At 71.8% G+C, this 52,788-nt stretch carries 54 protein-coding genes and 2 pseudogenes; 26 read left to right on the top strand and 30 right to left on the bottom strand.

Annotated elements, in window-relative coordinates; all coding sequences use genetic code 11:
• Positions 1–352: 352 nt before the first annotated feature.
• Complete coding sequence (locus IE244_RS32440) at positions 353–1,003, bottom strand: DNA-3-methyladenine glycosylase (protein WP_191877147.1); 651 nt, start codon at positions 1,001–1,003, stop codon at positions 353–355.
• A gap of 100 nt (positions 1,004–1,103) precedes the next feature.
• Between IE244_RS32440 and IE244_RS32435 the strand changes: the two genes are divergently transcribed.
• From IE244_RS32435 to IE244_RS32425, 3 genes are all read left to right on the top strand, one after another.
• Positions 1,104–1,886 (top strand): sporulation protein, encoded by a 783-nt coding sequence (locus tag IE244_RS32435; protein WP_191877146.1) that lies wholly within the window; start codon positions 1,104–1,106, stop codon positions 1,884–1,886.
• Between the two features lie 45 nt (positions 1,887–1,931).
• Positions 1,932–2,471, top strand: a complete 540-nt coding sequence (locus IE244_RS32430; RefSeq protein WP_191877145.1) for a YbhB/YbcL family Raf kinase inhibitor-like protein — start codon at positions 1,932–1,934, stop codon at positions 2,469–2,471.
• 168 nt (positions 2,472–2,639) lie between these two features.
• Complete coding sequence (locus IE244_RS32425; protein WP_031173838.1) at positions 2,640–3,146, top strand: HNH endonuclease; 507 nt, start codon at positions 2,640–2,642, stop codon at positions 3,144–3,146.
• Between the two features lie 62 nt (positions 3,147–3,208).
• Here the strand turns inward: IE244_RS32425 and IE244_RS32420 are convergent, their stop codons facing one another.
• The 3 genes and pseudogenes from IE244_RS32420 to IE244_RS32410 all read right to left on the bottom strand — a co-directional run.
• Complete coding sequence (locus IE244_RS32420) at positions 3,209–4,165, bottom strand: SPFH domain-containing protein (RefSeq protein WP_191877144.1); 957 nt, start codon at positions 4,163–4,165, stop codon at positions 3,209–3,211.
• A gap of 111 nt (positions 4,166–4,276) precedes the next feature.
• Complete coding sequence (locus tag IE244_RS32415; protein ID WP_191877143.1) at positions 4,277–4,708, bottom strand: NfeD family protein; 432 nt, start codon at positions 4,706–4,708, stop codon at positions 4,277–4,279.
• Between the two features lie 328 nt (positions 4,709–5,036).
• Positions 5,037–5,567 (bottom strand): annotated as a pseudogene (locus IE244_RS32410) (ABC transporter ATP-binding protein); the annotation flags it as partial.
• A 150-nt stretch (positions 5,568–5,717) separates the two neighbouring features.
• Here IE244_RS32410 and IE244_RS32405 point away from each other — a divergent pair.
• Complete coding sequence (locus IE244_RS32405) at positions 5,718–6,506, top strand: Rv1486c family protein (RefSeq protein ID WP_191877142.1); 789 nt, start codon at positions 5,718–5,720, stop codon at positions 6,504–6,506.
• A gap of 66 nt (positions 6,507–6,572) precedes the next feature.
• Here IE244_RS32405 and IE244_RS32400 read toward each other — a convergent pair whose 3' ends face one another.
• The 3 genes from IE244_RS32400 to IE244_RS32390 form a co-directional block, all read right to left on the bottom strand.
• Entirely contained in the window at positions 6,573–6,818 is a 246-nt protein-coding gene (locus IE244_RS32400) for a chaplin (protein WP_031173833.1), read from the bottom strand.
• A 171-nt stretch (positions 6,819–6,989) separates the two neighbouring features.
• A complete protein-coding gene (locus IE244_RS32395) occupies positions 6,990–7,631 on the bottom strand; it encodes a response regulator (protein ID WP_191877141.1) in 642 nt (213 codons plus the stop codon).
• On the bottom strand, positions 7,624–8,802 hold the full coding sequence (locus IE244_RS32390) for a GAF domain-containing sensor histidine kinase (protein ID WP_191877140.1): 1,179 nt from the start codon (positions 8,800–8,802) through the stop codon (positions 7,624–7,626). Before IE244_RS32390 ends, IE244_RS32395 begins: the two co-directional genes overlap by 8 nt.
• A gap of 228 nt (positions 8,803–9,030) precedes the next feature.
• On the opposite strand from IE244_RS32390, the gene IE244_RS32385 reads away from it, so the two are divergent.
• The 3 genes from IE244_RS32385 to IE244_RS32375 all read left to right on the top strand — a co-directional run bounded on the left by IE244_RS32385 (position 9,031) and on the right by IE244_RS32375 (position 11,886).
• Complete coding sequence (locus IE244_RS32385) at positions 9,031–9,726, top strand: SDR family NAD(P)-dependent oxidoreductase (protein ID WP_191877139.1); 696 nt, start codon at positions 9,031–9,033, stop codon at positions 9,724–9,726.
• Entirely contained in the window at positions 9,723–10,841 is a 1,119-nt protein-coding gene (locus IE244_RS32380) for an S-adenosylmethionine:tRNA ribosyltransferase-isomerase (RefSeq protein WP_373305799.1), read from the top strand. Before IE244_RS32385 ends, IE244_RS32380 begins: the two co-directional genes overlap by 4 nt.
• Before the next feature lie 298 nt (positions 10,842–11,139).
• The gene (locus tag IE244_RS32375) at positions 11,140–11,886 is read left to right on the top strand and encodes a transglycosylase SLT domain-containing protein (RefSeq protein ID WP_191877138.1); all 747 of its coding nucleotides are present in this window, start codon (positions 11,140–11,142) and stop codon (positions 11,884–11,886) included.
• An 86-nt stretch (positions 11,887–11,972) separates the two neighbouring features.
• On the opposite strand, the gene IE244_RS32370 is transcribed toward IE244_RS32375, so the two are convergent.
• The gene (locus IE244_RS32370) at positions 11,973–14,519 is read right to left on the bottom strand and encodes an ABC transporter ATP-binding protein/permease (RefSeq protein ID WP_444545081.1); all 2,547 of its coding nucleotides are present in this window, start codon (positions 14,517–14,519) and stop codon (positions 11,973–11,975) included.
• Positions 14,520–15,052: 533 nt separating this feature from the next.
• Between IE244_RS32370 and IE244_RS32365 the strand changes: the two genes are divergently transcribed.
• Complete coding sequence (locus IE244_RS32365; RefSeq protein WP_191877136.1) at positions 15,053–15,289, top strand: hypothetical protein; 237 nt, start codon at positions 15,053–15,055, stop codon at positions 15,287–15,289.
• Positions 15,290–15,496: 207 nt separating this feature from the next.
• Positions 15,497–16,720 (top strand): phosphoserine phosphatase SerB, encoded by a 1,224-nt coding sequence (serB, locus tag IE244_RS32360; RefSeq protein WP_191877135.1) that lies wholly within the window; start codon positions 15,497–15,499, stop codon positions 16,718–16,720.
• 72 nt (positions 16,721–16,792) lie between these two features.
• Here serB and IE244_RS32355 read toward each other — a convergent pair whose 3' ends face one another.
• From IE244_RS32355 to IE244_RS32345, 4 genes are all read right to left on the bottom strand, one after another.
• Complete coding sequence (locus IE244_RS32355) at positions 16,793–17,311, bottom strand: SixA phosphatase family protein (protein WP_191877134.1); 519 nt, start codon at positions 17,309–17,311, stop codon at positions 16,793–16,795.
• Positions 17,312–17,389: 78 nt separating this feature from the next.
• The gene (locus tag IE244_RS32350) at positions 17,390–17,596 is read right to left on the bottom strand and encodes a hypothetical protein (RefSeq protein ID WP_191877133.1); all 207 of its coding nucleotides are present in this window, start codon (positions 17,594–17,596) and stop codon (positions 17,390–17,392) included.
• A gap of 193 nt (positions 17,597–17,789) precedes the next feature.
• Positions 17,790–17,909 carry an SGM_5486 family transporter-associated protein gene (locus IE244_RS42885; protein WP_268252920.1) on the bottom strand — a complete coding sequence of 40 codons (120 nt, stop codon included), beginning with the start codon at positions 17,907–17,909 and terminating at the stop codon, positions 17,790–17,792.
• Between the two features lie 43 nt (positions 17,910–17,952).
• Positions 17,953–19,284, bottom strand: a complete 1,332-nt coding sequence (locus IE244_RS32345) for a CynX/NimT family MFS transporter (RefSeq protein ID WP_191877132.1) — start codon at positions 19,282–19,284, stop codon at positions 17,953–17,955.
• 70 nt (positions 19,285–19,354) lie between these two features.
• Between IE244_RS32345 and IE244_RS32340 the strand changes: the two genes are divergently transcribed.
• Positions 19,355–20,047: a FadR/GntR family transcriptional regulator gene (locus tag IE244_RS32340; protein ID WP_191877131.1), complete on the top strand. Its 693-nt coding sequence runs from the start codon at positions 19,355–19,357 to the stop codon at positions 20,045–20,047.
• Between the two features lie 9 nt (positions 20,048–20,056).
• On the opposite strand, the gene IE244_RS32335 is transcribed toward IE244_RS32340, so the two are convergent.
• The 3 genes from IE244_RS32335 to fabG all read right to left on the bottom strand — a co-directional run bounded on the left by IE244_RS32335 (position 20,057) and on the right by fabG (position 22,103).
• Positions 20,057–20,407, bottom strand: a complete 351-nt coding sequence (locus IE244_RS32335; RefSeq protein ID WP_191877130.1) for a hypothetical protein — start codon at positions 20,405–20,407, stop codon at positions 20,057–20,059.
• Positions 20,408–20,625: 218 nt separating this feature from the next.
• Positions 20,626–21,393, bottom strand: a complete 768-nt coding sequence (fabI, locus tag IE244_RS32330) for an enoyl-ACP reductase FabI (protein ID WP_031173818.1) — start codon at positions 21,391–21,393, stop codon at positions 20,626–20,628.
• 5 nt (positions 21,394–21,398) lie between these two features.
• Positions 21,399–22,103, bottom strand: a complete 705-nt coding sequence (fabG, locus tag IE244_RS32325; RefSeq protein ID WP_191877129.1) for a 3-oxoacyl-[acyl-carrier-protein] reductase — start codon at positions 22,101–22,103, stop codon at positions 21,399–21,401.
• Between the two features lie 249 nt (positions 22,104–22,352).
• On the opposite strand from fabG, the gene IE244_RS32320 reads away from it, so the two are divergent.
• The 3 genes from IE244_RS32320 to tyrS are packed head-to-tail and all read left to right on the top strand — an operon-like array spanning position 22,353 to position 26,592.
• Complete coding sequence (locus IE244_RS32320) at positions 22,353–23,876, top strand: TldD/PmbA family protein (protein ID WP_191877128.1); 1,524 nt, start codon at positions 22,353–22,355, stop codon at positions 23,874–23,876.
• A complete protein-coding gene (locus tag IE244_RS32315) occupies positions 23,873–25,267 on the top strand; it encodes a TldD/PmbA family protein (protein ID WP_191877127.1) in 1,395 nt (464 codons plus the stop codon). The genes IE244_RS32320 and IE244_RS32315 overlap by 4 nt, the downstream gene beginning before the upstream one ends.
• Positions 25,268–25,323: 56 nt before the next feature.
• Entirely contained in the window at positions 25,324–26,592 is a 1,269-nt protein-coding gene (tyrS, locus tag IE244_RS32310; RefSeq protein ID WP_191877126.1) for a tyrosine--tRNA ligase, read from the top strand.
• Positions 26,593–26,685: 93 nt separating this feature from the next.
• On the opposite strand, the gene IE244_RS32305 is transcribed toward tyrS, so the two are convergent.
• Entirely contained in the window at positions 26,686–26,973 is a 288-nt protein-coding gene (locus tag IE244_RS32305; protein ID WP_191877155.1) for a GlsB/YeaQ/YmgE family stress response membrane protein, read from the bottom strand.
• Positions 26,974–27,176: 203 nt separating this feature from the next.
• Here IE244_RS32305 and IE244_RS32300 point away from each other — a divergent pair, with 203 nt between their 5' ends.
• Complete coding sequence (locus tag IE244_RS32300; RefSeq protein ID WP_191877125.1) at positions 27,177–27,569, top strand: DUF3099 domain-containing protein; 393 nt, start codon at positions 27,177–27,179, stop codon at positions 27,567–27,569.
• 226 nt (positions 27,570–27,795) lie between these two features.
• Positions 27,796–28,014: a hypothetical protein gene (locus tag IE244_RS32295; protein WP_031173810.1), complete on the top strand. Its 219-nt coding sequence runs from the start codon at positions 27,796–27,798 to the stop codon at positions 28,012–28,014.
• On the opposite strand, the gene moaA is transcribed toward IE244_RS32295, so the two are convergent.
• The 3 genes from moaA to IE244_RS32280 all read right to left on the bottom strand — a co-directional run bounded on the left by moaA (position 28,011) and on the right by IE244_RS32280 (position 31,148).
• Positions 28,011–29,000: a GTP 3',8-cyclase MoaA gene (gene moaA / locus IE244_RS32290; RefSeq protein ID WP_229854476.1), complete on the bottom strand. Its 990-nt coding sequence runs from the start codon at positions 28,998–29,000 to the stop codon at positions 28,011–28,013. The two genes, IE244_RS32295 and moaA, sit on opposite strands and share 4 nt — an antisense overlap.
• Before the next feature lie 169 nt (positions 29,001–29,169).
• Positions 29,170–30,795, bottom strand: coding sequence for a monocarboxylic acid transporter (locus IE244_RS32285; protein ID WP_191877123.1), 1,626 nt, complete (start codon positions 30,793–30,795; stop codon positions 29,170–29,172).
• On the bottom strand, positions 30,792–31,148 hold the full coding sequence (locus IE244_RS32280) for a DUF485 domain-containing protein (RefSeq protein WP_031173807.1): 357 nt from the start codon (positions 31,146–31,148) through the stop codon (positions 30,792–30,794). Before IE244_RS32280 ends, IE244_RS32285 begins: the two co-directional genes overlap by 4 nt.
• Positions 31,149–31,411: 263 nt before the next feature.
• On the opposite strand from IE244_RS32280, the gene IE244_RS32275 reads away from it, so the two are divergent.
• The 3 genes from IE244_RS32275 (at position 31,412) to IE244_RS32265 (ending at position 35,503) form a co-directional block, all read left to right on the top strand.
• Positions 31,412–32,941 carry a S8 family peptidase gene (locus IE244_RS32275; protein ID WP_191877122.1) on the top strand — a complete coding sequence of 510 codons (1,530 nt, stop codon included), beginning with the start codon at positions 31,412–31,414 and terminating at the stop codon, positions 32,939–32,941.
• A 75-nt stretch (positions 32,942–33,016) separates the two neighbouring features.
• Positions 33,017–34,393, top strand: coding sequence for a CoA transferase (locus IE244_RS32270; protein ID WP_191877121.1), 1,377 nt, complete (start codon positions 33,017–33,019; stop codon positions 34,391–34,393).
• A 99-nt stretch (positions 34,394–34,492) separates the two neighbouring features.
• Positions 34,493–35,503, top strand: a complete 1,011-nt coding sequence (locus tag IE244_RS32265) for a CopD family protein (RefSeq protein ID WP_191877120.1) — start codon at positions 34,493–34,495, stop codon at positions 35,501–35,503.
• Between the two features lie 4 nt (positions 35,504–35,507).
• Here IE244_RS32265 and IE244_RS32260 read toward each other — a convergent pair whose 3' ends face one another.
• The 6 genes from IE244_RS32260 to IE244_RS32235 form a co-directional block, all read right to left on the bottom strand.
• Complete coding sequence (locus tag IE244_RS32260) at positions 35,508–36,557, bottom strand: zinc-dependent alcohol dehydrogenase family protein (protein ID WP_191877119.1); 1,050 nt, start codon at positions 36,555–36,557, stop codon at positions 35,508–35,510.
• Positions 36,558–36,681: 124 nt separating this feature from the next.
• Entirely contained in the window at positions 36,682–37,392 is a 711-nt protein-coding gene (locus IE244_RS32255) for a VIT1/CCC1 transporter family protein (protein ID WP_191877118.1), read from the bottom strand.
• A gap of 55 nt (positions 37,393–37,447) precedes the next feature.
• On the bottom strand, positions 37,448–38,674 hold the full coding sequence (locus IE244_RS32250) for an amidohydrolase family protein (RefSeq protein WP_191877117.1): 1,227 nt from the start codon (positions 38,672–38,674) through the stop codon (positions 37,448–37,450).
• Entirely contained in the window at positions 38,671–39,969 is a 1,299-nt protein-coding gene (locus IE244_RS32245; protein WP_191877116.1) for an amidohydrolase family protein, read from the bottom strand. Before IE244_RS32245 ends, IE244_RS32250 begins: the two co-directional genes overlap by 4 nt.
• Before the next feature lie 12 nt (positions 39,970–39,981).
• A complete protein-coding gene (locus tag IE244_RS32240) occupies positions 39,982–40,866 on the bottom strand; it encodes an SDR family NAD(P)-dependent oxidoreductase (RefSeq protein WP_191877115.1) in 885 nt (294 codons plus the stop codon).
• Entirely contained in the window at positions 40,866–41,663 is a 798-nt protein-coding gene (locus tag IE244_RS32235) for an acetoacetate decarboxylase family protein (protein WP_191877114.1), read from the bottom strand. Before IE244_RS32235 ends, IE244_RS32240 begins: the two co-directional genes overlap by 1 nt.
• 90 nt (positions 41,664–41,753) lie before the next feature.
• Here IE244_RS32235 and IE244_RS32230 point away from each other — a divergent pair, with 90 nt between their 5' ends.
• The 6 genes from IE244_RS32230 (at position 41,754) to IE244_RS32205 (ending at position 47,373) form a co-directional block, all read left to right on the top strand.
• A complete protein-coding gene (locus IE244_RS32230) occupies positions 41,754–42,434 on the top strand; it encodes a TetR/AcrR family transcriptional regulator (protein WP_229854475.1) in 681 nt (226 codons plus the stop codon).
• Between the two features lie 161 nt (positions 42,435–42,595).
• Positions 42,596–43,588: a DEDDh family exonuclease gene (locus IE244_RS32225; protein WP_191877113.1), complete on the top strand. Its 993-nt coding sequence runs from the start codon at positions 42,596–42,598 to the stop codon at positions 43,586–43,588.
• A 79-nt stretch (positions 43,589–43,667) separates the two neighbouring features.
• Positions 43,668–43,901 carry a metallothionein gene (locus IE244_RS32220; protein ID WP_191877112.1) on the top strand — a complete coding sequence of 78 codons (234 nt, stop codon included), beginning with the start codon at positions 43,668–43,670 and terminating at the stop codon, positions 43,899–43,901.
• Positions 43,902–43,950: 49 nt separating this feature from the next.
• Complete coding sequence (locus IE244_RS32215; protein WP_444545080.1) at positions 43,951–44,748, top strand: SURF1 family cytochrome oxidase biogenesis protein; 798 nt, start codon at positions 43,951–43,953, stop codon at positions 44,746–44,748.
• Positions 44,749–44,827: 79 nt separating this feature from the next.
• On the top strand, positions 44,828–46,612 hold the full coding sequence (locus tag IE244_RS32210) for a glycoside hydrolase family 15 protein (RefSeq protein WP_191877110.1): 1,785 nt from the start codon (positions 44,828–44,830) through the stop codon (positions 46,610–46,612).
• Between the two features lie 5 nt (positions 46,613–46,617).
• The gene (locus IE244_RS32205) at positions 46,618–47,373 is read left to right on the top strand and encodes an SDR family oxidoreductase (RefSeq protein ID WP_191877109.1); all 756 of its coding nucleotides are present in this window, start codon (positions 46,618–46,620) and stop codon (positions 47,371–47,373) included.
• A gap of 93 nt (positions 47,374–47,466) precedes the next feature.
• On the opposite strand, the pseudogene IE244_RS42395 reads toward IE244_RS32205, so the two are convergent.
• A pseudogene (locus IE244_RS42395) lies at positions 47,467–47,913 on the bottom strand (Asp23/Gls24 family envelope stress response protein); the annotation flags it as partial.
• A 6-nt stretch (positions 47,914–47,919) separates the two neighbouring features.
• Between IE244_RS42395 and IE244_RS32200 the strand changes: the two are divergent.
• On the top strand, positions 47,920–48,042 hold the full coding sequence (locus IE244_RS32200; RefSeq protein WP_308436302.1) for a hypothetical protein: 123 nt from the start codon (positions 47,920–47,922) through the stop codon (positions 48,040–48,042).
• 27 nt (positions 48,043–48,069) lie between these two features.
• Here IE244_RS32200 and IE244_RS32195 read toward each other — a convergent pair whose 3' ends face one another.
• The 4 genes from IE244_RS32195 to IE244_RS32180 form a co-directional block, all read right to left on the bottom strand.
• The gene (locus tag IE244_RS32195) at positions 48,070–48,873 is read right to left on the bottom strand and encodes an enoyl-CoA hydratase/isomerase family protein (RefSeq protein WP_191877108.1); all 804 of its coding nucleotides are present in this window, start codon (positions 48,871–48,873) and stop codon (positions 48,070–48,072) included.
• A 129-nt stretch (positions 48,874–49,002) separates the two neighbouring features.
• Positions 49,003–49,224, bottom strand: coding sequence for a helix-turn-helix domain-containing protein (locus IE244_RS32190; protein WP_004002281.1), 222 nt, complete (start codon positions 49,222–49,224; stop codon positions 49,003–49,005).
• Positions 49,225–49,611: 387 nt separating this feature from the next.
• The gene (locus IE244_RS32185) at positions 49,612–51,210 is read right to left on the bottom strand and encodes an ABC-F family ATP-binding cassette domain-containing protein (RefSeq protein WP_191877107.1); all 1,599 of its coding nucleotides are present in this window, start codon (positions 51,208–51,210) and stop codon (positions 49,612–49,614) included.
• Between the two features lie 118 nt (positions 51,211–51,328).
• Positions 51,329–52,123, bottom strand: a complete 795-nt coding sequence (locus IE244_RS32180) for a PQQ-binding-like beta-propeller repeat protein (protein ID WP_229854474.1) — start codon at positions 52,121–52,123, stop codon at positions 51,329–51,331.
• 267 nt (positions 52,124–52,390) lie between these two features.
• On the opposite strand from IE244_RS32180, the gene IE244_RS32175 reads away from it, so the two are divergent.
• Positions 52,391–52,788: VOC family protein (locus IE244_RS32175; protein ID WP_191877152.1), on the top strand; the 398-nt coding region annotated here is incomplete at its 3' end.

Raw genomic sequence — 52,788 nt, 5'->3', positions numbered from 1 at the left:
AGTTCTCAAGGAACGGTCGCTTCCTTTGTACTCACCCTCTCGGGCTTTCCTCCGGGCTTCCCTTCGGTGTTTCCGACTCTATCAGATCTTTTCTCGATCCGATTCCCTGTCGGCGGGATGTCTCCGGGGCTTTCGGCTTTCGCCGCCCGCCCTTTCGACATTCACTACGTTAGCTCATTCTCTCGGCGACTCATAATCGAGTCTCGCGAGTTCGAATTCGAGCGCGCGGGCGCGCCAGAAACGACCCCGCTGAGGGGTTGTAGCTAGGTAGTGGAGTGGCCGCTCCGGCTGCAGGCGATCGCCGTACCCGGTTCAGCGGCTCGGGATACATTACGCACCTTGGGCAAGCGCGTCAACTTCGGCGGCGCCTCGGCACATGGGCCCGATAGGGGCTCACCGTCGGGTCGCCCGCGAGCCAGTAACGCCAGGGGTGCACGTCGCCGTTCCCGCCTTCGCCGGCGACTCCGGTGCGGGGGCCGCTCCGTACCTGGTCAGGGGCCACCGGTGTACCGGTCAGCATCTTCAGCGGGGTGTCGCCGCCGGCGCACGCGTCCGTGCCGTCCAGGGCGCGGTCGACTTCCAGGGCTGTCGCCAGGCGAGCCGGGCCCTTGGCCAGTTCCTTGTCATTGCGGGCCGAAACTCGCCGTTTGCGGGCCAGCTCGATGCCCTCGACGACCTCGCCCGCGCGCAGCAGGACGGCGCTCGCCCGGCCCTCGGGGCCGCAGACGAGGTTCATGCAGTGCCACATGCCGTAGGTGAAGTAGACGTACACATGCCCGGGCGGGCCGAACATCACCGCGTTGCGGGCGGTGCGGCCGCGGTACGCGTGGGAGCCGGGGTCGTTCGGGCCGTCGTACGCCTCGACCTCCGTGAGGCGGACGGCGATCGGGCCGTCGGGGGTCGTACGGACCAGGATGCGGCCGACGAGGTCCGGTGCCACCTCCAGGACCGGGCGGTCGAAGAACTCTCTGGGCAGTGGCGTACGGTCCGGGGGCGCGATCATGCCCTCCGAGGGTAGTGCAGAGGGGACGGCCCGTCGGCGGAACCGGTCGGGGGCGGATCGCGTTTGTAGGGGTCGAGGGTCCTTCGTAAAGGGAGAGTCAATGGCGTTCAAGAAGCTGCTCGCGAGCCTCGGGGCCGGTGGGGCGTCGGTCGAGACGGTGCTGACCGAGGTCAACGTCGTGCCGGGTGGTGTGGTCCAGGGCGAGGTGCGGATCCAGGGCGGGTCCGTGAACCAGGACATCGAGGGGCTGTCCGTCGGCCTGCAGGCCAAGGTCGAGGTGGAGAGCGGCGACCAGGAGTACAAGCAGGACATCGAGTTCACCAGGGTGCGGCTCGGGGGTGCCTTCGAGCTGCAGGCGGGGGCCGTGCACGCGGTGCCGTTCGGGCTTGAGATCCCCTGGGAGACGCCGGTCACGATGATCGACGGCCAAGCGCTGCGCGGGATGCACATCGGGGTGACGACCGAGCTGGCGATCGCCCGGGCCGTGGACTCCGGCGACCTGGACCCCATCAACGTGCACCCGCTGCCGGCGCAGAAGGCGATCCTGGACGCGTTCATCCAGCTGGGCTTCCGCTTCAAGAACGCGGACATGGAGCGCGGGCACATCCGGGGTACGCGGCAGACGCTGCCGTTCTACCAGGAGATCGAGTTCTACCCGCCGTCGCAGTACCGGGGGCTGAACCAGGTCGAGCTGAGCTTCGTGGCCGACGAGTACGCGATGGACGTCGTGCTGGAGATGGACAAGAAGCCGGGCCTGTTCAGCGAGGGCTCGGACACCTACCGGTCCTTCCAGGTCGGACTGAACGACTGGCAGGGGACCGACTGGGCGGCTTATCTCAACCAGTGGCTGTCCGAGGTCGGCAGCAAGCGCAACTGGTTCTAGGCTCGGGACCTGCTGGTTCCAGATCATCGATCAGGAGGTACCGAGGTGACCGAGCTCAAGCGGCGGCCGCTCCCCCACGCCTTCCATCCGCCCGTGCCGTCGTTCACGGTGACGAGCGCGGACATCGAGGAGGGGGCGACGCTCAAGAGCGCCCAGGTCCATGCGGAGGGCAACACCTCGCCGCAGCTGAGGTGGGAGGGGTTCCCGCCGGAGACCAAGAGTTTCGCCGTGACCTGCTACGACCCGGACGCGCCGACGGGCAGCGGGTTCTGGCACTGGGTCCTGTTCGACATCCCGGCCTCCGTGACGGAGCTGCCGGCCGGCGCGGGCAGCGGCAAGTTCGAGGGGCTGCCCGAGGGTGCCGTGCACGCGCGCAACGACTACGGGACCCGGGACTTCGGCGGTGCCGCGCCGCCGCCCGGGGACGGACCGCACCGGTACGTCTTCACGGTGTACGCGGTGGACCAGGAGAAGCTGGGGCCGGACGCGGACGCGTCGCCGGCCGTGGTCGGCTTCAACCTGCGGTTCCACGCGATCGCGCGTGCGCAGCTCATCGGTGAGTACGAGAACCCCCAGAAGGGCTGAGCGCGGCGTCGCGATTCAGCCGAGCGTTCATGGAACGTTTGCCCGCCTCCGGTCTTGGAAGTGATCGGAGGCGGGCATTTTTTATTGCGTTGTCCATCTCGGCGCGCCCGTCCAGAGTTGATCCGTGCCCGCCGGGGGGTGGGCAGGTGCACACGGGAGGTGGGCTGGATGCGGGACACGCTGGTGCTGAACGCGAGCTTCGAGCCGCTGTCGACGGTGACGCTGAATCGAGCCGTCGTTCTGGTGCTGCAGGACAAGGCCGTCGTCGAGCAGGCCCATCCCGAACTGCGCATGCGCGGTGCCGATGTGGACATACCCGCGCCCCGGGTGATCAGGCTGTGCAGATACGTACGGGTGCCGTTCCGAAGACAAGCGCCGTGGTCGAGGCGGGGTGTGCTGGTCCGGGACCGGCACCGGTGCGCGTACTGCGGGCACCGGGCCACGACGGTGGACCATGTGGTGCCGCGGGCGCAGGGTGGGGCCGACTCGTGGCTGAACACGGTGGCGTCGTGCGCGGAGGACAATCACCGGAAGGCGGACCGGACTCCGGAGCAGGCGGGTATGCCGTTGCTCCGGCAGCCGTTCGAGCCGACACCGCAGGACGCGATGTTGCTGGCCCTGGGGGCCGAGGAGTTCGAGGCGCTTCCGGAGTGGCTGTCGCAGGCCGCCGCTTAGCTCGTACGCGCAGAGGGCTCACCTTCCGGGGAAGGTGAGCCCTCTGCGCGTGTCCGGGGCTGTCAGTCGATCTGGGGTTTCTCGCGGCGCTCGGTGCCGTTGCTGGCGTTGCCCGACGAGCCGTTGCCGCCTGAACCGCCGCCCAGAGAGCCGAAGTTGCCCATGGCGCCGGAGAGGCCCTTGAGGGCGTCGCCGATTTCGCTGGGGACGATCCAGAGCTTGTTGGCGTCGCCCTCGGCGATCTTCGGGAGCATCTGGAGGTACTGGTAGGACAGGAGCTTCTGGTCGGGGTCGCCGGCGTGGATGGCTTCGAAGACCGTACGGACCGCCTGGGCTTCGCCCTCGGCGCGCAGGGCGGCGGCCTTGGCCTCACCTTCGGCGCGCAGGATCTGGGACTGCTTCTCGCCCTCGGCGGTGAGGATGGCGGCCTGGCGCGTGCCTTCGGCGGTGAGGATCGCGGCGCGCTTGTCACGGTCGGCGCGCATCTGCTTCTCCATCGAGTCCTGGATGGAGGTGGGCGGTTCGATGGCCTTGAGTTCCACGCGGTTGACGCGGATGCCCCACTTGCCCGTGGCCTCGTCGAGGACGCCGCGCAGGGCGGCGTTGATCTCCTCGCGGGAGGTCAGGGTGCGTTCGAGGTCCATGCCGCCGATGATGTTGCGGAGTGTGGTGACCGTCAGCTGCTCGATGGCCTGGATGTAGCTGGCGACCTCGTAGGTGGCCGCGCGGGCGTCCGTCACCTGGTAGTAGATGACCGTGTCGATGTTCACCACCAGGTTGTCCTGGGTGATCACCGGCTGCGGCGGGAAGGGGACGACCTGTTCGCGCAGGTCGATGCGGTTGCGGATGGTGTCGATGAACGGGACCACGATGTTCAGGCCCGCGTTCAGGGTGCGTGTGTAGCGGCCGAAGCGCTCGACGATGGCGGCGCTGGCCTGTGGGATGACCTGGATGGTCTTGATCAGGGCGATGAAGACCAACACCACCAGAATGATCAGGACGATGATGACCGGTTCCATCGTGTTCCCCGTACCCCTCTCCGCCTCGGCACCTCGGCAGATCCCGCTGGTTGTTGAAGATCTTGCTGGTCGAGTCTGACAGACCGTCGCCCAACTCGTGGGCCGGATGCCTCAGATGACGATGGCGGTGGCCCCTTCGATGTCCACGACGTCCACCTCCTGGCCGACTTCGTAGGCACGGCCGGTGTCGAGGGAGCGGGCCGACCAGACCTCTCCGGCGAGCTTGATGCGGCCGCCGGCGCCGTCGACGCGTTCCAGGACGACCGCTTGTCTGCCCTTCAAGGCGTCGATGCCGGTGACGAGTTGGGGGCGCTGTCTGCCGTGGCGGGCCGCGATGGGGCGGACGACGGCGATGAGCGCGACGGAGACGACGACGAACGTGAGGACCTGGATGACGGCGCCGAAGCCGAGCCCCGCGACGGCGGCGGCCGAGACGGCTCCCGCCGCGAGCATGCCGAACTCCGGCATGGCGGTGACGACGAGCGGGATTCCGAGCGCCGCCGCGCCGACGAGCCACCACACCCATGCGTCGATGTCGTTCACATGGTCATGGTAGGGCCGGGGCCGGGCGGCGGACAGGGCGCGAACCGGGGCGCGGGCAGGGTCAGGACAGCGGCAGGCCCTGGGCGGTCCAGCGGTCGCCGACCTGCTCGACGACGAGCGGCAGGCCGAAGCAGAGGGAGAGGTTGCGGGAGCTCAGCTCCAGCTCGATCGGGCCGGCGGCGAGGACCTTGCCCTGGCGGATCATCAGAACGTGGGTGAAGCCGGGGGCGATCTCCTCGACGTGGTGCGTGACCATGATCATCGAGGGGGCGATGGGGTCGCGGGCGAGCCGGCCGAGGCGGCGGACGAGGTCCTCGCGGCCGCCGAGGTCGAGACCGGCGGCGGGTTCGTCGAGGAGCAGCAGCTCGGGGTCGGTCATCAGGGCGCGGGCGATCAGGGTGCGCTTGCGCTCGCCCTCGGAGAGTGTGCCGAACTTCCGGTCGAGGTAGTCGCTCATGCCGAGGCGGTCGAGGAAGGCGCGGGCGCGCTGCTCGTCGACGTCCTCGTACTCCTCCTGCCAGCCGGCGGTCATGCCGTAGGCGGCGGTGAGGACGGTCTGCAGGACGGTCTGGCGCTTGGGGAGCTTCTCGGCGAGGGCGATGCCGGCCATGCCGATGCGGGGGCGCAGCTCGAAGACGTCGGTGCCGGGCTTGCCGAGGGTCTCGCCGAGGACGGTGGCGGTGCCCTTGCTGGGGAAGAGGTAGCTGGAGGCGACGTTGAGGAGGGTGGTCTTGCCGGCGCCGTTGGGGCCGAGGATGACCCAGCGCTCGCCCTCCTTGACCGACCAGGAGACCTGGTCCACCAGAGCCCGGCCCTCGCGGACCACGGATACGTCCTGAAGCTCCAGAACATCGCTCATGAGCGCGTTGTCTCCCCTTGCAGTGTGGCCGGTCTCGGCTGTCGCGTACGCCTGTGGCTCGGTCCGCCGCGCCGGTGGGCGCAGCCCTTATGAAATCTACGCCACGAGTGCCCGGCTCCATTCCATCGGTCCTGTCCTTAGGGTGGGGGCATGCTCTCGGAACCGCGTTCAGGACGCCTTGCCGCTTGGGGAAATGCCCTTTTGGCCGGACTTGTCTCTCCGGATGACGCCGCGCTCGCCATTGTGGGCGAGGACACCGTGCACCGGGTAGAGGGGCTGCCCGGGGAATCCGCGCAGGTGGGGCTCACGCTCGCGCTGGGGCGGCTGCGCGCGCTGGGGACGACCGGACTGCGGGTCGCGCTGCCGACGCCGGGGCATCCGCTGGGGCTGAGCGGACCGCCGGAGTTCAATGCGCGGGCGCTGGAGGCCGAGGAGGCGGTGGTGTGCTTCGGCGCCGCGTTCGGTCTGGTCCCCCAGGTGCACGAGGCCGGACCCGCCGGTGATGTGCATGCCGAGGTGGTCTGGCAGGTGCTGCCGGTGAGGGAGGCACCGCCCGCGGATGTGCCGTCGCTGGGCGAGGCCGAGCGGGAGCTCGCGGAGGCGCTGCGGGAGGCCACCGAGGTGCTGTCGAAGCTGGACGTCGCCGGGTCGGGACCGGTGGCGGAGGCGGCGATCGACGCGTACCGGGCGCGGTCGGAGCGGGGGCGGGAGGTGCTGGCCCCCGGGTATCCGCCGCGGGCGATGCGGGTGCTGGAGCTGGCGCAGCGGGTGGGGCTGCTGGTGTCCCTCGCCCACGGCAGGGGACACGGGGCGGCGGTCACCTCCGCGGAGATGGCTGCCCGGTCCGAGGCGCTGCGGCCCGTGGAGCGGACGGCCCGGCGGGCGCAGGTCGCGGCGTACAACTCCATCGTGGAGGAGCGGGAGCGGGGGGTGCGGTAGGCGGCCGGCGGAAAGCCGACAGGCCCCCCGGTGCACACGGGAGGCCTGTGGTCGCTGGGCCGGACCTCAGTTGTTGGTGGCGATGTTGCCGAAGGCCGGGTTCAGCACGCCGATCACGCTCACGCTGTTGCCGGAGGCGTTCACCGGGATGTGCACCGGGGCCTGGATGACGTTGCCCGAGATGACACCCGGGGAGCCCTGGGCGTCGCCGCAGGCGTGGGCGCCGGTGGTGGCGGAGGCCATTCCCGCCCCAGCGGCCACCAGGCCACCGGCCACCATCGTCACAGCCGCGGCCTTCTTCAGGTTCTTCACTTTCCAACCCCTCCTAGACGTTCACCGCGGCGGTTCGCCGCGGCACGCACTGGAGAACGGCGGAGATCGCCGCTGGTTGCGCCGTCCGGGGGACATTCCCACGACGGTATGAATCTCAGTCCATAGCCTGACCCCTCGGGTTGCCCTCGGTGATGCCTTGGCAAGGGCGTTTCAGCCGGTCACGCCATGGCGAACGGCCCACAGGGCGGCCTGCGTGCGGTCGGCGAGGTCGAGTTTCATGAGGATGTTGGAGACATGTGTCTTGACGGTCTTCTCGGACAGCACCAGAGCGCGGGCGATCTCCCGGTTGGAACGGCCGTCGGCTATCAGACCGAGCACCTCGCGCTCCCGCTCGGTGAGTGAACTCCCTCTCCCCTGGCCGGAGTTGGTCTCCTCCTGGGAGAGCAGGACACCGGCGACCTCCGGCTGCAGCAGGATGTGCCCGGCGTGCACGGAACGGATGGCGCCGGCGAGGGCGTCGGGGTCCACGTCCTTGTAGACGTATCCGGCGGCGCCCGCGCGCAGCGCCGGGACGACCGTGCGCTGCTCGGTGAAGCTGGTGACGATCAGCACGCGCGCGGGGTTGTCGAGTTCACGGAGCCTGCGCAGGGCGTCGATGCCGTCCATGCCCGGCATCTTGACGTCCATGAGGACGACGTCGGGCCGTAGTTCCTCGGCGCGGGCGACGCCCTCGGCGCCTTCGGCGGCCTCCCCGACGACCTCGATGTCGTCCTGCACCTCCAGGAAGGTGCGCAGGCCCCGGCGGACGACCTGGTGGTCGTCGACGAGCAGCACCTTGATTGCGTCAGCCACCGGGGACCTCCATCTCGATCGTGGTGCCCTTGCCGGGCGCCGACTCCACGCTCAGCGCGCCGCCCGCCCCGCTCGCCCGGTCCCGCATGGAGACCAGACCCAGGTGGCGTCCGGCGCGGCGGACCGCCTTGGGGTCGAAGCCGTCGCCGTCGTCGGTGACGCGCAGCACGGCTCCGCAGCCGCGCCGTTCCACGCTCACGTCGACGTGTTCGGCGCCGGAGTGGCGCAGGGCGTTGTGCAGGGCCTCCTGGGCGACCCTGAGCAGGGCCTCCTCCTGGACGGCCGGCAGGGCGCGGAAGCCGTTGCTGGTGAAGGTCACGCGCGCGGTGTGGGCGCGGTCGAGGACCTGGGTCTGGGTGCGCAGGGTGGCGATCAGGCCGTCCTCGTCCAGGGCGGCGGGGCGCAGCTCGACGACGGCGGCGCGCAGTTCGTCGGCCGCCTCGGCGGCGAGCGCGGCGACCTGGTGCAGCTCGCCCTTGGCCCGGGCGGGGTCGCGGTCGACGAGGGCCGTCGCGGCCTGGGCGGTCAGGCGCAGCGAGAAGAGCTTCTGGCTGACCGCGTCGTGCAGTTCGTGGGCGAGGCGGGAGCGTTCCTCGGCGATGGTCAGCTCGCGGCTGCGCTCGTACAGGCGGGCGTTGGTGAGGGCGATGGCGGCGTGCTGGGCGAGGATGGCGAGCAGTTCCTGGTCCTCTTCGGTGAAACCGCAGCTGCCGTCCTGCCGGGGGCACGGGGCGTCTGGGCGGTGTCCCCCATCGGGGCGCAGCTTGTTGGCCAGGAAGAGGGCTCCGATGACCTCGTCGCCGTCGCGGATGGGCAGGCCGAGGAAGTCGACCAGGTCCGGGTGCGCGTCAGGCCAGCCCTCGAAGCGGGGGTCCTTGCGCACGTCGGCGAGGCGCTCGGCCTTCGCCTCGTGCAGCATCGCGGCGAGGACGCCGTGCTGGCGGGGCAGTGGCCCGATGGCCTTCCACTGGGCGTCGCTGACGCCGTCGACGACGAACTGGGCGAAGCCGCCGTGGTCGTCGGGGACGCCCAGGGCGGCGTACTGCGCGTCGAGGAGGTCGCGGGCGGAGGCGACGATCGTCTTGAGGACGTCGCGCACCTCCAGATGCCTGCTCATGGCCAGCAGCGCGGCACTGACCGCGGCGAGGCCGGACCGGGGGCCTTGACTCATGTCCTCACGGTACCGGCGGGGTGTGACAGCGCGGATCGGACCGGTGGCGGTCCGGCCTGGTCCGCTGGACCTAGGGCCGCGGGCCCGGGTCCCGGGGCCCCGGCCGTGCGGTGTACGCCGAAGGGCTCCTCGGATGTGCGGCTCGCGTCCGAGGCGGCGGGGGCGGTGCCGTTCCTACGGTGGCGTCACCGCCCGCTGGGGGCGGTCGGCGACGAGGGGACGGTAGGCATGCCGGTAGCGATCATCACGGGGGCCTCCAAGGGGCTGGGGCGGGCGCTCGCCGAGGCGCTGGCCGTGCGGGGCTGGGATCTGGTGCTGGACGCCCGGGGGGCCGAAGCCCTCAAGGAGGCGGCGGAGAGCGCGTCCGGGCACGGCACGCGCGTGGAGGCACTGCCGGGGGATGTGACGGACGCCGGGCACCGGGCCGCGCTGGTGGCGGCCGCGCGCCGGCTGGGCGGCGTCGATCTGCTGGTGAGCAACGCGAGCGCGCTGGGCGCCGAGCCGCTGGTGCGGCTGGCCGAGCTGCCCCTGGAGGGGTTGCGGCGGGCGCTGGAGGTGAACGTGGTGGCCGCGCTGGGCCTGGTCCGTGAGGCGTTGCCGCTGCTGCGCCGGTCACCGGCGGGGGCGGTGGTCGCGGTGAGCTCGGACGCGGCGGCCGAGGCGTACGGGACATGGGGCGGCTACGGCGCCTCGAAGGCGGCCCTGGACCAGCTCGCGGCGGTGCTGGGCGTGGAGGAGCCGGGCCTGCGGGTGTGGGCGGTGGATCCCGGGGACATGGCGACGGACCTGTACGCGGCGGCCGTACCCGACGACACGGATCCGCGTCCGGAGCCCGCCGCGGTCGCGCCGGCGTTCCTGCGGTTGCTGGACGAGCGGCCGGCCAGTGGGCGGTACGCGGCGCCGGCGTTGCTGGAGCAGCGGTGAGGGCCCGGACGGGGGTGACCCCGCCCGGGCGGAGCCGGGAGCCGGCAGGGCCACCGGAGGGGCTGTCCGCGCGTGTGCCCGTCGAGCAGCGCGGTCCGGGGCTGGACCGGGACGCCGTACGGCTGCTGGTGTCGCGTGGGGCGCAGGTGACGCATCACGCCTTCCGGGAGCTGCCGCTGCTGCTGCGGGCCGGGGACCTGCTGGTGGTGAACACCTCGCCGACGCTCGCGGCGGCGGTGGACGGGCGGATCGGGCACGCGCGGGTGGTGGTGCATTTCTCCACAGGCGGGGACGACGGCCGATGGGCGGTGGAGGTGCGGGAGCCGGACGGGCAGGGCACCACCCGCGCGCGTGCGGGTACGCGTGCGGGTACGGAGGTGGAGCTGCCAGGGGCGGGGCGGCTGGTGCTGGAGGAGCCGCTGAGCCCGGGCGGGGAGCGGCTGTGGTGGGCCCGGCCGGCCGGGGACGTCCTTGGCATGCTGCGGGCCTGGGGGCGGCCCATTCGCTACTCCTATACGGAGCGGGACCAGCCGCTGTCGGCGTACCAGACGGTGTTCGCGCTGCCGGCGCCGGACGGGTCGGGCAGTGCGGAGATGCCGAGTGCGGCTCGGCCGTTCACCGCGCGCCTGGTGGCGGAGCTGGTGAGCCGGGGTGTGCAGTTCGCGCCGGTCACGCTGCACACGGGGGTGGCGTCGGCGGAGGCGCACGAGCCGCCGTACCCGGAGCGGTTCGCGGTGCCGGCGGCGTCGGCACGGCTGATCAACGCCGCGAAAGCGGCCGAGGGAAGAGTGATCGCGGTCGGTACGACGGCCGTACGGGCGGTGGAGTCGGCGGCCGGGCCGGACGGGGTGGTGCGGGCGGCCGGGGGGTGGACGGACCTGGTGGTGACGCCGGAGCGCGGGGTGCGGGTGGTGGACGGGCTGCTGACCGGACTGCACGAGCCGGAGGCCTCCCATCTGCTGATGCTGGAGGCGGTCGCGGGGCGGGCGGCGGTCGGCCGTGCCTACGACGAGGCGCTGCGGGGGCGCTACCTGTGGCACGAGTTCGGCGACGTCCATCTCATCCTCCCGGACGAGAGTGCTCACGCAGTGCGTTGCGACGGCAACCCATGGTGAGACTGTTACGTCTCCGATGTGAGCCCGCGCATAGGGCCCACATCACGTACGAACGGACATAGGAGATAAACGTCGCGGGGTGAACGGGACAGACGGTCCAATCTGTCCCGTTTTGCCCTTCCCTGATCCACTATCGGGCATCGTACGTCACACCTTTGCCTGGGCATTTTGCGCCCGCTAAGAATTGCTTCCGTCGCTCAGCGCCGCGGCTACCAGCCCGCGGCGTTCGTGTGGGAGGAGCCGATTCCCCCGGCGGACGCAGGAGCGACCTCCGCGCTATCGAAGAGGTCCATCAGCCATGCCCAAGAACATCCTCAACCGTGCTTATAGTCGCGCCCTGACCAAGCAGCACAAGATCGCCGTCGCCGGTGTCGCCGCTCTCGGCACCGCCGCCATCGCGCTCTCGGCCGTCCCCGGCCACGCGGACACCGTCACCACCGGCGCCCCGGCGACGACCGCCCAGGTCGCCGCCCACACCACGCTGAAGAACGTCAAGGGCACGGTCACCGACCAGCTCGCCACCGAGACGGTCAAGCTCGACACGTTCGCCGCGCAGAAGAAGGCCGCCGACGAGGCCGCCGCCAAGCAGCGCGCCGAGGCCGCGGCGAAGAAGGCCGCCCTCGACGCCGCCGTGAAGAAGGCCGCGCAGGACCGTGCCGCCAAGGCGGCCGCGAGCCGCTCCGCGCAGCGCATCGCCATGCAGCCGGTGGCCGCGAAGACCTACGCGAACAACCTCGACGGCTGGATCCGGCAGGCGCTGGACATCATGAAGCAGCACAACATCCCGGGCTCCTACAGCGGCCTGCACCGCAACATCATGCGTGAGTCCTCGGGCAACCCGATGGCGATCAACAACTGGGACATCAACGCCATCAACGGCATCCCCTCCAAGGGGCTGCTGCAGGTGATCCAGCCCACCTTCAACACCTTCCACGTGCCCGGCACGTCCTCGAACATCTACGACCCGGTCGCCAACATCACCGCCGCCGCCAACTACGCGGCCCACCGGTACGGCTCGATCGACAACGTCAACAGCGCGTACTGAGGCCCTGGCGCGGGACCTCTGCGACATGACGCCGAAGGGCGGCACCCCCGATGCGGGGTGCCGCCCTTCGCGTGGTGCGGGCGCCGCTACTTGCGCATGACCTCCGGCTCGTGGCGGCGCAGGAAGCGGGCCACGAAGAAGCCGCAGACCACGCCGAGCACGATCAGCGCGACCATGTCCGCGGTCCAGGCGCCCACCGCGTGGTTCCACAGCGGGTCGTTGTCGCCGGCGGTCTCCGGCGGGCTGATCCGGTTGAAGTCCAGCGTGGCGCCGGCCGCGGCGACCGCCCAGCGGGACGGCATCAGGTACGAGAACTCGTTGACACCGACCGTGCCGTGCAGGGCGAACAGGCAGCCGGTGAAGACGACCTGGATGATCGCGAACATGACCAGCAGCGGCATGGTCTTCTCGGCGGTCTTCACCAGCGAGGAGATGATCAGGCCGAACATCATCGCGGTGAAGCCGAGCGCCATGATCGGCAGGCACAGTTCCAGCAGCGTGGCGTTGCCGAGGATGAGGCCCTGGTCCGGGATGTCACGCTTGGCGAAGCCGATGACACCGACCAGCAGTCCCTGCAGGACGGTGATCACGCCGAGCACGAACACCTTCGACATCAGGTACGCCGACCGGGACAGGCCGGTCGCGCGCTCCCGCTCGTAGATCACCCGTTCCTTGATCAGCTCGCGGACGGAGTTGGCGGCACCGGCGAAGCAGGCGCCGACGGCGAGGATCAGCAGCACGGTGGTGGCCGTGCCGTTGGGCACGATCTGCCCGGTCTGCGGATTGGCACCGTTGGGCAGCAGCCCGTGGTCGGGGCGGATGAGCAGGCTGACGGAGCCGAGGACGGCCGGCAGCACCACCATCAGGGCCAGGAAGCCGCGGTCGGAGACGATGACCGACGCATAGCGCCGCACCAGGGTGACGAACTGGGAGAACCAGCCCTGCGGCTTGGGCGGCCTGATCGCCTGCATCGGCGGCATCTGGACGGCCTGCGGGGCGACCGAGTCGACGTCCGCGGCGTACAGCTGGTAGTGCTGCGAGCCCTTCCAGCGGCCCGCCCAGTCGTAGTCGCGGTAGTTCTCGAAGGCGGAGAAGACATCGGCCCAGCTGTCGTAGCCGAAGAAGTTCAGCGCCTCCTCCGGCGGGCCGAAGTAGGCGACCGCCCCGCCCGGCGCCATCACCAGCAGCTTGTCGCACAGCGCCAGCTCGGCCACCGAGTGGGTGACCACCAGCACCGTGCGGCCGTCGTCGGCGAGGCCGCGCAGCAGCTGCATCACATCGCGGTCCATGCCCGGGTCGAGGCCCGAGGTCGGCTCGTCCAGGAAGATCAGCGACGGCTTGGTGAGCAGCTCCAGGGCCACCGAGACACGCTTGCGCTGACCGCCGGACAGGGAGGTGACCTTCTTGTCCTTGTGGATGTCGAGCTTGAGTTCGCGCAGCACCTCGTCGATGCGGGCGTCGCGCTCGGCCCCGGTGGTGTCCGCCGGGAAGCGCAGCTTGGCCGCGTACTTCAGGGCCTTCTTGACGGTCAGCTCCTTGTGCAGGATGTCGTCCTGCGGGACCAGACCGATGCGCTGGCGCAGCTCGGCGAACTGCTTGTACAGGTTCCGGTTGTCGTACAGCACCTCGCCCTGGTTGGCGGGCCGGTAGCCGGTGAGCGCCTTCAGCAGGGTCGACTTGCCGGAACCGGACGGGCCGATGACCGCGATCAGCGACTTCTCCGGGACACCGAAGGAGACGTCCCTCAGGATCTGCTTGCCGCCGTCGACCGTGACGGTCAGATGGCGCGCGGAGAAGGAGACCTCACCGGTGTCGACGAACTCCTCGAGGCGGTCGCCGACGATCCGGAAGGTGGAGTGGCCGACGCCGACGATGTCGGCCGGGCCGAGCTGTACCGAGCCGCCCTTGGGGATCGGCTGGCCGTTGACGTAGGTGCCGTTGTGCGAACCGAGGTCTCGGATCTCCAGACGACCGTCGGGCGTGGCGTGGAACTCGGCGTGGTTCCGGGAGACCTGCAGGTCGGAGACGACCAGGTCGTTCTCCAGGGCACGGCCGATGCGCATCACGCGGTCGAGCGAGAACTGGTGGAACGTGGTCGGACTGCGGTCGCCGTGGACCGGCGGCGCCCCCGCGCCACCACCGGGCGCCTTCTGCGCGTACTGGTCGGCGGGCCCCGCCTGCTGCGGGAACGCGGGCGGCTGCTGTTGCCAGCCGGCCTGCGGCGGTACGGCCTGCTGCGGGGCCTGCGGCTGCGCGGCGGCCTGCTGCGGAGCCGGCTGGGCCCAGCCCGGCGCGCCGGCACCCTGCGCGGCGTACGGCGCCGACTGCTGCTCGCCGACGGCGGCTCCGGACAGGTTCAGCCGCGGTCCGTCGGTCGCGTTGCCGAGGTGCAGCGACGCTCCCGGCCCGACCTCCATCTGCTGGATCCGCTGGCCCTGCACGAACGTGCCGTTGGTGCTGCCATGGTCCTCGATGACCCAACTGCGGCCGTTGAAGCTGACCGTGGCGTGCTGCCAGGAGACCCTGGCGTCGTCGAAGACGATGTCGCCCTGCGGATCGCGTCCGAGGGTATAGGGCCTGGACGGGTCCAACGTCCAGGTCCGTCCGTTTGTTTCCAGTACGAGTTCCGGCACTCCATGCCCCACTGAGTTGTCCCCCGAGTTACCCCCGTCGCAGGGAGTCTAGGGATGTCGAACATCGTGGGGAACTATTTCAGGCTCGGGCCGCTGACCGAAACCCGGGCCTTGTCACGAGCGCCGGCGCACGCTCCAACTCGGCGCGTCGACGGTGGAAACCGGTCTGGAGAGTGGCAATCCCGGCGAGAGGGACAAACATCCTACGCCCGTGTCCACGGCCGGAGTTGTCCCCGCACCGGACGAACTCCTGGCCCACGCGGGCACGGTGACCACGGGCGCCTCGCGCGGGCACGGTGACCACGGGCGCCTCGCGCGGGCGGGCCGGCGAGCGCTGCCGCCGGGGGTGGGCGGGAGGGCCCTGACCACCCATGGCGACCGCCTGGCCGTCCCCGGATCCGGCCGCCCTCGCGGACCCCGGAGGCCGGGCCGCCGCCCAGGGCCGCGATCACGCGATCGGCGTCCGCGCCCTTGGGGTGGGTATGCGGGAGCGGGAAGCGGGAAGTGATGGCGCTAGGCGATAGGAGGCAGTGATGGCGGGTTTTCTCGACCGGGCCAGGGAACAGGCCCAGAGCGCCCTGAACCAGGGCAAGCAGAAGGTGGACGAGCTGCAGCAGCAGCGCGCCGGAAACGATCTGCTGAAGCAGCTCGGTGCGGCGTACTACGCCGAGCGCCGCGGCTCCGGGGCGGCGGAGGCCACTCAGCAGGCGCTGACGGCCCTGGAAGCCCACATCGCCGCTCACGGGGACGGCTTCCTGCACGGCAGCTGAGGCGCGGCGGGCCCGTGCCGCTCCGGCGCTGCCGGGCGGGGCGTCTCGTGGCACAGTCGAGGTGGAGCCGGAGGCCGCCGTGCGCCGGGGGGCAGGGTGTCTTCCGGCGGCAAGATCCCTGACACCGGCGCGACATCCATTGTTCCGTGTCCGTCAGGCGGACCTCGGCGGCGGACGGCACTGGGTGCCGGATACGGTGGTGACACCATGAGCGCTTCGCAGACCGCCGCTTCCCAGACCCCTGAGGTCCCCACTCTCCTTGTCAAGATCTTCGGCAAGGACAGGCCGGGCATCACGGCCGGCCTCTTCGACACCCTGGCCGCCTACCTGGTCGACGTGGTCGACATCGAGCAGGTCGTCACCCGGGGCCGCCTGGTGCTGTGCGCGCTGGTCACCCAGCCGCCGGCCGGCCTGGAGGGCGATCTGAGGGCCACCGTGCACAGCTGGGCCGAGTCGATGAAGATGCAGGCGGAGATCATCTCGGGGCACGGCGACAACCGGCCGCGCGGTCTCGGGCGGTCCCTGGTGACCGTCCTCGGGCATCCGCTGACCGCCGAGTCGACGGCCGCCATCGCCGCCCGGATCGCGAAGACCGGCGGCAACATCGACCGCATCTTCCGGCTCGCCAAGTACCCGGTGACGGCCGTGGAGTTCGCCGTCTCCGGTGTGGAGACCGAGCCGCTGCGCACGGCCCTGGCCTCCGACGCGGCGGCACTGGGTGTCGATGTCGCGGTGGTCTCGGCGGGGCTGCACCGGCGCGCTCAGCGCCTGGTGGTCATGGACGTCGACTCCACGCTGATCCAGGACGAGGTCATCGAGCTGTTCGCGGCGCACGCCGGCTGCGAGGACAAGGTCGCCGAGGTGACGGCGGCGGCGATGCGCGGGGAGCTGGACTTCGAGCAGTCGCTGCACGCGCGCGTGGCACTGCTGGAGGGGCTGGACGCCTCGGTGGTGGAGAAGGTGCGCAACGAGGTCCGGCTGACGCCGGGCGCGCGCACCCTGATCCGCACGCTGAAGCGGCTCGGCTACCAGGTCGGTGTCGTCTCCGGTGGCTTCACCCAGGTCACGGACGATCTGAAGGAACGCTTGGGCCTGGACTTCGCGCAGGCCAACACGCTGGAGATCGTCGACGGCAGGCTCACCGGACGGGTCACCGGCGAGATCGTGGACCGTGCCGGGAAGGCGCGGCTGCTGCGCCGGTTCGCCGCGGAGGCGGGGGTGCCGCTCTCACAGACGGTGGCGATCGGTGACGGCGCCAATGACCTGGACATGCTGAACGCGGCCGGTCTGGGGGTCGCCTTCAACGCCAAGCCGGTGGTCCGCGAAGCGGCGCACACGGCGGTGAACTTCCCCTTCCTCGACACCGTGCTGTATCTGCTGGGCGTCACCCGCGAAGAGGTCGAGGCGGCCGACACGCACGACGAGGGCTGAGCCGGTCCGGCCGGCCCGGTTACGGGAGGGCCCGGCGCCGCGCGGGTGCCGGGCCCTCGCGTCTGCGTGAGGTCACTCGGCGGGCGCCCAGTAGTCCGTGAGTGTGGCCGCGCCCGGCTCCAGGGCCTTCCAGGCGCCGTCGAAGGACAGCACGGCGAAGCCGGCCGCGGGGAAGCCCCGGCGGTTCATCCGCTCCCGGGCGTCGCCCTCGGCCGTGCCGGACAGGATGTCGGCCAGGCCGTGGACGCCCGGGTTGTGGCCGATCAGGATCACGTTCCGCACGTCTTCCGGCGTCTCGTTCAGCACGGCGATCAGTTCGCCGGGCGAGGCCTCGTAGACCCGCTCCTCGTAGACGGTCTTCGGCCGGTGTGCCAGCTCGTGGACGGCGAGCTTCCAGGTCTCGCGGGTCCGGGTGGCGGTGGAGCACAGGGCCAGGTCGAAGGTGATACCGGTGTCGGCCAGCTTGCGTCCGGCGACCGCGGCGTCCTTACGGCCCCGCTCGGCGAGCGGGCGCTCATGGTCGGACACCTGTGGCCAGTCGGCTTTCGCATGCCGGAAGAGGACGATCCTGCGAGGTTCTGCGGCGCTCATGGGACCCAGCTTCGCATGAAACAGGCCAGGGGGCGCAGGGAGTTGACATGCGGATTCACCGCGCGCGGAGGCTCCGGGTCAGCGCGTGAGGAGCTGCTGGGCGCGCTCGAAGAGGTGCGTGATCGCCGGATCGCCGCTCGCCGCGTGCGCGTCCGACGGGTTCAGTATCAGCGCGAGGAGCGCGAGGAAGGCGAGCGCGGGCAGGGCGAGGGCCCACCAGGGCAGCCGGATGTCCACGCCGCCCGTGGTCGCCGGGTGGGGCCGGGAGGGGGTGCGGGCCGGCATGGTCGCCTCCGTGGGTCTTCGCGCGGATCCGTGACCGTGTCCCACGGTCACGTCTCGAAGCTACGGAATCGAGGGCCGGCAACCCATCCGGACTTCCACCCAGTTGACCCTGACCCTTACCCCCTAGGGGATGGTGGGGGTATCCCCACCCCCGCCGCCGGACACGGGCCGGGACGCCGCCCGGCGGCGACCGTCACGGGGAGGCGAGGGTCGCGATGACGGCGATGACGACGAAGATGGCGAAGAACGAGCCGAAGACGAGCAGCATCTTCTTCTGGCCGTTCTGCGGGTTCGGGTCGAGCACAGGCTGCATGCGCCCAGTCTCGCACCTTTCCGCCGGATCTCCCGCGCGGGGGTCAGCGCCCGGCCGCCTCCTCCTCCACCGTGCGGTCGCGGCCCGCCAGGAAGCCCACCACCATCTGCGGCACCATCAGGCCCGCCATGAGGGCGATCGGCAGGCCCCAGCCGCCGCTGTGCTGGTAGAGCACGCCGACCAGCAGCGGGCCGGGGATGGAGATCAGATAGCCGGTGCTCTGCGCGAACGCGGACAGCTGGGCCACGCCCGGGCCGCTCCTGGCCCGCATGCCGACCATCGTGAGGGCCAGCGGAAAGGCGCAGTTGGAGACGCCGAGCAGCAGGGCCCAGGCCCAGGCTCCGGCAGCCGGCGCGACGTAGAGGCCGGTGTACCCGGCAAGACCGCACACGCCCAGGACCAGCACGATCGGCCCCTGATGGGGCAACCGGGTGGCGACCCGCGGGATGACGAAGGCCAGCGGCACACCCATCACCATGGTGACGGCGAGCAGCACGCCCGCGGTGCCGGCCGGGACACCGGCGTCCCGGAAGATCTGCGGCATCCAGCCCATGGTGACGTAGGCGGCGGTGGCCTGGAGGCCGAAGAAGACGGCGAGCGCCCAGGCGGTGCGGCTGCGGGTGATGCGCAGCGGGGCGTGCCGCGTGGCGGCCCCGGAGGCGGGCTCCTGCGGCGGGGCGGCGGGGGTGCCGCGCTCCCGCACCAGCGGCAGCCAGGGCAGCACGGCGGTGCCGGCGATGGCGGCCCACACGGCGAGGCCGGACTGCCAGCCGCCGCCCAGGGCGTCGGTCAGGGGCACGGTCACCGCGGCGGCGAGGGAGGTGCCGAGGGCGAGGGCCATCGAGTACAGGCCGGTCATGGAGCCGACCCGGTCGGGGAACCAGCGCTTGACGATGACCGGCATGAGCACGTTGCTGACGGCGATGCCCATCAGGGCGAGCGCGCTCGCGGCCAGGAAGCCGGCCGTGCTGCCGAGGTAGGGCCGTATGAGCAGGCCCGCGGTGATGGCGGCCATACCGGCGCACACCACCGCGGCAGGCCCGAAGCGGCGGGCCAGGCGGGGAGCGGTGACACCGAAGACCGCGAAGCAGAGCGGGGGCACGGAGGTGAGCAGGCCGGCCACGCTTCCGCTCATGCCGAGCCCGTCGCGGACCTCCTCCAGGAGCGCGCCGAGGCTCGTGATGGCCGGACGGAGGTTCAGCGCGGACAGCACGATGCCGACCACGACCAGACGGGTCGCCCACGCGCGCGTGCGGCCCGCGCCGGGTGGCGTCTCGGGGGTGCTCGTCGCGGCGGCCGTACCGCGCTCGGTCGGTGACATCGCCGTACGGGTCTCCACGGTCCGGGTTTCCTCACATGCCATGAGACTCATCATAGAATCATAGGATGATTGGTTGTCCACTCCCGGGACGCTCCCGTCCGGGACCGTCGTGCGAAGGTGTGCCATGCCCCTGAGCCACCCGCGCCGTTCGGCGCTGTCCGAGCAGGTCATCTCGGCACTGCGCAACCAGATCGCCTCCGGTGAGTGGCCGGTCGGGTCACGCATCCCGACGGAACCGGAACTGGTCGAGCAGCTCGGCGTCGCCCGCAACACCGTCCGCGAGGCCGTCCGCGCCCTCGCCCACAACGGTCTGCTGGACATCCGGCAGGGCTCCGGCACCTATGTGGTGGCGACGAGCGAGCTGGCCGGCGTGATGCACCGCAGGTTCGCCGACGCCGACCCCCGGCACATCGCGGAGCTGCGCGCGGCGCTGGAGTCCGCCGCGGCGAAGCTGGCAGCCGAGCGGCGCACCGAGAAGGACCTCAAGCAGCTCGGCACGCTGCTGGAGCGGCGCGAGGCGGCCTGGGAGACGGGCGAGGCGGAGGCCTTCGTGACCGCCGACGCCACCTTCCACCTGGCCGTCGTGGCCGCCTCCCACAACGACGCGATGACGGCGATGTACGCCGATCTGGGCGAGGTGCTGCGCGACTGGCTACGCGCCGACGTCGGCGCGGAGCTGACCCCGGAGACGCACATGGACCACCGGCGGCTCGTGGACGCGATCCGTGCCGGGGACGCGGAGGCGGCGGCGGCCGAGGCCGGGAGCTATCCGTTCCTGTGCCGCCCGGGCCGGTTCAGCGCGCGTTCCGGTGACTGAACCGGCGGCTCAGTGTTCCCTCTGGTGGCTGATCCACACCGAGCGGACTTCCTTCCAGCACCGGCCGGCGAGCCGCACGGTCATGGCGGGCTCGGTGTCCACCGGTGCGCTGTCGGTGTCGATGTCCCACCAGCGGGCGCACTCGATGTGCAGACGCACGCGGTCGATGTCGGCATAGGGGTTGTGGCAGTAGGCCACCACCTGGGAGCCGCGGACGGTCGTGCGGCACGAGGCTCCGAAGAGGTTCGGCGCGGGTGGCTTTCCGTCGTCCACGCGCGCGTAGGGCATCGCCTCGTACGGCAGGAAGAGCACGAGGGCCACGGCCACGGTCACCGGGGCCAGGCTGCGGGACAGGCGCACAAGGGGACCTCCTCGGCCGGGCTGCGGAGGGACGCGTGGGTGCACGCGTAATCCAGGGTGCGCCGCCCGGGCCGGTGGACGCCCGGCCGGTGGGCCGAACGGGTGACGCCCCGCGCCGTGGTGCCGGCCCTTCCCGCCCCCGTGCGCCCGTACGGCCGAGGCCCGCGCCCCCTGCGGGGTGCGGGCCTCGGTCACAGGTCACGCGCGAGCGGAGGCGGTCACGCGCCGATCGCGTGCAGACCGCCGTCGACGTGGATGATCTCGCCGGTGGTCTTCGGGAACCAGTCGCTCAGCAGCGCGACGATGCCCTTGCCGGCCGGCTCCGGGTCCTTGAGGTCCCACTCCAGCGGGGAGCGGGTGTCCCACACGGAGGCCAGGTCGCTGAAGCCGGGGATGGACTTGGCGGCCATGGAGCCGATCGGGCCCGCGGAGATGAGGTTGCAGCGGATGTTCTGCTTGCCCAGGTCGCGCGCGATGTACCGGCTGGTGGCCTCCAGGGCGGCCTTGGCCGGGCCCATCCAGTCGTACTGCGGCCAGGCGTACTGGGCGTCGAAGGTGAGGCCGACGACGGAGCCGCCGTTCTGCATCAGCGGCAGGCAGGCCATGGTCAGCGACTTCAGGGAGTACGCCGAGACGTGCATGGCCGTGGCGACCGACTCGAACGGCGTGTTGAGGAAGTTGCCGCCGAGCGCGTCCTGCGGCGCGAAGCCGATGGAGTGCACGACGCCGTCCAGGCCGCCGAGCTCCTCGCCGACGACGTCGGCCAGGCGGCCCATGTGCTCGTCGTTGGTGACGTCGAGCTCGATGACCTTGGTGGGCTTGGGCAGCTTCTTGGCGATGCGCTCGGTCAGCGTGGGCCGCGGGAACGCGGTCAGGATGATCTCGGCGCCCTGCTCCTGGGCCAGCTTGGCGGCGTGGAAGGCGATGGAGGACTCCATCAGCACACCGGTGATCAGGACGCGCTTGCCCTCGAGAATTCCGCTCATGGTGATCAGTGACCCATTCCCAGTCCGCCGTCAACGGGAATGACGGCTCCAGTGATGTACGAGGCGTCGTCCGAGGCGAGGAACCGCACCGTCGCGGCGATCTCCTCCGGCTGCGCGTAACGGCCGAGCGGCACCTGCGAGACGATGTTCTGGCGCTGCTCGTCGGTGAGCACCTTGGTCATGTCGGTGTCGACGAAACCGGGCGCGACGACGTTGAAGGTGAGGTTGCGCGAGCCCAGCTCACGGGCGAGGGAGCGCGCGAAGCCGACCAGGGCGGCCTTGGAGGCGGCGTAGTTCGCCTGGCCCGCCGAGCCGAGCAGTCCGACCACGGACGAGATCAGGATGACGCGGCCCTTCTTGGCGCGCAGCATGCCGCGGTTGGCGCGCTTGACGACACGGAAGGTGCCGGTGAGGTTGGTGTCGATGACCGAGGTGAAGTCCTCCTCGGACATGCGCATCAGGAGCTGGTCCTTCGTGACGCCGGCGTTGGCGACGAGAACCTCGACCGGACCGTGCTGGTCCTCGATCTCCTTGTAGGCCTGCTCCACCTGCTCGGCGTCGGTGATGTCGCACTTGACGGCAAGGAAGCCAGCCGGCGGCTCACCCGAGCGGTACGTGATCGCGACCTTGTCGCCGGCGTCGGCGAATGCGCGGGCGATGGCGAGGCCGATGCCCCGGTTGCCTCCGGTGACGAGAACCGAGCGGCTCAACGGATCACCCTTTCGATAGCGGTCTGCAGATGTCCGACAACCCGCCCGAACACCTGGATGACAGGCGGCTTCATCGAAAACCTATCGGTACGGCAGCGCCTGTGGGCAATCGGGCACCGACAGTGGCTCGGGGGTGTCGCTGTCGGATCCCTACAGAACCAACCGCGCCCGGGCCTGAAACATGTGGTCCGCCGGGCCGCTCCCACGACATGATCGGACCCGACAGGCCACGACAGCAGGGAGACCTCCGTGCCCCATTCCATCGACGAAGCCTTCACGGCGCTTCCCCTACGGGCCCTGGCCGACGCCGCGCTGGCACGCGCGCGTGCGCTCGGGGCCGAGCACGCGGACTTCCGTCTCGAGCGGGTGCGCAGCGCGTCCTGGCGGCTGCGGGACGCGCGGCCCGCCGGATCGTCGGACACCACCGACCTCGGGTACGCGGTCCGGGTCGTGCACGGCGGTACGTGGGGCTTCGCCTCCGGGGTGGACCTGACCCTCGACGCGGCCGCCAAGGTCGCCTCCCAGGCCGTGGCCATGGCCAAGCTGTCCGCGCAGGTGATCAGGGCCGCCGGGTCGGACGAGCGCGTGGAGCTGGCCGGCGAGCCGGTGCACGCCGACAAGACGTGGGTGTCGTCGTACGAGATCGATCCCTTCTCCGTGCCGGACGAGGAGAAGGCCGCGCTGCTGGCCGAGTGGAGCACACGGCTGCTGGCCGCGAACGGCGTCGACCATGTGGACGCCTCGCTGCTCACCGTGCACGAGAACAAGTTCTACGCCGACACCGCCGGAACCGTGACCACCCAGCAGCGGGTGCGGCTGCATCCGCAGCTGACCGCCGTGTCGGTCGACGGGTCGAGCGGCGAGTTCGACTCCATGCGGACCATCGCACCGCCCGTGGGACGCGGCTGGGAGTACCTCACGGGCACCGGCTGGGACTGGGACGCCGAGCTGGAGCGGATCCCGGAGCTGCTCGCCGAGAAGATGCGCGCGCCCAGCGTGGAGCCGGGCCTGTACGACCTGGTCGTCGACCCGTCCAACCTGTGGCTGACCATCCACGAGTCCATCGGGCACGCGACGGAACTGGACCGTGCGCTCGGCTACGAGGCCGCCTACGCCGGCACCTCCTTCGCCACCTTCGACCAGCTGGGCAAGCTGAGGTACGGCTCCGAGCTGATGAACGTCACCGGGGACCGCACCGCCGAACACGGGCTCGCGACCATCGGGTACGACGACGAGGGCGTCGCGGCGCAGTCCTGGGACCTGGTGAGGGACGGCACGCTCGTCGGCTACCAGCTGGACCGCCGGATCGCGCGGCTCACCGGGTTCGACCGGTCCAACGGGTGCGCCTACGCCGACTCCCCCGCGCACGTACCGGTGCAGCGCATGGCCAACGTGTCCCTGCAGCCGGATCCCGCCGGACTGTCCACCGAGGGCCTGATCGGCGGCGTCGACCGGGGCATCTACGTGGTCGGCGACCGGTCCTGGTCGATCGACATGCAGCGGTACAACTTCCAGTTCACCGGGCAGCGCTTCTTCAGGATCGAGAACGGGCGGATCACCGGGCAGCTCAAGGACGTGGCGTACCAGGCGACCACGACCGACTTCTGGGGCTCGATGGCCGCCGTCGGCGGTCCGCAGACCTACGTCCTCGGCGGCGCCTTCAACTGCGGCAAGGCCCAGCCCGGACAGGTGGCCGCCGTGTCGCACGGGTGCCCGTCCGCCCTCTTCAAGGGCGTCAACATTCTGAACACCACGCAGGAGGCCGGTCGATGAGCGCCCGCACCCACAAGCCGCACGAGACCGTCGAGCAGGCGCTCGCGCTGTCCCGGGCCGACGGCTGTGTCGTGATCGCCGACGAACACTCCACCGCCAACCTGCGCTGGGCCGGCAACGCGCTCACCACGAACGGGGTGACGCGCGGTCGTACGCTCACCGTGATCGCCACCGTCGACGGCAAGGAGGGCACCGCCTCCGGTGTCGTGTCGCGCTCGGCGGTCACCTCGCAGGAGCTGGAACCGCTGGTGCGGGCCGCCGAAGCCGCCGCGCGCGGCGCCGGGCCCGCCGAGGACGCGCAGCCGCTGGTCGAGGGCGTCCCGGCGGCTCCCGACTTCACGGACGCGCCGGCCGAGACCTCCTCCGCGGTGTTCGCCGACTTCGCGCCGGCGCTCGGCGAGGCGTTCGCACGCGCGCGTGCGGGCGGCCGGGAACTGTACGGCTTCGCCAACCACGAGCTGGTGTCGACGTACCTGGGCACCTCCACCGGGCTGCGCCTGCGGCACGACCAGCCCACCGGCACGCTGGAGCTGAACGCCAAGTCGCCCGACCGCACGCGCTCGGCCTGGGCGGGCCGCGCCACGCGGGACTTCAAGGACATCGATCCGGGCGCGCTCGACGCCGAACTGGCCGTACGGCTCGGCTGGGCGGAGCGGCGCGTGGAGCTGCCCGCGGGCCGGTACGAGACGCTGCTGCCACCGACCGCGGTCGCGGACCTGCTGATCTACCAGCTGTGGTCCGCATCGGGCCGGGACGCCGCCGAGGGCCGGACGGTGTTCTCCAGGCCGGGCGGCGGCACGCGTGTGGGCGAGAAGCTCTCCGCGCTGCCGCTGACGCTGCGCAGCGACCCGAACGAGCCGGGCCTGGAGTGCCCGCCCTTCGTGGTCGCCCACTCCTCCGGCGGCGACCAGTCGGTGTTCGACAACGGTCTGCCGACCCGCTCCACCGACTGGATCGGCGAGGGCGTCCTCAGGAACCTGACGACCACCCGGCACAGCGCGGCCCTGACCGGGCTGCCGGTGGCCCCGGCGCCGGGGAACCTGATCCTGGACGGCGGGGACGACCGCTCCCTGCAGGACATGATCGCGGGCACCGAGCGCGGGCTGCTGCTGACCTGCCTGTGGTACATCCGGGAGGTCGACCCGGCGACGCTGCTGCTCACGGGCCTGACCCGGGACGGCGTCTACCTCGTGGAGAACGGCGAGGTGACCGGGCAGGTGAACAACTTCCGGTTCAACGAGTCGCCGGTGGACCTGCTGCGGCGGGCCACGGAGGCGGGCCGTACGGAGAAGACGCTGCCGCGCGAGTGGAGCGACTGGTTCACCCGGACCGCGATGCCCGCGCTGCGGATCCCGGATTTCAACATGAGCTCTGTCAGTCAGGGCGTATAACCTCGTAGTCGGCTGTCACCCGACTGCCCCACGATCACCGAGGAGACACGAGAACCGTGACGGACATCGTCGACGAGCTGAAGTGGCGGGGGCTCATCGCCCTCTCCACGGACGAAGAGGCGCTGCGCAAGGCGTTCGCGGACGGTCCCGTCACGTTCTATTGCGGCTTCGACCCGACCGCGCCCAGCCTGCACCTCGGCAACCTCGTGCAGATCCTGACCATGCGCCGCATCCAGGAGGCGGGCAACCGTCCGCTGGCGCTGGTCGGGGGCGCCACGGGTCTCATCGGCGACCCGAAGCCCACGGCCGAGCGCACGCTGAACGCGCCGGAGGTCGTGGCCGGCTGGGTGGAGCGGCTGCGCGCCCAGATCGAGCCGCTGCTCCACTTCGACGGGCCGAACGCCGCCGTGATGGTCAACAACCTGGACTGGACCCAGGGCCTGTCGGCCATCGAGTTCCTGCGGGACATCGGCAAGCACTTCCGCGTCAACAAGATGATCGCCAAGGAGGCCGTCTCCCGGCGGCTCAACTCCGACGCGGGCATCAGCTACACCGAGTTCAGCTACCAGATCCTGCAGGGCATGGACTTCCTGGAGCTGTACCGGCGGCACGGCTGCGCGCTGCAGACCGGCGGCAGCGACCAGTGGGGCAACCTCACCTCCGGCACGGACCTGATCCACCGGGTCGAGCCGGACGCGGTGGTGCACGCGCTGGGCACGCCGCTGATCACCAAGGCGGACGGCACCAAGTTCGGCAAGACCGAGTCCGGCACGGTGTGGCTCGACCCGGAGATGACCACGCCGTACGCGTTCTACCAGTTCTGGGTCAACGCGGACGACCGGGACGTCTCCAAGTTCCTGCGCATCTTCAGCTTCAGGTCCCGCGAGGAGATCGAGGAGCTGGAGCGGCAGACCGAGGAGCGTCCGCAGGCCCGGGCCGCGCAGCGCGCGCTCGCCGAGGAGCTGACGACGCTGGTGCACGGCGCGGAGCAGACAGCCGCGGTCGTCGCCGCGTCCCGTGCCCTGTTCGGGCAGGGTGAGCTCGCGGAACTGGACGGGCGGACGCTGGCCTCGGCGCTGTCCGAGGTGCCGCACATCCAGGTCGCGGAGCTGGGTCAGGTCGTGGACCTGTTCGCCGAGGTCGGTCTGGTGGCGAGCAAGTCCGCTGCGCGGCGGACCGTGAAGGAGGGCGGGGCCTACGTGAACAACGTGAAGGTCGCGTCCGAGGACGCGGTGCCCTCGTCCGAGGATCTGCTGGACGGGCGGTGGCTGGTGCTGCGGCGCGGCAAGAAGAACCTGGCGGCCGTGGAGGTCGTCGCCGGATAGCGCTGTGCCGGACAGCGCCGTGGGGGCGCGGGTGATCTGCGGAGTGCGGCTTTCGCCGTGGTTTCTCGCGCAGTACCCCGCGCCCCTGACGGGTCACGCACCGGCGCGCTGCTGCTTCCTCTTGCCCAGCGTCGCCATGTAGAGGGCGTCGACCGCCGCGACGATGATGATCGCGGCCACCAGCTGGAAGATGTGCCGGCTCCAGTCGATGCCGCGGGTCGCCTCGACGCCCAGGGCGCGGGCGACGGCGTTGCCCACGATGGCGCCGAGCATGCCGCAGATGGTGGTCAGCCACAGCGGGCTGTGCTGCTTTCCCGGGATGACCGCCTTGGCGATCAGGCCCAGCACGAATCCCACGATGATCGCCCACAACCAGCCCATGGCTGCCTCCTCGTACGGCTCGACCTGAGCAACTAGGGCCAGTGTGGGTCGGTGGGCCGGACGGCGCATGTCGGGTTCCCCCGTGCGCGGCGGGGCCGGGCGCGTCACCGCAGGCAGGGGGCGCCCCGGTCTCGTGGGGGGCGAGACCGGGGCGTAACGTGGGAGGTCGGGCGAAGTCCGATGTGGGTGGATGGTGGAATGTGATGCGGAAACAGCACGGCGGCGGCAGCCAGGTGTTCCGGATCACCGGGGCCCGGACGGGACTCGCCGAGGACGTACGGGGCCGGCAGCGGCGGTACGTCATCTCGATGACGATCCGCACGGCGTCGGTGATTCTCGCCGTCTGCCTGTGGAACGTCGAGCGGTACGTGGCCCTCGTGGCGCTCGTGCTCGGCGCGGTTCTCCCCTATATCGCCGTGGTGGTCGCCAACGCGGGCCGGGAGCGGCCGCCGTCCCTTCCGTCGACGTTCGTCACCGCGCCGGCGCGGCCCATGATCACGCCGCCGCGCGCGGAGGAGGCCCCGGAGGGGTCCGTTCCGCAGGATGCGGCGAGTCATCCGGCGGGGACGGACGGTAAGCGGCCCGACCCCGTGTGACCACGGACGACACGGCGGAAGCGGAACGGCGCCGCCCGTCAAGCTCAAGAAAAGCTCAGATCAATCATGTAGTTCCAGTGCCGGGCGGTGGGGTAGCCGTGACATACTGCGTACGCGCTCCGCATCCCCCGTCGGAGCGACGGACCGACGCCGGGCAGCTCCCCCCGTGGCTGCTCGGCGTCGCCTTGTTTGCGCCCCTTCCGCGAGACGAACCCGAGACGAACCCGTGAGTGACGAGACCCCGATCTGCTCCGCCAAGGGCTGCCGAGCCGAGGCCCTGTGGGTGCTGGCGTGGAACAACCCGAAGATCCATACGCCGGAGCGGCGCAAGACGTGGCTCGCCTGCGAGGAGCACCGCGAGCATCTGTCGCAGTTCCTCGGGGTGCGGGGCTTCTTGAAGGACGTGGTGAAGTTCGCGGACTGGCAGGAGCCCGAGGGCGCCTAGCCGCCGATCGCCGACATGGGCCGGTCCGGCTGGACGAACGACGGGTCGTCCAGGCCCGCTCCCGCCTTCTTGCCCCACATCGCCTGCCGCCAGATCCGGGCGATCTCCTCGTCCGGGGCGCCGGAGCGCAGGGCCGCGCGCAGGTCGGTCTCCTCGGTCGCGAACAGGCAGGTGCGTATCTGGCCGTCGGCGGTGAGGCGGGTGCGGTCGCAGGCCGCGCAGAACGGGCGGGTGACCGAGGCGATGACGCCGACCCGGTGCGGGCCGCCGTTCACCAGCCAGCGCTCCGCCGGGGCGGAGCCGCGGGTGTCGGCGCCCTCGGGGGTGAGGTCGAAGCGGGTGCGCAGGGAGGCGAGGATGTCCCCGGCGGTGACCATGCTGTCGCGCTTCCAGCCGTGCTGGGCGTCCAGGGGCATCTGCTCGATGAAGCGCAGTTCGTAGTCGTGCTCCACGGCCCAGGACAGCAGGTCGGGGGCCTCGTCCTCGTTCAGGCCCGGCATCAGGACGGTGTTGACCTTGACCGGGGTGAGGCCTGCCTCGCGGGCGGCCTGGAGCCCCGCGAGGACGTCCTTGTGGCGGTCGCGGCGGGTCAGGGTCTTGAAGACGTCCGGCCGGAGGGTGTCCAGGGAGACGTTGACCCGGTCGAGGCCCGCGGCCTTCAGGGCGGTCGCGGTGCGTCCGAGGCCGATGCCGTTGGTGGTGAGGGACATCTGCGGGCGCGGCGCGAGCGCCGCGACGCGCTCGACGATACCCACCAGACCGGGGCGCAGCAGGGGCTCGCCCCCGGTGAAGCGGACCTCCTCGATACCGAGCGTCCGTACGGCGATGTCGATGAGGCGGACGATCTCGTCGTCCGTGAGCAGGTCGGGCTTGGCCAGCCACTGCAGGCCCTCCTCGGGCATGCAGTACGTGCAGCGCAGATTGCAGCGGTCGGTCAGCGAGACCCTCAGGTCGGTGGCCACTCGGCCGTAGGTGTCGATGAGCACGTGGGCCCCCTCCCTCGATTCCCGAAGCAATTGTCCTACGTCACTTGTTCCGTCACTTGCGAGCCTACGTGACACCACTGACAACGACAGCGACCCGATCCGACGAGGTACGACAAGGCCGCGTCGTAGGACCCTACAGGCCCTTTTCGACGCGGCCGTCGTACGAACGTCAGTGTGCTCCGGTGCCGGTCAGGGACCGCACCTCCAGTTCCGCGTACTTCCCGGTGTCGGGGGCCTCCTTGGAGAGCAGGGTGCCCACGGCGCCGAGCAGGAATCCGACCGGGATGGAGATGATGCCGGGGTTCTCCAGCGGGAACCAGTGGAAGTCGGCGTCGGGGAACATCGAGGTCGGCTTGCCGGAGACGACCGGCGAGAACAGCACCAGGCCGACCGCGGTGACCAGACCGCCGTAGATCGACCACAGGGCACCCGCGGTGGTGAACCGCTTCCAGAACAGGCTGTAGAGGATGGTCGGCAGGTTGGCGGAGGCCGCGACCGCGAAGGCGAGGGCCACCAGGCCGGCCACGTTCAGGTCGCGGGCCAGGGCGCCGAGGACGATCGAGACCGCGCCGATGCCGACGGTCGCCCAGCGGGCCGCGCCGATCTCCTGCTTCTCGGTGGCCCGCCCCCTCTTGATGACGTTGGCGTAGATGTCGTGCGCGAAGGAGGACGACGAGGCCAGGGTCAGGCCCGCGACGACCGCGAGGATGGTGGCGAAGGCGACGGCGGAGATGCTGGCGAGCAGGACGGCGCCCCAGCTGGAGTCGACGCCGCCCAGATGCAGCGCCAGGAGGGGTGCGGCGGTGTTGCCCGCCTTGTTGGAGGCGATGATCTCGTCGGGCTTGATGAGGGCCGCCGCGCCGAAGCCGAGGGCGAGGGTCATCAGGTAGAAGGCGCCGATCAGGCCGATCGCCCAGATGACCGACTTCCGGGCGGCCTTCGCCGTGGGCACGGTGTAGAAGCGGATCAGGATGTGCGGCAGGCCCGCGGTACCGAGGACCAGGGCGATGCCGAGCGAGATGAAGTCCAGCTTGGTGGTGCCGGTGGCGCCGTACTTGAGGCCCGGTTCGAGGAAGGCCGCGCTCTTGCCGCTGTTGTCGGCGGCCTTGCCGAGCAGATCGGAGACGTTGAAGTGGAACTTCAGCAGGACCAGGAAGGTCAGCAGCAGGGCGCCGGCGATCAGCAGCACCGCCTTGACCATCTGGACCCAGGTGGTGCCCTTCATGCCGCCGATGGTGACGTACACGATCATCAGGACGCCGACCAGGGCGACGATGCCGATCTTGCCGCCGTCGCTGGTGATGCCCAGCAGGAGCGAGACGAGGACGCCGGCGCCCGCCATCTGGGCGAGCAGATAGAAGATCGACACGACGATGGTGGAGGTGCCGGCGGCCGTGCGGACGGGACGCTGGCGCATGCGGTAGGCCAGGACGTCGCCCATGGTGTAGCGGCCGGAGTTGCGCAGCGGCTCGGCGACCAGGAGGAGGGCGACGAGCCAGGCGACGAGGAAGCCGATGGAATACAGGAAGCCGTCGTAGCCGAACAGGGCGATGGCGCCCGCGATGCCGAGGAAGGACGCGGCGGACATGTAGTCGCCGGAGACGGCGAGGCCGTTCTGGAAGCCGGTGAACTGCCGTCCGCCCGCGTAGAAGTCGGCGGCGTCCCTGGTCTGGCGGCCGGCCCAGACGGTGATGACGAGGGTCGCGGCGACGAACACCGCGAACAGGGTGATGATCAGTGTCCGGTGCTCGCTCGCCTCACCGGCGGCCAGCAGGGTGTGCTGCGCGGGGCTCATGCGCCGCCCTCCATCCGGGACTTGATGGCCTCCGCCTTGGGGTCGAGCTTGGCGGCGGCGTGCCGGGCGTACCACCAGGCGATGAGGAAGGTGGTGAGGAACTGGGCGAGGCCCAGGACGAGGGCCACGTTGATGTTGCCGGCCACCTTGGTGCCCATGAAGCCGCCCGCGTAGTTGGACAGCAGGACGTACAGCAGGTACCAGGCGGTGAAGGCGATGGTCAGCGGGAAGGCGAAGGAGCGGTGGGCGCGGCGCAGTTCACCGAACTCCGCGCTGTGCTGCACATCGACGAACTCCTCGGTGGAGGGAAGTGGCGCCCCCGGGGTCGCGGGGGGCGGTGTCTCGGTGGCCACGAAGTCTCCTCGCGTTGCGGATGCCGTTGAGGGCGGGGGCTCGATGGTGCTCGTGCTCCCCGTCCAAGGTCCACGGCGCCACGCGAGGAGCGGTTCAAGTCCTATGAGTTTCATTCGCAAGCGGTCTTGGTGAGTCATTGCCAAGTGATTGCTGAGGGGCAAGGCAGGGGGATAGCTTCTGCCTGCACCACCCGTCATGTACCTGCCCGAGCACCAACCTGTGTGTCTCGGGCGGTTCTGTATCCGGATGATGTGGAGATCCCATGGCTCATCTGCGCTCCAGACGCCGGCTCGCTCTCGCCGTGCCGGTCGTGCTGTCGCTGACCGCCTCGCTCGGTTTCCTGCCGGCGGCCGCCTCGGCGGCACCCGTCACGGCCCCGGCGGCGCGGGCGGCGGACGACGGACCGAATCTCGCGTATGTGGTCAACACCGGTACCGATCGCCACACGATCGAGTCGGTGCAGCGCGAGATCCTCCGCAACGGTGGCACCGTCGTGGCCCGTTACGACCGGATCGGCGTGATCGTCGCCCACTCGGCGAACCCCGGCTTCGGCGCGCGGATGCGCGCGGTGCGCGGGGTCGACTCGGCGGGCGCCACGCGCACCGCGCCGCTCAGTGCCGCGGGCACGACCGACGAGGGCGCCGTGCAGGTCCTGTCGAAGGCGGAGGCCGCGAAGCTCGCCGCCGGTGCGGCGGCGGGCGAGGAACCCCTGGAGGCGGACCAGTGGGATCTGCGGGCGATCGGCGCCGACGAGGCCGCGCGGATCAACCCGGGCAGCAGGAGCGTGACCGTCGGTGTCATCGACACCGGCGTCGACGACACCCACCCGGACATCGCGCCGAACTTCTCCGCCTCCCAGTCGGCGAACTGCGTGAGCGGCAAGGCGGACACGACGTACGGCGCGTGGCGTCCGGCGGACGCCGATCACTACCACGGCACCCATGTGGCCGGTGAGATAGCCGCGGCCCGCAACGGCATAGGCGTGGCCGGGGTGGCGCCGGGTGTGAAGGTCGCGAGCATCACGGTGGCCCAGCCGGACTCCACCTCTCTGTTCTATCCGGAGAGTGTGGTCTGCGCGTTCGTGTTCGCCGCCGACCACGGCATCCAGATCACCAACAACAGCTACTACGTTGATCCGTGGCTGTACAACTGCATGGATGATCCCGATCAGCGTGCCATCGTTGACGCGGTCAACAGGGCCCAGTCGTACGCACAGCGCAAGGGCACACTCAACGTGGCCTCCGCGGGCAACTCCAACGACGACCTGGACGCGGACGCGCTCACGGACGCCTCCAGCCCCGACGACTCGACCGCCACGACCCGCACGGTCGACCCGCACGAGTGCTTCGACGTGCCGACCCAGCTGCCCGGCGTGGTCACCGTGAGCGCGGTGGGCGTGAAGGGCGCCAAGTCGTACTACTCCAGTTACGGCCAGGGCGTGATCGACGTGGCGGGGCCGGGCGGCGACAAGTTCCAGATCCCGGACACCCCGTCGAAGAACGGGCGCATCCTGTCCACGCTGCCGAACGGCCAGTACGGCTTCCTCCAGGGCACCTCGATGGCCTCGCCGCACGTGGCCGCGGTCGCCGCGCTGCTGAAGTCGGCCCATCCCCACGCCACCCCGGCTCAGCTGCAGGCCCTGCTGAAGGCCGAGGCGGACAACCCGGGCTGCCCGAGCGGGCCCTACGACGGCAACGGCGACGGGGTCGTGGACGCGACCTGCGTCGGCGGCAAGCGCGTCAACGGCTTCTACGGCTTCGGCGTCGTCAACGCGCTGCGTGCCGTCAAGTAGCCCTCACGCAGCCGTTGAGCAGCAGCGTCCACCTCTATCGATATATTGATTCAGTCAATACTGCATAGTACAGTCATGACTGGTATCAAGTTCGCATGGTCCGCCCTGGGCGGCGATCCCGCCGCTCCTGTGCGGGTCACCACGGTGCCGCGGGAAGGCGCGCTCCAGGCGCGCCTTCCCGTCCGGGAGCTCGCCCGCGCCTGTGTCGGCTCCTGTGCGCTGGCCGCCGCGGAGCTGGCGGCCCGCCGGGCCGGCCTCGCCGAGGTGCCCGGCGTCCGGGTCGACGACGGCGCCGTCGCGGCCGCCTTCCACAGTGAGCGGCACCTGCTGGTCGACGGGCGGGCACCGGTCGGCTTCGCGCCGCTGTCGCGGTTCTGGCCGACGGCCGACGGCTGGGTGCGCACCCATGCCAACTACGCCCATCACCGGGCCCGTCTGCTCGGCGCGCTGGGCATGCCGGCGAACGCCTCGGTGGAGGCGGTGGCCGCTCGGCTCGCCGAACGCTCCGCACGCGAGGTCGAGGAGACGGTCTGCGGCGCCGGCGGCCTCGCCGTCGCCCTGCGCACCCCGGAGGAGTGGCGGGCGCACGAGCAGGCCGCCGAGGTGTCCGCACGGCCGCTGGTCGAGCGCGAGCGGCGGAGCACGGCACCCACGCGCGTGTTCGCGCCCCTGGATCCGGCCGCCGCCGCGCTGCTGCCCGCGGCCGGGCTGCGCGTACTGGACCTCACCCGGGTCCTCGCCGGGCCGGTCGCCACCCGCACCCTCGGCCTGCTCGGCGCGGACGTGCTCCGCCTGGACGCCCCGCAGCTGCCCGAGCTGCCCGAGCAGCACGCCGACACGGGATTCGGCAAGCGGTCCGCCACGCTCGACCTGGGTGTCGACCGGGCCGCCTTCGAGGAGCTGCTGGCCTCGGCCGACGTCGTCGTCACCGGCTACCGGCCCGGCGCTCTCGACCGGTACGGGCTCTCCCCGGAGGCCCTGTTCGCGCGCCGGCCCGGGCTGGTCGTGGCGCAGCTCTCGGCGTGGGGCGCGTACGGCCCCTGGGGCGGGCGGCGCGGCTTCGACAGCCTCGTCCAGGTCGCGACCGGTATCGCGGCGACCGAGGGCTCGGCCGCGGAGCCCGGCGCGCTGCCCGCGCAGGCCCTGGACCACGGCACCGGGTATCTGCTGGCGGCGGCCGTACTGCGGGCGCTGACCGAGCAGTCGTACGACGGGGGCGGCCGGTGGGTGCGGCTGGCGCTGGCCCGGACCGCGCTCTGGCTGACGGAAGGGATCCGGCCGGCCGCGGCCACGGGTGCGGCGTACGAGGGGCCGCAGGCGTGGCTGGCCGAGCGGGACAGCCCGCTCGGCCGGCTGCGGTACGCGCTGCCGCCGGTGTCCTTCACGGGTGGCCCCGCCGACTGGACGAGGCCTCCGGTGCCCTGGGGGTCGGACAGCGCCCACTGGCGGTGAACGCGGGGGCGGCCGGAAACATATGTATCGGTGGAATGCCGTACACCAGTTGTTTTCCGGGACTTGCCCGGTTCTGCGGCGACTGGCGAAGATCACGGGGTGAGCCTGATACGCCCGTCCGCCGAGCTGAGCGACGAAGACGGCCGCGCCCGGCGGTCCGGCACCGGCCGGGCCGTCGCCCTCCTGGTCCTGGTGGCGCTGGGCACCCTGATCCCGCTGCTCGGGCCGTCGGCGGCGCTGCACGGCACCGGGGAGGCCGCCGCGCCGGGAGCCGGCGGCATCGGGCTGCTGCGCGCGGTGCTGTTCGCCGCGCTCGGTGTGCCCCTGGGCGAGCTGTTCGCGCACCGGCTGGCGCGGGGCCTGCCCGGTGTGCCGGCCGAACGGCCGCGCAGCTGGGCGCCGTTCGCCGGTGCCGTCGGCTTCGTGGCCGCGCTCGCGCTCGCCTCGGTGGTGGCCGCGGGCGATCTGATCCCGCACGGCCTCGGCCAGATCGACGTCGGCGGCCTGTACGGCTCCCGCGACGGCGCACTGGCCCTGGTGGAGGTCAACGCCTTTCCGCTGGCGGCCCTGTGCGCGTTCTCCCGGCGTCCGGCGGCCCAGGTGTGGCCCCTGGGCGCGGTCGTGGTCGCGGAGGCGCTGCGGGCGCACCCCCCGACCGAGCAGAGCCCGCTGATCGGCTCAGGTCTGACGCTGGTCCATCTGACGTGCGCGGCGCTGTGGGCCGGCGGTCTGCTGCACACCCTGCGGCTGATCGGGCGGTGGCGTGGCGCTCCCGCCGGGGCCGCGCTGCTCGGCCGCTACGCGCGCGTGGCGGCCGTTCTGCTGGCGGCCGTCACCGCGACGGGCGTGTGCAGCTCGCTGCGGCGTATGCCCTCGGCCACGATCCTGGAGCAGCTGACGACGACGGCGTACGGGCGCACCCTGCTGGCCAAGGTGGTCCTGGTCGCCGCCGTCGGGCTGCTCGCCCTGTGGGCGCGGATCCGGCTGGGCCGCGCCGCCGGCCCGCTGACCGCGTACCCGCCCGCCCGGGCCGAGCTGATCGTGCTGGGCGCGGTCGTCGCGGTCTCGGGTCTGCTCACGGCGCTGCCGCTGCCGATCCGCTGGTCGTGACGGGCTACCGGTCGTTGGTGACGAGCACCTTGAGGGCGGTGCGCTCGTCCATGGCCCGGTAGCCGTCGGGCACGCCTTCGATGCCGACGGTCATGTCGAACACCGGCGAGGGGTCGATCGTGCCGTCGAGGACGTCCGGCAGCAGGTCCGGGATGTAGGCGCGGACGGGTGCGACGCCGCCGCGCAGGGCGATGTTCCGGTCGAACATGACGCCGAGGTCCAGGCCGGTGCCGCTGCCGTGCGGCACGCCGACGAAGCCGATCGCGCCACCGTCGCGGGTGATGTTGACGGCCGTCCGCATGGACTGCTCGGTGCCGACGGCCTCCACGACCGCGTGTGCGCCCTGGCCGCGGGTGAGTTCACGGACGGCCTCGACGGCCGCGTCCCCGCGCTCGGCGACGACGTCGGTGGCGCCGAAGCGGCGCGCGATGTCGGTGCGGACCTCGTGCCGGCCCAGCGCGATGATCCGCTCGGCGCCGAGCCGCTTGGCGGCCAGCACGGCGCACAGGCCGACCGCGCCGTCACCGACGACGGCGACCGTGGCGCCGGGGCGGGCGCCCGCGCCGAGGGCGGCGTGGTGGCCGGTGCCGAGGACGTCGGAGAGGGTCAGCAGGGCCGACAGCAGGTGGTCGTCGCCGGCCGCGTCCTTGGGGAGTCGCACGAGGGTGCCGTCGGCGAACGGCACGCGCACGGCCTCGCCCTGGCCTCCGTCGTAGCCGACGGAGCCCCAGAAGCCACCGTGCTCGCAGGAGGTCGTCAGGCCCTCGCGGCAGTAGTCGCAGACACCGTCGGACCACATGAAGGGCGCGACCACCAGATCGCCGCGCTTGACCGTGCCCACCTCGGAGCCGGTCTCCTCGACGACACCGAGGAACTCGTGTCCGATGCGCTGGCCCGGCTGCCGGGCCGCCTCGCCCCGGTAGGCCCACAGGTCGCTGCCGCAGATGCAGGAGCGCAGCACCCGCACCACGGCGTCGGTGGGCAGCTGCACCATGGGCTCGGGGACGTCCTCCACGCGCATGTCGTAGGGGGCGTGGATGGTGGTGGCGCGCATGGCGAGGGTCCTTCTCGTGCGGGATCGTGCGGGTGCGCTCAGGGGGTGGTCGAGCGCACCTCACGGTACGACGTCCCCTGTGCGGGCCGCTCGCCGAGGTGCCGCGGGACGCGGACCGGGGTGATCACACGCCCGCCGCTCCCAGCAGGCTGCCCGCCGCGTAGGTGACCCCCATGGCCAGCGCACCGCCCGCCATGTTGCGCAGGACCGCCCGCGCCGGGTCCGCCGCGCCCAGGCGGGCGCTGGTCCAGCCGGTGAGGACGAGCGCGGCGAGGACGGAGCCGACGGTGACGCCGAGCCGCAGGCCGGCCGGGGGCAGGACGATGGCCAGCAGGGGCAGCAGCGCGCCCACCGTGAAGGCCAGAAAGCTCGCCCAGGCCGCGTGCCAGGGGTTGGCGAGCTCCTCCGGGTCGATACCGAGCTCCACGCGCGCGTGAGCCCGCAGCGCGTCCCGCGCGGTGAGCTGTTCGGCGGCCTCCCGGGCCACCTCGTGGGACAGGCCGCGCTCCTGCAGCAGCGTGGTCAGCTCCCGCAGCTCGGCCTCCGGCTGCTCCCGCAGTTCCCGTTTCTCCACGGCCAGCGCGGCCGTCTCGGAGTCGCGCTGGGTGGAGACGGAGACGTACTCCCCGGCCGCCATGGACATCGAACCGGCGAGCAGGCCGGCCAGTCCGGCGGTGAGCAGCGCGGACCGGCTCTCGGTCGCGCCGGCCACGCCGACGACGATGCCCGCGGTGGAGACGATGCCGTCGTTCGCGCCGAGCACGGCGGCCCGCAGCCAGTTCAGCCGCGAGCCGAGCGCGCCCCCGTGGGCCTCTTCGTGGGTGGGTTCCGTCACAGCACGGAGGATCGCACCTCCACGGCCGCCGGTCCGGCAGGACGCACCCCGGACGTCACCACACGCGCACCGACGCCCCCCGCGCGAACACCGGACTGGTCGCGTCCGCCGGGGGTTTCGTCAGGGGTTCGGCGAGCTCGGCCGCCGTGGGGCCCACCTTCGCCGCTATGGGGTCCAGGAGGGCGAGGTCGAAGCCGTAGACGCGGGCCGCGTTGCCGCCCAGCATGGCCGCGAGCTCGTCGCGGGGGACGCCCGGGTAGGCGAAGCGGAGCGCCTCGCGGGTGTAGGGGTGGGTCCCCTCGTCGTGCGGGTAGTCGCTGCCCCACATGATCTTGTCGACGCCGATGCGGTCGCGCAGCGGCACCTCGTGCGGGCGCATGAAGCTGGCGCCGACGAAGCAGTTGTCCCGCCAGACCCGGGAGGGCGGCGCGCCCATGCCGTCGGCGAGACCGGCGCCGAACTTGGCCTCGGCCGTGTCCGCCTTCGTGGCCGCGGCGACCAGGCGGCCGTGGTAGTAGTCCAGCATGCCGAGCACTCCGGGGATCCAGCCGGAGCCCTGTTCGGTCAGGACCAGTCTCAGGTCCGGGTGACGGCGGAAGGCGCCGCCGAACACCAGGTGCCACAGGGCCCGGTGGGAGAACCAGGTCGTCTCCACCATGAACACCGCGCGGGCGGCCGGTTCCTCGCCGAGCGGCGGGGAGGCCGAGCCGGCGTGGTGGTTGACGGGGAGGCCGAGTTCCGCGCAGGCGGCCCAGATCGGGTCGTACGTGCGCGAGTACAGCTCGGGCAGGCCGGAGCCGGGCGGGGTGCCGGGCAGCATCAGGCCGCCCTTCAGGCCCGCCGCCGCGGCCCGGCGGATCTCCTTGACCGCCTGTTCGACGTCGCCGAGCAGGATCTGGAAGACGCCGGCCCGGCGGCCCGGCGTGGCCGCGCAGAAGTCCGCGAGCCAGCGGTTGTGGGCGCGCAGCCCGGCCCAGCGCCGCTCGAAGTCCTCGGCGGTCGGCGGCGGGGCCATCAGCGAGCCGGACGGGAAGAACGGCGGGATGGTGTTCGGGAAGATCACCTCTGCCACGATCCCGTCCGCCTCCAGCTCCGCGAGGCGCCGCTCGGAGTTCCAGTTGCGGTCGGCGGCGTCGGCCAGCAGGTCCTCGTAGGGGTTGACGTAGGTGGCCGCCCAGAGGTCGAAGTCGTCGTGGTACCGCTTCTCCAGGTACGGCTTGTAGTCCAGGAGATCGGCTCCCGCATGGCAGTCGGCGGAGATCACCGTGTACCGGTCGCTCATCGCGTCACCCCCAGCACGGGGAAGTCGTGGTCGGTCAGCCAGTGCCGGCCCACCTCGCGCGAACGCGACCAGGACGCCTCGACGGCCGCCTGGTCGGCCGGCTGACCGAGCTCGGCGGGGGTCGGGCCGATACGGCGGGCGAGCGGCGTCAGCTTCTGGACGTCGAAGCCGAAGACCCGCGCCGCCGCGAGGCCCAGCATGCGGCGGGTCTCGCCCACCGGGATGTCGTGGAAGGTACGGCGCAGCCACGCGCGCGTGTCGGGCCAGGTGCCCTCGGGGTGCGGGAAGTCGCTGCCCCAGAGGATGTTGTCGACACCGATCTCGTACCGCTGGGCCAGCTCCCGCCGCTTGGTGTTGGTGGCGCAGACGAACACCTGCCGGTCGAGGTACTCGTGCGGCGGACGCTTCAGCTCCTCGAACGGCGAGAGCTTCTTGCCGCCGTGCGCGCCGAGATAGAGGCGGTCCATGAACCAGAGCAGGTTCGGCAGCCACCAGCAGCCGGACTCGGCGACCCCGAAGCGCAGGCCCGGGTGGCGTTCGAAGACCCCGGACCACAGCAGGAACCACAGCGGCCGGGCCGGCCACCAGGTCACCTCGCTCACATAGATGCCGAGGTGGTCGCCGTACTCCTCGCGCGGGGCGGCCCCGGAGTGGGTGAGCACCGGCATGCCGCACTCGGCGGCGGCCGCCCAGACGGGGTCGTAGCGGCGGTCGTGGTACGGCTCCCCGCCGGCCCACATGGCCGGGATCAGCAACGCGCCGAGGCCTGACGCGCGGGCCCGCCGGACCTCGGCGACGACCTGGTCGACGGGGGCCGTCACCGGCAACAGGGCGACGCCGCAGTGCCGTTCGGGGTGTTCGGAGACGAAGTCCGCGAGCCAGCGGTTGTGCGCCCGCGCGCCCGCCATGCCCAGGTCCGGGTCCTGGTCGCCCGAGAGGCCGAGGCCCACGCCGAAGGGGGCGGCGGTGCGGCTGTCCACGGCGTCGGCGTCCGGGAAGACCACCTCGGCGGCCACGCCGTCCCCGTCCAGCTCCTTCAGGCGCTGTGCGGTGTCCCAGCCGCCGCGTAGACCCTCCTCGTGGTCGCGGAACCACCGGTCGGCGAACGCCTCGTTGCGGATGCCGAGCCGGGTCATCTCCTCGCGGCGCCGTTCGCGGCCCGCGAGGAACTCGTCGAAGTCCCGGTGGAAACGGGTCTCCAGGTAGGGCCGGTACTGCTCGCTGGGCAGCCCGGCGTGGCAGTCGGAGGAGATGATCAGGTACGGGTCGTCGCGGCCGGCAGCAGCCTCGGTCACGGGAACCCCCTCTCAGTCCAGAACGAAGCGTTCGAGGTACGACGGGTTCGCCCGGTCCAGCATCGACCGGGACCGCGCGCGGATCTGGGCGTCGCTGTGCTCGCTCGCCGGCAGCAGCCAGAAGCGGTCCGCCCGGATACCGGACACGACGAGCTCGGCGACCTGCTCGACGGGGGTGAAGCGGACCTCCTGGCCGGCCGCGCGCATCGCCGCCTCCCACTGGTCGAGGCTGCGGTACGGGGTTTTGCGCGGGCGTTGCTTGGCGTAGCGGGCGGGGCGGTTGCGGTGCGACTCCCACAGGCCGGTGCGCAGCATGTGCGGGCCCGGGAAGAGCACCGAGGCACCCACGCGCGCGTGCTCGGCCTTCAGATGCGCGTACAGGGACTCGGTCAGGGTGACCACGGCCGCCTTGGTGACCGCGTACACGGAGGCGGTCGGCAGCGGTGCTATGCCGCCGTCGGCGGAGGATGTATTGACCACATGACCGGGTTGACCCGCCTTGATCATCCTGGGGACGAAGGCCTGGACGCCGTGGAAGACGCCCCACACGTTGACGGCGAAGGCCCACCGCCAGTCGTTCGGGTCGTGCTCCCACATCCGGCCCTCGGCGCCCGAGCCGACGCCCGCGTTGTTGCACAGGACGTGCACGGCGCCGTAGGTGTCGTAGGCCGCCTCGGCCAGCTCGACGACCTGGGCGCGTTCGCCGACGTCGACCACGCGCGCGTGCACGTCGGCACCCTCGGCGCGCAGGCCGGCCGCGGCCTTGCCGAGTGCGGCCTCCTCCACGTCGGCGAGGACCACCTTCAGGCCCTCGGCGGCGAACCGGCGGGCCATCGCGAGCCCGATCCCGCTCGCGGCACCGGTGACGACGGCGACCTGTCCGGCTTCGAGGTCCATCAGCTGCCCCCTTCGGGCGGCGCGTCGAGGAGCTGCAGCGGATCGTCGTAGCGCTGGTGGACGTACGGAAGCAGCGCCCGGGCGTCGACCCGTTCGACGACGCGGCCGCTCTGGTCGCTGGTCTTCTCGCCGAGGGTGATCTCTCGCAGCCGCAGCACCGGGAGGTCGGCCACGGGGTCGTACGCCGACTCACGCAGGACGACCTCTCCGGTGACGCGCTCCAGCCGGCGCACCTTCTCCCGGCGCACGCAGTGCACCAGCACGGGGCCGGTGTCGAGGCCGGAACCGTCCACGGCGGGGAGGAACTTGAAGTAGAAATCGGTCCTGCGGGCCGGCTCCGGCAGGGGCAGTTCACTGTCGACCGTGCCGCGCACCTCGACGAACGCGATGCCGTGCCGGGCCAGGGCCGCGCGCAGGCCGCTCCCGTCCCGCTCCACGGTCACCTCGCCGAGTTTCTTGGGCTCGCCGAAGACCTCGCGCCCGCCGGTGAGGGCACGTTCCTGGGTCATCGGCATGACGAGCGGGTACCAGCCCTCGACCGCGCCGTGTGCGGCGGCCACCGCGAACGAGCCCGCGCCGAGCGGGGGTCCGGGCAGGCCGACCTTGCTGACGGTCACCCGGACGAGTGGGCTTCCGGTGGGTTTCAGGGGTGGTGGCAGGACCGCGGCGACCGCGTCCGGGTCGGTCTCCCAGACGGCCACCACGCCGGTGGACCAGATGTCGGGGAGCCGCGCGCCGGCGGTGCGCGTCGCGGCGATCTCCTTCTCGGTCCGTGCGCCGTACCGTACGCGTGCCATACGCCGTACCGCCCTTCTTCTGACGGACCGTCACCTGTAACACAGTTACAGCAGACCTCGTCCGGGGTAAAGACACGCGTACGGACGGGCGTGGGGGGCATCGTGGCGAGCAGGGCGGTGAGGGCGGCGCTGAGCCGGGACGCGGTGCTGGAGGCCGCCGCGGGGCTGGTCAGGGAGCACGGCGCGGAGGCGCTCACCATGCGCAGGCTCGCCGCCGAGCTCGGCACCGCGGTGACGTCGATCTACTGGCACGTGGGCGGCCGGGAGGCGCTGCTGGACGCCCTGGTGGAGCGCACGGTGGCCGATCTCGGCGAGGTCCGCCCGTCCGGGCACACACCCGAGCAGCGTGTGGTCTGTATCGCCCGGGAGCTGCGCCGCCGGCTGCGTGACCACCCGCATCTGGTGGCCCTGGTGCACGAACGGGGCCTGACCGAGCGCATGTTCCTGCCCGCGCAGCAGGTCCTGGTGTGCGAGGCGCACGCGGCCGGGCTGCGCGGCGCGCGGGCCGCCGAGTTCGTCCGCGCGGTGCAGTTCCAGGTCGTCGGCCATGTGCTGGTGGAGCGCAACCGCGAGCGGGCCCCGGCCCAGCACCCCGGCGAGGACGAGCTGTGGCGTGGCGTCACCGCCGGGGACGACCCGGCGCTGGCGCGTGCGCTGGCCCGCCCGGTGGACACCGAGCGGCTGTTCGTGACGGCGGTACGCGCGCTGGTGCGGTCGCTGCTGGCACCGGAGGAGCTCCCACCCGGCCGTCCGCCCGGCCCGGCCGGGTGAGAAGCACGGGCGGGCACGCGGGTGTACGAGCGGCGGACACGCGCGTGTACGCGCTTCGAGCACGCGGGTGTACGAGCTTCGAGCGGCCGAGCGGCTTCGCGGACCTGCGGGCGGCACCTGTGGCACCGGACTGTCAGTCGTGGCCCGTATCCTCAGTGACCATGCTCGAAGACCGTGCGACCGCAGTGTCCTCCCCCACCCAGTGGCCGGCCGTGTATCCGAAGGGATACGCGGTCGTTGACGTGGAGACCACCGGCCTGGCCCGGGACGACCGGATCATCTCGGCGGCCGTCTACCGGCTGGACGAGCGCGGCGAGGTCGAGGACCACTGGTACACGCTGGTCAACCCGGAGCGCGATCCGGGGCCCGTGTGGATACACGGCCTGACGAGCGAGGTGCTGGAAGGGGCGCCGCTGTTCGCGGACGTCGCCGAGGAGTTCGCGGCCCGGCTGGACGGCCGGGTGCTGGTCGCGCACAACGCCGTCTTCGACTGGCAGATGATCGCGCGGGAGTACGCGCGTGCGCGGCGCGAGGCTCCGGTGCGTCAGCGGCTGTGCACGATCGCGCTGTCCAAGGAGCTGGGGCTGCCGCTGCCCAACTTCAAGCTGGAGTCGCTGGCGGCGCACTACGGGGTCGTACAGCAGCGGGCGCACCACGCGCTGGACGACGCGCGCGTGCTGGCGGAGGCCTTCCGGCCCAGCCTGCGGGCCGCGGCGGCGGGCGGCCTACGACTGCCGCTGCTGGAGTGCCGGCCGCTGACGGAGTGGTCGGACCGTCCGGTGCCCCGGCAGTCGACCGGCGGACCAGGTGGCTACGGCGGCTACCGGCAGAGCAGTTGGCGCCCTTCCCGTAAAAGGCCCGCATGCCCCTATCCCAACCCGGGTCGCTACGAAGACGGCAAACACCTCAAACAGGGCATGCGAGTGGCGTTCTCCGGAGACACCTCCACCGACCGCGAACTGCTGGAGGACCGGGCCACCGAGGCCGGCCTGCATGTGGCGTCCAGCATCTCCCGGCTGACCAGCCTGCTGGTGACCAACGACCCGGACTCGGGCACGTCCAAGGTGGTCAAGGCGCGCCAGTTCGGTACGCCGATCGTCGACGAGGCCGCGTTCGGGCAGCTGCTGCGGGACGTGGAGCCCGCCGACGGGTGATCGTACGGATGAGTGATTGGCACACGACTCACCCGGAACCCGCTCGCCCTCGTCCCGGCGACGGCCCACCCTGTGGCGCATGGCGAAATGTGAAGTCTGCGGCAATGACTACGGAATGACCTTCGAGGTCCACGCACAGGGCGCTGTGCATGTGTTCGACTGCTTCTCCTGTGCGATCCACCGCATGGCCCCCATCTGCGAGCACTGCCGGGTGCAGATCATCGGCCAGGGCGTGGAGGCCGACGGCAAGTGGTTCTGCGGCGCGCACTGCGCCCGGGCCGACGGAAAGACGGGCATCGTCGACCGGGTGTGACCCGGTACCCGCCCGAATGCACCCCACGGCTCGGAGGTACCGTCGTGGGGTGCACCGCTACCGCTTCCTGTTGTCCCGCCAGTGGGTCATCCTCACGCTCGTCGCGATCGCGCTGATCCCGACGATGATCAGGCTGGGCATCTGGCAGCACCACCGGTACCTGGAGCGCACCGCTCGCAACGACCTGGTCTCCTCGGCGCTGCACGCCGAGCCGGTCCCGGTCGAGCGGCTGTCCTCTCCCGGGCACGCCGTGACCCGCACCGAGAAGTACCGCACGGTCACCGCGACCGGCACCTTCGACACCGCCAGGGAGGTCGTGGTCCGGCGCCGGACCAACTCCGACGGCGAGGTCGGCTTCCACGTGCTCACGCCGTTCGTCCTCGCCGACGGCAGGGTGCTGCTCGTCAACCGCGGCTGGATCCCCGCCAACGGGGTGCAGACCGCCTTCCCGAAGATCCCCGCACCGCCGGCCGGCCGCACCACCGTCACCGGGCGGCTGATGGCCGACGAGACCACCGCGGCCAGCGGCATCAAGAACGTCAAAGGCCTCCCCGACCGGCAGATCATGCTGATCAACAGCGCGGAGGAGGCGCACCGGCTCGGCGCGCAGGTGCTCGGCGGCTATGTCGAGCAGACGGCGCCGACGCCCAGGGACGGCTCCCCGGAGCAGATCTCCGACCCGGGCAGCGAGGACGCCCCGCTGAACTACGCGTACATGATCCAGTGGTGGCTGTTCGCCGCGGCCGTCCCGGTCGGCTGGTGGTGCCTGGTCCGCCGGGAGATCCGCGACCGGCAGGAGGCCTCGGCGGAGGCGAAGCCGGAGGAGACGGAACCGGCAGCGGTGTGACCCGGGCCTGACCCGGACGGTCTCACTCCTCAGGCGCACCACCTGATTGGCCCCGGCGTCCGCCGGGAAGCCGCACCCCGTGGACCCGCGCATCGAGGACTACGCCCTCATCGGTGACGAGCAGACCGCCGCGCTGGTCGGCCGCGACGGCTCGATCGACTGGCTGTGCCTGCCGCGCTTCGACTCCGGCGCCTGCTTCGCGAAGCTGCTGGGCGACGGGAACCACGGCTACTGGCGGATCGCCCCGCGGGGAGCGGACACCTGCGCCCGCCGCGCCTACCGCTCCGACACCCTCGTCCTCGACACCGAGTGGGAGACCACCGACGGCACGGTCCGCGTCACCGACCTGATGCCGCAGCGCGACCGCGCCCCCGACGTCGTACGGATCGCCGAAGGCGTCCGTGGCCGGGTCACCGTCCGCAGCACCCTCCGCCTCCGCTTCGACTACGGCTCGATCATGCCGTGGGTGCGCCGCTCGGACGGGCACCGGGTGGCCGTCGCGGGCCCGGACTCGGTCTGGCTGCGCTCCGAACCGGCCGTGCGGACCTGGGGCGAGGACTACGGCACCCATGCCGAGTTCACCCTCGGCGAGGGCGACCGGGTCGCGTTCGTGCTCACCTGGCACCCCTCGCACGAGCGCCGGCCGCCGCTCACCGACCCCTACGAGGCCCTGGAGAGCAGCGTCACCGACTGGCGGCGCTGGGCCCGGGAGTGCCGCTACGACGGCCCGTACCGGGACCTGGTCGTGCGGTCCCTAATCACGTTGAAGGCCCTCACCTACGCCCCGACCGGCGGGATCGTCGCCGCGGCCACCACCTCGCTGCCCGAGCGGCCCGGCGGCGTGCGCAACTGGGACTACCGGTACTGCTGGCTGCGCGACTCCACCCTCACCCTCGGCGCGCTGCTCACCGCGGGCTACCACAACGAGGCCGAGGCCTGGCGCGACTGGCTGCTGCGCGCGGTCGCGGGCGACCCGGCCGATCTGCAGATCATGTACGGCGTCGCGGGCGAGCGGCGGCTGCCGGAGCGGGAACTGCCCTGGCTGCCCGGCTTCGCCCGCTCCTGTCCCGTACGCATCGGCAACGGCGCCGTCGACCAGCTCCAGCTCGACGTGTACGGCGAGGTGATGGACTCGCTGTCGCTGGCCCGCGCGTCGGGCCTGCCGACCCGGCCGCACATGTGGGCCATCCAGCGCGCGCTGATGCAGTTCCTGGCGGCGGCGTGGCGGCAGCCGGACGAGGGCCTGTGGGAGGTGCGCGGCGGCCGGCGCCAGTTCGTGCACTCCAAGGTGATGGTGTGGGTGGCGGCCGACCGGGCCGTGCGGACGCTGGAGCAGCACAAGGAGCTGGACGGCGACCTGGAGGGCTGGCGAGGCCTGCGCGACGAGGTCCACCGGGAGGTGTGCGAGAAGGGCTTCGACCCCGAGCGCGCCACCTTCACGCAGTGCTACGGCTCCCGGGAACTCGACGCGGCGCTGCTGCTCATCCCGCGCGTCGGCTTCCTGCCGGCCGACGACCCGCGGGTGATCGGCACGGTCGACGCGATCCGCGACGGCCTCGGGCACGGCGGCTTCCTGCGCCGGTACGACACCGGGGACTCGGTGGTCGACGGGCTGCCGAGCGGCGAGGGCGCCTTCCTGGCCTGCTCGTTCTGGCTGGCCGACGCGCTGCACATGACCGGCCGGACGAAGGAGGCGCGGGAACTGTTCGACCGTCTGGTGGGCCTGGTCAACGACGTGGGGCTGCTGGCCGAGGAGTACGACCCCGTCACCGGCCGCCAGCTGGGCAACTTCCCGCAGGCGTTCAGCCACATCGGGCTGGTGAACACCGCCCTGACGCTGTTCGGGGACGACGAGGCAGGATAGGGGCCATGGATCTTGGACTGAAGGACCGGGTGTACGTCGTCACCGGGGCGACCCGCGGGCTGGGCAACGCCGCCGCGCGGGAACTCGTCGCCGACGGGGCGAAGGTCGTGATCAGCGGCCGGGACGGGAAGCGGGTGGCCGACGCCGCCGCCGAACTGGGCCCGAACGCGGTCGGCGTGGCCGTGGACAACGCCGACGCGCAGGCTCCGGAGCGGCTGATCGCGGCCGCGCGTACGCACTTCGGCGGCTTCCACGGCGTGCTGGTCAGCGTGGGCGGCCCGGCGCCGGGGTTCGTCGCGGACAACACCGACGAGCAGTGGCGGAACGCGTTCGAGTCGGTGTTCCTCGGCGCGGTGCGGGTCGCTCGCGCGGCGGCGGCCGAACTGGAGCCCGGCGGGGTCATCGGGTTCGTGCTGTCGGCGTCGGTGCACGAGCCCATTCCGGGGCTGACCATCTCCAACGGGCTGCGGCCGGGACTCGCCGGGTTCGCCAAGTCCCTCGCCGACGAGCTGGGGCCGCGGGGGATCCGGGTGCTGGGGCTGCTGCCGTCGCGTATCGACACGGATCGCGTGCGCGAGCTCGACGGGCTGTCCGCCGACCCGGAGGCCACCCGGGCCGCGAACGAGTCGCGGATCCCGCTGCGGCGGTACGGGGCGCCGGAGGAGTTCGGGCGGGTCGCGGCCTTCATGCTGTCTCCGGCCGCTTCCTATCTGAGCGGGGTCATGTTGCCCGTGGACGGGGGTATGCGGCACGGGTTCTGAGTGCCGGTCGGGGGCGGGCTGCTCGCGCCCACGCGGCGGAGCCGCCGATCGAGACGGCCCCGCCCGCCTGGCGGGCCGGCTCCCCGCCCGCCGTCAAACGACCCTCTCCGCGCGGTGCTTGACGGCCCTCAGCCGTACCTCCGCCGCAAGCGACGCCAGGCCCGCCGACCGGTGTTGCGTGGGTCAGGGCCCGGGTCGTGAACTCGGTCAGGGCCGCCGCCGGGTCCGTCCCCGGCTCCGGTTGGAGCCGGACCCCCGCCACGGGTGCCGTACCGCGGCCCCGCAGCCGGACCTCGGCGTGGGTCACGCCCCGCTGCCGGACGGCGTCCTGGGCCAGGGCCGGCTCCAGGGCCCCGGCGCGCAGGAGGGCGTACGCGCCGTCGCCGGTGTCGATCAGGACCTCGGTCAGCCGCCGGCGGCGCAGGATCGTCGTGAGCGAGCCAGGGCGAGCAGGACCACGACGGCCAGGCCGCCGAGGACCGAGGGCCACCACCAGGCGGTGCCCCGCCAGCGGGTGCGTTCGGCCTGGGTGGGCAGGACGTGCGCGTGGAGCTGGCGACCGGCACGGACCACCGGGCCGTGGACGTGGCCCGGCGGGTGCGCGCCGCCGTGAGGGACGCACTGGCGGACAGGCCCACCGTGGCCGTCGCGATCACGGCGGTCGGCTGACGGGCCCGCCCGCTTGGGCAGTCCCCTCTATTCGCCGACGCCGGCCAGGTCCCGCAGTCGCCGGGCCTGAGCGGCACGCTCGGCCGCGCGCTGTTCGTCGTACGTACGATCGGCGGCGCCACGGAGCAACGCCTTGGTCTCCACGACGGCATCGCGCGGCGCGCCCAGCAGCGCCGACGCCAAGTCCCGTACCGCGTCGTCCAGTTGGTCCCCGGGCACGGCGACGTTGGCCAGCCCCGACGCCACCGCCTCCGCCGCCCCGACGAATCGTCCGGTGGCGCAGATCTCAAGCGCGCGGGCGTACCCGACGAGACCGACCAGCGGGTGCGTGCCGGTCAGGTCGGGTACGAGACCGAGACTGGTCTCACGCATGGCGAACTGCACGTCGTCCGCGACGACCCGCAGATCGCAGCCGAGCGCGAGCTGGAAACCGGCCCCGATGGCGTGTCCTTGGACGGCGGCGATGGACACGATGTCGTTCCGCCGCCACCAGGTGAACGCCTCCTGGAACTCGGCGATGGTCGCGTCGAGCCCGGCGTCGTCACGGCGCGCGAGTTCGATGAAGGACGGCTCGCCCGGGATCCCCTCCGGGGTGAACATCTGCCGGTCCAGTCCGGCGGAGAAGGACCTGCCCTCGCCACGCAGCACCACGACACGGACGGAGCCCGGCAGCAGCCGCCCGGCCTCGGTGAGCGCCCGCCACAGGGCGGGGCTCTGCGCGTTGCGCTTGGCCGGGTTGGTCAGCGTCACCGTGGCGAGCGTGTCGTCGACGGTGAGCCGTACGCCGTCCTTGTCGAGTACAGGAGCGAGGTCCTGGTCGGGCGAAGCCATGGGGCGCCTCCGATGGGTGCGGTCATCACGCAGTGCCGTTACGGCATGCTAAGTGACTGCACAGTAACCACCCGGTCGATCAGAATGCCGACCGGGTGGCCACCATCGAAGCCGATGGGCCGCCCGGAGTCAGGACGATGCGGCCTTCTTGCCCCGGGTCGCTCCGCCACGCCCACGGAGCGTGACGCCCGACTCGCTGAGCATCCGGTGCACGAAGCCATACGAGCGGCCGGTCTCCTCGGCCAGCGCCCGGATGCTCGCACCGGAGTCGTACTTCTTCTTCAGGTCTGCCGCGAGCTTGTCGCGCGCGGCGCCGGTCACCCGGCTGCCCTTCTTCAGAGTCTCGGCCACCCGTGCCTCCTCATGGGAAGTGCGCTCTGGTCTCCTCATGATCACCCCTCTTGGGCGTGATGGCCACCCATTCGGCAAGGTCCGTGAGACATCGTTGTGACGACAGGAGCTCATCCCCACAAGCGGAATACTCAATTCCAAGGGGTGGTGTCCGGAGGGCCGAACGGGTGGATTCGCGAAGTGCCAGGTCAGCGACGCGAAGCGGCCGATCCCTTGGCACGCAGGGGATCGGCCGGGAAATCCGTGTACGACACACCCCGATACGAGGAGATCTCACACAGATGATGGATCACGGATCGGCCGAATGATCCATACCCAGTGGATCAATCGGGATCAGCAGGAATCAGCCGGGATCAGGGTCTCGATCGCGCCAGGGCGACGCGTGCCTCACGCCAGGGCGACGAGATCCGCGTAGTCGGAGCCCCACAGGTCCTCGACGCCGTCGGGCAGCAGGATGATCCGCTCGGGCTGGAGCGCCTCGACGGCACCCTCGTCGTGGGTGACGAGGACGACCGCGCCCTTGTAGGTGCGCAGGGCGCCGAGGATCTCCTCGCGGCTGGCGGGGTCCAGGTTGTTGGTGGGCTCGTCCAGGAGCAGCACGTTCGCCGAGGAGACGACCAGGGTGGCCAGGGCGAGACGGGTCTTCTCGCCGCCGGAGAGGACACCGGCCGGCTTGTCCACGTCGTCACCGGAGAACAGGAACGAACCGAGCACCTTGCGGACCTCGACCAGGTCCATGTCGGGAGCGGCCGAGCGCATGTTCTCCAGGACCGTGCGGTCGGGGTCCAGGGTCTCGTGCTCCTGGGCGTAGTAGCCGAGCTTGAGCCCGTGGCCGGGGACGACCTCGCCGGTGTCGGGCTGCTCCACCCCACCGAGCAGACGCAGCAGGGTGGTCTTGCCGGCGCCGTTGAGCCCGAGGATGACGACCCTGGAGCCCTTGTCGATGGCCAGGTCGACGTCGGTGAAGATCTCCAGGGAGCCGTACGACTTCGACAGGCCCTCGGCCATCAGCGGGGTCTTGCCACAGGACGCGGGCTCCGGGAAGCGGAGCTTGGCGACCTTGTCGGACTGGCGGACCGCCTCCAGCCCGGAGAGCAGCTTGTCCGCGCGGCGGGCCATGTTCTGCGCGGCGACCGTCTTGGTCGCCTTGGCGCGCATCTTGTCGGCCTGCGCGTTGAGCGCGGCGGCCTTCTTCTCGGCGTTGGCGCGCTCGCGCTTGCGGCGCTTCTCGTCGGCCTCGCGCTGCTGCTGGTAGAGCTTCCAGCCCATGTTGTAGACGTCGATCATGGACCGGTTGGCGTCCAGGTAGAACACCTTGTTGACGACCGTCTCGACCAGGTCGACGTCGTGGGAGATCACGATGAAGCCGCCGCGGTAGGTCTTCAGGTAGTCCCGCAGCCAGATGATCGAGTCCGCGTCGAGGTGGTTGGTCGGCTCGTCCAGGAGCAGCGTGTCCGCGTCGGAGAACAGGATCCGGGCCAGCTCGATACGACGGCGCTGACCACCGGAGAGGGTGTGCAGCGGCTGGCCGAGCACCCGGTCGGGCAGGTTCAGCGCGGCGGCGATGGTGGCGGCCTCGGCCTCGGCGGCGTATCCGCCCTTGGTGAGGAACTCCGTCTCCTGGCGCTCGTACTGCTTGAGGGCCTTCTCGCGGGTGCCGCCCTTGCCGCTCGCGATGCGCTCCTCGTTCTCGCGCATCTTGCGGATCAGTACGTCGAGCCCGCGCGCGGACAGGATGCGGTCCCGGGCGAGGACGTCCAGGTCGCCGGTACGGGGGTCCTGCGGGAGGTAGCCGACCTCGCCGGAGCGGGTGATCTGGCCGGCGGCGGGGATGCCCTCACCGGCCAGGCACTTGGTGAGGGTGGTCTTGCCGGCGCCGTTGCGGCCGACGAGTCCGATGCGGTCGCCCTTCGCGACACGGAAGGTGGCGTTCTCGATGAGGACGCGCGCACCGGCGCGCAGCTCGATACCGGAGGCGGAGATCACGGACAGACTCCAGGGCGTACAGGGATTGGCGGGTGGGCGGCTGAGGACGTTCCCGCCGTCTAATGCGCGAGGAGAATGGCCATGGGATAAGTCTAACGGGGCCATGCAAGCGGTTTTTCTACGTCCGCGCGTTCGGCCCCCGCCGCCTGGGGCCGTTGCCGAGCGGCGTGCGGTCCGGGGTGATCCGCCCGAGATCGTCCAGCGCCACGAGCTGCCCGGTCCAGGCGCCCCGCGCGCAGGGCTGGGCGATCAGCAGGGCCGTGCCGCGCCGTACGGCGCCCTCGGGCCGGAACGCGCAGCTCGTGCGGGCGGGCAGCAGCCAGCGCAGATCGCCGTCGGCGAGACGGTACGCGGAGACGCGGTGCGGGGTGACGACCGCGAGGATGCCCCGGCCGAGGGGGCGCAGCACTCCGGTGCCGCCCTGGCCCGGCAGCCACTCGGCCGCGTCGGGCAGCGCGCGGTGCCAGCGCACCGAGCGGCCGTCGGTGCCGGTGAGCAGCCCGTCGTCCCACAGCGCGACCGCCTGCCCGCCCGTGGTCAGCACGGCGACCGGCCGGCGGCCCACGCGCGCGTACCGCCAGCGCGGCGCCCCGCTGCGGGTGTCGTAGGCGACCACCTCGGCTCCCCGCGCCCGGGAGGTCCACGCACCGGCCGCCGCCGGCCGCTCCCCGTGCACGGCCGGCACGAAACGGTCCCCGTACGGGACGGACCGCACGTGATGAGCGGCACCCAGCAGACCGACGGCGAGGAGAACGCCGGCGAGGAGGGGGAGAACGCGGCGCACGCGCGCGGTGCCGCGGTGGGGGGTCGCGGGCGGTGCCGGGCGTGGGGTCGTGCTCGACGGGGCGCGGGGGACGGCGCGGCGGACGGGCGTGGTGTGGGGTGGGTGGTGGGCGGGTGGTGGGGTGGCCACCTGCGTCCCCCTTCGGTGTCCTCGGCCGCGGATCAGGCGCAGAGCGTAGTCGCGGGCGGCGGGACGGGGGCCGGTGGCGGGGCGGGCGGGGCGGGAAGTCGCCCGTTCGAGTGGCGGTCCGGCGGTGCCGCGGGCCCGGTGGTTCGGCGCCGCGGACAGGCACCAGGGGAGGTGGGGCAGCGCGTCACGTTCCGCTGAGGCGTTGTCAGTGGCGGCTGCGAGACTGGGCAAGGCGCCACGGAACCGACGCACGAAGGAGTGATCGGCATGGCAGGTACGGGCGGCGGACGGCCGAGCCTCTACCCCACGGTGCTGTACGCGGACGCCAAGGCCGCGATACGGCAGCTCACGGAGGCCCTCGGCTTCACCGAGCTGTCGGTGTACGAGACGGAGGACGGCAAGGTGATGCACGCCGAACTGGTCCAGGGCAACGGCGCGGTGATGATCGGCTCCAAAGGACGGGGCGGCCTGTTCGACACGGCGATGAAGGACGCGGGACCCGCCGGGGTGTACGTCGTCGTGGACGACGTGGACGCCCACCACCAGCGGGCCCTGGAGCACGGCGTGGAGATCCTGATGCCTCCGACGGACCAGGACTACGGCTCGCGGGACTACATGGCCCGTGACGCCGAGGGCAACATCTGGAGCTTCGGTACGTACGCGCC

Source organism: Streptomyces filipinensis (assembly GCF_014649495.1).
Lineage (GTDB): Bacteria > Actinomycetota > Actinomycetes > Streptomycetales > Streptomycetaceae > Streptomyces > Streptomyces filipinensis.
This window is presented reverse-complemented; position numbering and strand designations above follow the sequence as displayed.

Coding starts and splice junctions, on each gene's coding strand:
- IE244_RS42885 (WP_268252920.1), bottom strand. CDS start 17,909: ATGCAGCCTGTGCTCGACCCGAACCCGCAGAACGGCCAGAAGAAGATG.
- IE244_RS32205 (WP_191877109.1), top strand. CDS start 46,618: ATGGATCTTGGACTGAAGGACCGGGTGTACGTCGTCACCGGGGCGACC.
- IE244_RS32365 (WP_191877136.1), top strand. CDS start 15,053: ATGGCGGGTTTTCTCGACCGGGCCAGGGAACAGGCCCAGAGCGCCCTG.
- IE244_RS32425 (WP_031173838.1), top strand. CDS start 2,640: ATGCGGGACACGCTGGTGCTGAACGCGAGCTTCGAGCCGCTGTCGACG.
- IE244_RS32405 (WP_191877142.1), top strand. CDS start 5,718: ATGCTCTCGGAACCGCGTTCAGGACGCCTTGCCGCTTGGGGAAATGCC.
- IE244_RS32355 (WP_191877134.1), bottom strand. CDS start 17,311: ATGAGCGCCGCAGAACCTCGCAGGATCGTCCTCTTCCGGCATGCGAAA.
- IE244_RS32270 (WP_191877121.1), top strand. CDS start 33,017: ATGACTGGTATCAAGTTCGCATGGTCCGCCCTGGGCGGCGATCCCGCC.
- fabI (WP_031173818.1), bottom strand. CDS start 21,393: ATGAGCGGAATTCTCGAGGGCAAGCGCGTCCTGATCACCGGTGTGCTG.
- IE244_RS32220 (WP_191877112.1), top strand. CDS start 43,668: ATGGCGAAATGTGAAGTCTGCGGCAATGACTACGGAATGACCTTCGAG.
- IE244_RS32285 (WP_191877123.1), bottom strand. CDS start 30,795: ATGAGCCCCGCGCAGCACACCCTGCTGGCCGCCGGTGAGGCGAGCGAG.
- IE244_RS32300 (WP_191877125.1), top strand. CDS start 27,177: ATGCGGAAACAGCACGGCGGCGGCAGCCAGGTGTTCCGGATCACCGGG.
- IE244_RS32275 (WP_191877122.1), top strand. CDS start 31,412: ATGGCTCATCTGCGCTCCAGACGCCGGCTCGCTCTCGCCGTGCCGGTC.
- IE244_RS32435 (WP_191877146.1), top strand. CDS start 1,104: ATGGCGTTCAAGAAGCTGCTCGCGAGCCTCGGGGCCGGTGGGGCGTCG.
- IE244_RS32250 (WP_191877117.1), bottom strand. CDS start 38,674: ATGAGCGACCGGTACACGGTGATCTCCGCCGACTGCCATGCGGGAGCC.
- IE244_RS32315 (WP_191877127.1), top strand. CDS start 23,873: ATGAGCGCCCGCACCCACAAGCCGCACGAGACCGTCGAGCAGGCGCTC.
- IE244_RS32305 (WP_191877155.1), bottom strand. CDS start 26,973: ATGGGCTGGTTGTGGGCGATCATCGTGGGATTCGTGCTGGGCCTGATC.
- IE244_RS32390 (WP_191877140.1), bottom strand. CDS start 8,802: ATGAGTCAAGGCCCCCGGTCCGGCCTCGCCGCGGTCAGTGCCGCGCTG.
- IE244_RS32260 (WP_191877119.1), bottom strand. CDS start 36,557: ATGCGCGCCACCACCATCCACGCCCCCTACGACATGCGCGTGGAGGAC.
- IE244_RS32340 (WP_191877131.1), top strand. CDS start 19,355: ATGCCCCTGAGCCACCCGCGCCGTTCGGCGCTGTCCGAGCAGGTCATC.
- IE244_RS32375 (WP_191877138.1), top strand. CDS start 11,140: ATGCCCAAGAACATCCTCAACCGTGCTTATAGTCGCGCCCTGACCAAG.
- IE244_RS32345 (WP_191877132.1), bottom strand. CDS start 19,284: ATGATGAGTCTCATGGCATGTGAGGAAACCCGGACCGTGGAGACCCGT.
- IE244_RS32350 (WP_191877133.1), bottom strand. CDS start 17,596: ATGCCGGCCCGCACCCCCTCCCGGCCCCACCCGGCGACCACGGGCGGC.
- serB (WP_191877135.1), top strand. CDS start 15,497: ATGAGCGCTTCGCAGACCGCCGCTTCCCAGACCCCTGAGGTCCCCACT.
- IE244_RS32195 (WP_191877108.1), bottom strand. CDS start 48,873: ATGGCTTCGCCCGACCAGGACCTCGCTCCTGTACTCGACAAGGACGGC.
- IE244_RS32240 (WP_191877115.1), bottom strand. CDS start 40,866: ATGGACCTCGAAGCCGGACAGGTCGCCGTCGTCACCGGTGCCGCGAGC.
- IE244_RS32235 (WP_191877114.1), bottom strand. CDS start 41,663: ATGGCACGCGTACGGTACGGCGCACGGACCGAGAAGGAGATCGCCGCG.
- IE244_RS32225 (WP_191877113.1), top strand. CDS start 42,596: ATGCTCGAAGACCGTGCGACCGCAGTGTCCTCCCCCACCCAGTGGCCG.
- IE244_RS32385 (WP_191877139.1), top strand. CDS start 9,031: ATGCCGGTAGCGATCATCACGGGGGCCTCCAAGGGGCTGGGGCGGGCG.
- IE244_RS32440 (WP_191877147.1), bottom strand. CDS start 1,003: ATGATCGCGCCCCCGGACCGTACGCCACTGCCCAGAGAGTTCTTCGAC.
- IE244_RS32420 (WP_191877144.1), bottom strand. CDS start 4,165: ATGGAACCGGTCATCATCGTCCTGATCATTCTGGTGGTGTTGGTCTTC.